Source organism: Devosia sp. Root685, from assembly GCF_001427875.1.
Taxonomy (GTDB): Bacteria; Pseudomonadota; Alphaproteobacteria; order Rhizobiales; family Devosiaceae; genus Devosia.
On record NZ_LMHK01000002.1, the window covers coordinates 1,086,171 to 1,142,364 of the forward strand.

Sequence of the window (56,194 nt, forward strand, 5' to 3'; positions counted from 1 at the left end):
AGCCCGTCGATGCGCGCAGCTTCATAGAACGTGCCGGGAATAGCGCGCAGGCCAGCCATGAAAATGATGATCTGAAACCCGAGGCCAGCCCAGATCGCCGGGATCAGGATGGAAAACAGCGCCTGATCGACCGAGCGCAGGAAGGGTTGCTGGGCAATGCCGACCGAGGACAGAAACCCATTGATCACACCGATTGGCACCGGCTGATAAAACCAGCGCCACACCCAGCCCATGGCCGCGGCCGTCGTCAGAAACGGCAGGAAGTATAGCGCGCGGATGAAGCTGTGCATGATGCGCACGCGATCGAGATAATAGGCAATCACGAACGAGATCACGAGGCTCACCGGCGTACCGATGATCAGGTAAAGAAAAGTGTTCTGGAACACTTTCCAGAAGATCGGGTCCGCGAACATCTTTTGGTAGTTCGCAAAGCCGATGAACTGGGCCGGCCGCAGCAGGTCCCAATTGGTGAGGGACAGCCAGAAGGCCTGGAATGTCGGATAAAACCGGATACCGGCATAAAAGATGATGGGCAGGGCCAGAAAGGCCCAGGCCCAGATGACACGCTTGGTGCCGATGTTCAGGCGGTCCCAGAAGCGCACCGGGCCTCGTTGTTCAATTGCGTTCGCCGACGCCATGTTCGCTCCTGCGATGTTTGCCGGGTGTCCCCGAGACGCCAAATTACCACCGGCCATCACCCGGACAAACCGGGCCGATGGCCGGTGGCTTTGGCGAGGCTAGAGCCCTGAGGCTCTATCCCTTACTGACGACCCTGATCGATGATCGCCTGTTCGGCAGCAGCAGCCTGAGCAACCGAGTCTTCGATCGACTGGCCTTCGAGCAGCACGCGGTTGACCATGTCGATAGAGGTCTGGCGCTGCGCGGCTTCGTCATAGAACTGGGTGGTGTGGGCGTATTCGAGACCCTTGAGGAACGGGCCGCGGATCGGATCCGAGAGGTTCGCCTCGGTCAGGGCCACGTCGCGACGTGCGGGCAGTTCGCCGACCGTATTCAGCCAGATCTCCATCGCTTCGGGCGAGGAGATGTACTGGAGGAACTTCTGGGCAGCGACGAGTTCTTCGCCGCTCGAGGTCGCGCCGATGCCGTTGGCAAAGTAGCTCGAATAGTTCGAGCGCATGCCATTGGCATCAGCCGGCAATTCCACCACGCCCCATTCGAACGGGTTGGCGGCAAAAGCGCCGAGGCGGAACGTACCATCGATCGTCATGGCGGCAAGACCAGCACGGAACGCGGCCTGACCTTCATCCATGAAGCCGACGAGGCCGACATTCTTTTCGGTCTGGAGGTCGGTGTAGAATTTTAGCGCAGCAGCGCCGGCAGCGTCGTTATAGGCAACATTGCCTTCGGCATCATAAGGAACGCCGCCGTTCTGACGGATCAGAACTTCGCGCCACCAGTGGTGATCCTGGCCAGCCATGTCGAGGGTGATGCCGGCAGAGGTGATATTGCCCGCGCCATCGCGCTTGGTGGTGGCTTCCGCAGCCGCCAAAAACTCTTCGAGATTAGTCGGCGGCTCGACGCCGGCTTCGGCAAAAATCGCCTTGTTGTAGAAGAGCGCCAGCGAACGCACGGCGGTCGGCAGGCCATAATAATCTTCGCCGCGCTTCATGGCCGAAACGATCGGGAAGAAGTCGGCTTCGATTTCGGCATGCGGAAACACAGCCGGATCGAGCGGCTGGATCAGGCCGCCATTCACGAACTGGTCGGTCCAGCCGTAGAACAGCTGCACCACGTCCGGACCCTGGCCGGCAACCTTGGCGGCGACAACGCGCGTCTGGTAGTCCGCATAGGGGAAAGTGGTCTGCTTGACCGTGATATCGGGGTTCGCCGCTTCGAATTTCTCGATCAGCTGGTCCATGGCCTGAACACGGCTGTCAAAGACATACTGCCAGTATTCGATTTCCACAGCCTGGGCTGCGCCCATTGCGATGAAGCTGATGCCGGCTGCAAGCCCGGCCACATATGCCTTACGCATAAAGTCCCTCCTTTGGAGCGTCGACCCTCCGACGGCTCTCTCATGCCAAAACGCGGCCCACGCCGCCTGACAGACCCTCAACGTCCAATATGTGACACGCGCTTGTCAATAACATAATCTACTTGCGTTATCTTGTTGCCCGACTAGTCTCACCCTTCATTGCCGTGCTAGCCAGACACATGGGGGAGGCGACGGATTTGAACGGCCGCAACAAGAAAGATTTGCGTCAGCGCGTGGCCATCGGGTCCAATCCCGAGCGCAACCGCGCGCATAATCGCCGCGTGGTGCTCGAAGTCATTCGCTTCCACGAGCATCTCGGCCGTACCGAGATCGCCCGCCGCGCCCAGCTGACGCCCCAGGCCGTCGCCAATATCGTCGACGAACTGCTCGAAGAGGGCCTTCTCGTCGAACTCGGCCGCCTCCGCTCCGGCCGCGGCCAGCCGCCGATCCAGTTCGCCGTCAATCCCAATGGCCCGCTCACTGCCGGCGTCGAAATCGCCGCCGATCATATGGTTACCGCTCTGCTCGACCTCTCGGGCGGCGTGCGCGCCAAATCCATCCTGCCGCTCGAAGCCACCGGCCCCGACACCGTGCCCGACAAGGTCACCGCCGAAGTGCAGCGCCTTCAAGCCTCGCTCGGCGCCGACCGCAGCAAGCTCCTGGGCATTGGCGTCGTCATGCCCGGCCCCTTCGAAGTCGAAGGCATGAGCTCCGTCGGCCCCGCCACCCTCCCCGGCTGGACCGGCGTCGACGCCGCCGCTCTCTTTGCCAAGGCCACCGGCCAGCACGTGGTTGTGGAAAACGACGCCACCGCTGCAGTCGTCGGCGAACGCCTCTATGGCGCCGGCCGCCAGCTCGGCAGTTTTTGTTACCTTTATTTCGGCGTCGGCCTTGGCCTTGGCGTCATCCAGGAAGGCCGGCCCCTCCGCGGTGCCTTCGGCAATGCCGGCGAAATCGGCCATGTCGGCCTCGTCCCGCGCAAGGGCAAGGTTCACTATGGCCCCGCAGGCGCTCTCGAACGCTTCGTCTCGGTCTTTGCCCTGCGCGAACGCCTCGCCATGGCCGGCATCTATGCCGCAACCGTCGAAGATATCCAAAAGCTCCACGACGACGCCAATCCGACCCTCGCCGAGTGGATCGAAATATCAGCCGACTATCTCGCGCCCACCGTCGCCATGCTCGAAAACATCTTTGATCCCGAGACGGTCATTTTTGGCGGCGGCCTCCCCGATTCGGTGCTCGAAGCGGTCATTGCAGCGCTCGATCCCCTGCCTGTTTCCGTCGCCACGCGGCAAAAACGCAGCCTCCCCCGCGCCATCTGCGGCCAGACCGGACAATTGACGGCCGCCCTCGGCGCCGCCGCCCTGCCGCTCCTCGACACGGTTTCACCCCATCTCAGCGTCTCCGACCCGGTCGCCTGACGCCATTCGTCTAAAAAACTCTGGACCGCCCTATGCTCACCCCTCCCGAACGCCTGCGCCGCCGCGCGGCAAAACCCCGCCTCGTCACCCTTGCCCGCGCGCTGTCGCGCCTGCGCTCCAGCGTGACGGTGATGAATACCGGCGCCCATCCCGATGATGAACACAGCGAAATGCTCGCTGCCATGCGCCACCAGATGGGCATGCGCGTCGTGGTTGCCTGCTCGACCCGCGGCGAAGGCGGCCAGAACACGCTCGGCCCCGAGCGCGGCGGCGTCCTCGGGGTCATGCGCTCGCGCGAAATGGAAGAAGCCGCCCGCGCCCTCGACGCCGATGTCGCCTGGCTTGGCCACGGCCCCGACGATCCCGTGCACGATTTCGGCTTTTCCAAATCCGGCCCCGACACCCTCTCCCGCTGGGGCGAAGACCGCACCATTGACCGCCTCGTTCGCGCCTACCGGGAATTCCGCCCCGACATCGTCATCCCCACCTTCCTGGACGTCCCCGGCCAGCACGGCCACCATCGCGCCATGACCGAGGCCGCCGAGCGCGCCCTGGCTCTTGCCGCCGATCCCGCATACGAAACCGACGGCCTCGCCCCCTGGACGGTCGCAAAATTCTGCCTCCCCGCCTGGTCTGGCGGCGGCGACACCTATGATGACGAAGTCCCCCCGCCCGACGCCAATATTTTGGTCACGGCCACCGGCTCCGACTTCGCGACCGGCATGCCGTTCTGGCAGTTCGGCGAAGTGTCGCGCGCCTTCCACGCCAGCCAGAATATGGGCCACTGGCGTCATCCCGGCGAAACGCAATGGGCGCTCCATCACGTCGGCGCCAATGCCCAAAGCGAGCTGCTCGACGACCTGCCAAAATCCCTCGCCGATCTCGGCTCTTCGCCCTATCTCGCCGCAGCCGATGCGGCCCTGGCGCAAGCCGTGGCCGCCTTTCCCAATAGCGCAGCAATTCTCCCCGCTCTCAGCATCGCCCGCCGCGCCATAAGCGCCGCCCAGCAGGACATCGCCCCCGAACACGCCCATCGCCTCGCCCGAAAACTCAGGGAACTCGACGCCGCCAGTGCCATCGCCGCCGGCGTCGAAATCTACGCCTCGGTCTCCTCGGCCAGCGTGGCCCCCGGCGAAACCGTTGATCTCATCGTCGAAGTCGAACGCGACGAGGCTAAAAACATCCGCGTCACGCCCATCACGTCAGGTGCCTTCACCCCCGTGGATTCGGTTGAAATGTCCGGCGACCGCGCGACAATCCCGCTCACGGCGCGCAGCGACGCCAAAATCGAAAACGCCTTCCGCCCCGATTGGCTGAGCCTCGGCAATAACGGCAATGTCTCGCTCCTCGTCGAAGCCGAAGTGAGCGGTGAAACCATTCGCTTTGTCCGCGACACCGAAGAAGACCTGCAACTCGCCCCCGCCTATAGCGTCGCCATCACGCCCGAAGCCCTGATTCTTCCGCTCCCGGCCGCCACGACCAACACCGTCACCATCAAGGCCGATATCGACCTCAGCCGGCTCTCGCTCCCCAGTGCCCTGGGCCTCGACATCACGCAGCGCGACAACAGCTTTCTCGTGACCTCGGATATCCTGCTCGCCGCCGGTCGCTATACACTGCCCCTCTTGGTCGACGGCACCCCAGCCTTCGGCGTCACGCCAATCGCCTATCCCCATATCGGCCACACCCGTTTCGCACGTCCCCTGTCGCTGGACATTCTCGCCCTCGATCTGAAACTGCCCGAAACCCGCATCGGCTATATCGGCGGCGGCTCCGACCGCGTCGGCCTCTGGCTCAACCGCATGGGCGCCGACGTCACCGAACTCGACGTCGAGGCCCTCGCCGGTGATCTCTCCCAATACGACACCATCATCGTCGGCATTTTTGCCTTCCGCCTCCGCCAGGACCTGAAAGCGGCAACCCAAAAGCTCCACCGCTGGGTGGAAGCCGGCGGCCATCTCGTCACTCTCTATCACCGCCCCAGCGATGGCTGGACACCCGGCGAGACCCCGCCCCGCCCCATCACCATCGGCAGCCCCTCGCTGCGCTGGCGCACCACCAATCCCGCCGCCGAGGTCAATTTCCTTGAGCCCGATCACAAGCTCTTTTCCGGTCCCAACCGCATCACCGCTGACGATTTTGCTGGCTGGGATAAGGAACGCGGCCTCTATTTCGCCTCGTCCTGGGACGCTGCCTATACCCCGCTCCTCGCCATGAGCGACGCGGGCGAAAAGCCCCTCATCGGCTCGCTACTCTCGGCAAAGATCGGCGAAGGCCGCCACACTCACACCAGCCTCGTTCTCCACCACCAGTTGGAAAAACTCGTTCCCGGCGCCTTCCGCCTGATGGCCAACCTGTTGCAGTCCGCCTGACATACACTCTGCTTCATCGCGAGCCGGCTTTGCCTGGCTCGCGGGCGATATGCTGCTGGTCACGGCCATGACGGTGCTGGTGAAGGCCGGCGGCGCCCTCGTCCTCACCACCCGCCTCGACCTGCAGAAGCGATAGCCCACTCCCGAAGACCTCATGGTGAGGCGCGGAGCAAAGCAAAGCCTCGAACCACGAGGTCGAGAGAGTGGAGGCTTCATTGCCACGACCTCGCCCTTCGACGGGCTCAGGATGAGGTCTACTTTCGCCCCAAAAATGCAAAAAACCCTCGGCCAGGCCTGGCCGAGGGTTTCGCCGCGTCAGGAGGGCGCGACAGCGACTCACGTTGGGAGTTTACGCGAGCCGAAGTGACGTTAGCGCTTCGCGGGCTGGATCAGGTTCGCCATGATCCTGAAGGCACCCGGCGTCAGCTTGTCGAGCTGATGGTGCAGCACAAGGCTGGTATGGGTATGCCGTCCTTCGCCGATCTCGGCGGAAAGCAGCGACCCGGTGAGCGGCTCTTCGCCCGCATCGGCCATGGCGAGCAGCGGCACATAGGCCTCGTCCCATTCCGAAGCGAAATAGAGCCCACGCTCCTTGTCCCAATTGTCCCAGTCTTCCTGGGTAATGGCATTGGGGTAGGTGAGCAGCCGATGATCGGGCTCGAGCACATCCACGGCCGACTTGGCGTCGGTCACGCGATAGCGGATCGAGGGCGAACCAATCTTGAGGAAGGCCAGCGGCACAGTCGCCGGATCCCAGCCGTCCGACGGACGGTGGTAAAGGGTGACGAGGTGCCCGCCCTTCTTGACCCATTCATGCACGCCCGGCAGCGCTGCGACGAGATCCGCCCGGCGTCCAAACGAGAAGATGCCGACAACGAGCGTATCGAGGTCGCGATAGGCCCCCGCTTCCATATCGGACGGGCTCAATTCCTTGAGGTCAACGCCCAGGCGCTTGAGCCAGGTGGCAACATTGTCATTGCCCCCGCCGATATAGCCGATCTTGCCTTCCGGAATGACCGCACCAACCGACTGCACCGGCACCGCCACTTCGGTCGGCACCACCGACCGCCCGATATGGGGATAGGTGAAGACGTTGATGGCATAGGCCTCTTTACCCAGCAGCGTCGGCGCGATGGTAATGCGCTCCGTGCCCAACTCGGCCGGCGGCGTCAGTTCGAATGTCCCTGCTTCGAGCCCCGTCTCGCCCTTGGCGGCCATCAGCCAGCCTTCGGGCAGCTGGAAGTCGAGATCGGCCGTCGTGCCGCCCGAAACCACTGCAGTGAACGCAACCGGCGAGATCTCGCTTTCGGTATTGAACACCACGGCATCGGGCTTGAGTTCAAGCGAAGCCTCAGGCAACACGCGCAGCGCATCTTCGAGGTCCACGTCGAGCACAGCCTTGTGCCCGGCAATCGTCGCCACCAGACGCACAAAGGCATCGCCATTGCCGCCGAGCGGATCGAACTGCTCGGTCAGCGGATTGGTCAGCGCCGCATCAGCCGCCACGCTCACCTTGACGCCATCTTCAGCCGTCGCGCCGGTGATGCCAGCACGGGCGATCACCTCAACCGAGTCGACGGTGATGCTGTCCGGCGCATCGACCATCGCCTTGACCACGATGTCCTGGCCCGGATGGAGATCGGTCCCATCGGTATAGGCGCGCACCTGCATGCCCGCCGCCGTCGCCAACGCCAGGTCGACCTCCTTGATCTTGCGATCAAGGCGATGCGCCACCTGGTCTTCCAACTCGGTCGGCAGCGTCGAGCGGGCTTCCGCCACGGCCTTGCCGATTTCCACCAGCCGCTGAGCCACCACAACCGGATCGCCATAATCGGCCAGCGCTTCCTCGATCAGCCCCTGCGCATTGCGCAGTGCGTCGGCAGCCGATACCGGCATGCCATCGAGTTCGGCAATGTGACCAACCGTTGCGATCAGACCATCGCGAATGTCGCCCTCTTCCTTCCCGGCTTCGCCATTGGCGGCCCAGGAGAGATTGATCGGCCATTCGGTCTGCGGCTTGGGCTGCCAACGGCCCATGCCCTGCGTCAGGTGGCAGGAACGCGACCATTCGCCCATCTGCGGGAAGGTAGCGCCGGAGATCGGATCGCGCTCAGGCGCGCGCACCACCAGCGTTGTCGGCGGGGGTGGGGTTTCATCGTCATAAACGCCGCCGCCGCCGCCCCATGCCGGCTGGTAGATTTTCGGCACGGTCCAGGTCTTCAACCCAGCCGCGATCTGATCGGGGAACTCCTCAGCATTGCCGGAAATCCCGGCCACGATAAACGTCGCAACATTCGCCGCCCGGTGGTGGCCATGCTGCCCGCCCACATCGAGGAAGCAGTTCATGATCACGTCGGGCTTGTACTGACGCACCGCCCAGGTCATGCGCTCGATCACCCGATCGCGGCCCCAGCGGTCGATCGTCTGGTTCGGGTCCTTGGAGAACCCGAAATCGTGCATATTGTCGTGGTGGCCCTGGCTACCAAAAGCCAGCGACGCATCGAGCGAACGCGACGCTTCGGTGATTTCACGCGTACGCAGCACGCCCAGCACCGAACCGCGTTCCGGCCCGATGGCGTTCTGCCCGCCTTCGCCGCGCGTGATGCAATAGAGCACCGGCCGAATGCCATAGACATGGCGCAGTGCCGCCAGCATGCCGCTCGGCTCGTCGTCGGGATGCGCACCGGTCGTCATCAGCGTCACGGTCGAGGTCAGGCGCTCAAGCTGCCGATAGAGTTTTACAATTTTGGGCTCGCCCTTCTGGGCTGCAATCAGCTCCAGATCGCTGGCCGGCGCCGCCCAGGCGGGAATCTGTGTGGCGGCCAAAAGCGGCGGCACCGACGCGATGAAAGTTCGACGTGTCAAACGTGGCATTACGCAATCCTCTCCTTGACTGCCCCGCCGCCGACCCCTCCGGCCGGTCGACATGACAGCTTCGCGACAGACTATGTGAGCCTGATTAACTTAACTCAAGTGTGTTAATCAACATTCTTGGAAGGAATTTAATCGACCCGACGGCAGACAAGTTGACACCGGCAAAACCCGAACTTACGCTGCTTAAACGTTTAAGCAAAAAGGCAGTCGCGGTGTCTCGCAAGCAAACGACGATCGTTGACGTAGCGAAGCGGGCCGGCGTGTCGGCGGCCACCGTGTCCTATGTGCTGAGCGGGAAGGATGAGCTGGTGCGGCGGATCACCCCGGAAACGCGTGACCGCATCGGAGCTGCGATCGTTGAACTGGGTTACGTGCGAAACCAGAATGCGCGCCATTTGCGGATGCAGCGTACGCGGCGCGTCTGTCTGATGATGCCCCGGATCGGCACGCCCTTCGCCGATGGTATCGCGGCCGACGTGGAATCCACCGTCCGGCGCCGATCCTACTCCTCGGTGCTCGTCATGGGACGGGACTTTTCCGCGTGCAGGGATGTCGTCGGGCAGGTGGAAGCCGGTTTGGCAGATGGAATCATCGCTGAAGTCGAGCAGTTCACCCCGCTCGAGATCGATCAGCTATTCATGCCTCTGACGCAGTTGGGCAAGGAAGTGCTCCTGTTGCACCCGCCTCAGGACATCCCCAAATTCTCTAGCGTGCGCCAGGATCGTCTGCCGGCATTCCGCTCCATTGTGAACCGTCTTGTTGACAAGGGGCGTCGAAGCTTCGTCTACATCCGGCACGCCCAATCGCAGGATGCAGGACGCTCCTCGGCCCTTGATGAAATTCTTATCGAAAACGATTTGCCACCGGCCCGCATCGTCATCGGGGCGGAGCGGCGTGCGAGTGCAGTAGCGATAGTACAGTCAGTGCTTCAGGGGCCGGTCCGACCCGACGCCATTCTCGTCCAGTCCGATTCCAGCGCAGTGTCGGTCATCCAAGCCCTCTCACGGATGGGCATCAGGGTCCCTGCTGAGATCGCCGTGGTCGGTTCGGGCAATGCCGAGGAAGGCGCCCTGTGCTTCCCCGCGCTAACGACCATCGGCCCGAGCCGCCCTTCGCTGGAAGAGGCTATCGAGCACTTGATCGACCGGATCGAGAAAGTTCCCGGCGCAGAAAACCGGACATTTGCAGTTCCTTGGTCGGTTATCGACAGGGAAAGCGCCTGAGCACGGAGGACAAGGGCACAGTCATGAATTGGAGGAGACCAGAATGACCTATTTACCAACCCGGCGCCACGTTCTTGCGAGCGCACTTGCCGGACTTGTGGCCACCCCGCTTCTGACGCGAGTAGCCCTTGCGCAGGATCGACACCTTCGTTTCTTCTGGTGGGGCAATCAGGATCGGCTCGCGCGTACCGAAGCTGCCATGGACGCCTTCATGGCGCAGAACCCGGGTGTGACCATAGCGGGCGAAACGGCGCCGTTCGAAGACTTCTTCGTTCGCCTGGCGACGCAAGTCGTTGGTGGCAATCCGCCCGATCTCTTGCAGATGGACTTCCGCTATATCGCTGAATATGCCGACCGTGGTGCCTTGCTTGAACTAGACCCTTATCTCGGCAATGTGTTGGACCTGTCGGATATCCCGACCGACCAGATCGATGCCAATAGAGTCGGAGGCAAGCTGTACGGCGTCAGCTTCGGGGTGAATTCCGCAGCTCTGCTGATCAACCGGACGGCCTGGGACGAGGCCGGCGTCGAAGCGCCTCGCCACGGCATGACCTATGAGCAGTTCGCGCAGAATTGCCTGAAGCTGAGCAAGGCCTCCCCCCGCTCGAACTTCTACGGCACGAGCGACGCCAGCGGCAACGACATCGCCTTCGAGAACTGGCTCAAGCAGCAGGGCAAAGCCCTCTATACGCCGGAAGGCGAGCTTGGATATGATGAGCAGGACGCGTCCGGCTGGTTCGAGCTTTGGGCCGGCATGCGCATGAGCGGAGCCTGCGTGCCTGCCGACGTGCAGGCCCTGGAACAGGGCGGCATCGACACGACGGGCCTGACGCTCGGACACTCCGCCAGCTCCTTCATGCTCGCCAATCAGATCGGACCGCAGCAGGCGTCCTTAGCCGAGACGGTTGAGGCCGTACCCTTTCCGCGCATCAGCGAGACCTCGGCCCCTGGTCACTATCTGCGGCCGGCGACCCGGCTCAGCGTCTCGGCGCAAACCCAATTCCCCGATGAGGCGGTGGCCTTGCTGGCTTTCCTGACGGGCACGCCGGAAGCGGCCAAGATCCTCGGCGCCGAGCGCGGCATTCCATCATCGTCCCGTCTCGTCGAAGCGATTGTCGATGATCTGAAGCCGGCGGAGCGGGCCTCGGTAGAATTCGTCGCCAGCCTCGGCGATCTGGTCGGCCCCCTGCCCCCGCCGCTCCCGCCAGGCGCCGGCGAGGTCACGCGCTTGGTTTTCGAGGTCAGTCAGCAGGTCGCGTTCGAAAGCATGTCGCCTGGCGATGGCGGCGCCGCATTGGTTCAGGGCGCCAAGGGCCTGCTCGACCGCGCCTAATTTCCACTTCTCCGGCCACTTCGGTGGCCGGGCAACCTGTTCCGAGCCCATGATCAACAGCACAAGCCGCCCCAACGTCCTTCTGATCACCGTCGATGAATGGCCGGGCCAACTCCTGGGCTGCGCGGGACATCCGGTGATCGAAACGCCAACGCTGGACGCCCTTGCGCGCTCCGGAACGCGCTTCCGCCGAGCGTATTCGGAGTGCCCGGTCTGCGTTCCGGCGCGGCGCACGTTGATGACCGGCCAGAACCCACGCGCGCATGGCGATCGCATCTTTCAAGGCAAGTTAAAAATGCCTTCGGTGCCGACCCTGGCAGATGCCTTCGTCGGTGCCGGCTATCAGGCCTATGCGGTGGGCAAGCTGCACGTCTATCCGCCGCGCGCCCGTATCGGCTTCCACGATGTCATGCTCGCTGAAGAAGGCCGGCAGGTCGATGGCATGATCGATGACTACGAGCAGTTTCTGGCCGAACGCGGCTATGCAGGACGTCAGTTCATGCATGGCATGGGCAACAATGAATACGTCTGGCGCAACTGGCACCTACCGGAGGATACGCATCCGACCAACTGGCAGACGGAGACGGCAGCGAGGATGATCAAGCGGCGCGATCCGACGCGGCCAGGTTTTTGGTATGTGTCTTATACGCATCCCCATCCACCCCTGGCGCCGCTCCGCGACTATCTCGAACGCTATGCAGGGCGCACAATGGACGCTGCCGCCGAGGGTGATTGGTCAGGCGACAGCAATTCCCTGGCACCGGTGCTCGATTACGTTCGCCGGCACTGGGCACATTTCACATCGGAACAGGTGGCCGATATCCGACGCGCCTTCTATGCGCTCTGCACCCACATCGATCATCAATTGCGCATACTCATTGGCACCCTTCGCGAAGAGGGCTTGCTCGACGACACCATCATTCTCTTCACCAGCGACCATGGAGACATGCTTGGCGACCACCGGTTGTTCGCTAAAAGGCTGATGTACGAGAAATCGGCCAATATTCCGATGATCCTGTCACCTGGCCGCTTCGCCGAGAATGCCGCCAGGCAAATCGACAATAGGCTAGTGGGACTACAGGATGTCATGCCCACCCTGCTAGACCTTTGCGGCATCCCGGTGCCGACGTCCTGCACCGGGCGCTCGATGCTGAAGGGCGACAAGAGAAGCACGCTCTATGGCGAATGCGTCGAAGAGCTCGAAGCGACACGCATGCAACACGACGGCCGCCACAAGCTGATCTGGTACCCGGCGGGCAACCAGCAGCAGCTCTTCGATATCGAGGACGATCCCTTGGAGCAGCGCAATCTCATCGACTCAATAGATCATCAGAACATCAGGCGAGAGCTCACCGATGGTTTGATCGCCGAGCTTTATGGTTCGGACCTCGACTACATCCGCGACGGCGAACTGGCCGGCTTTTCCGCCACCACCAAAATGTCGACACATGACCGCGATCTCTATTTGCAGCGCGGCCTGCAGTATCCCCCGCCGCGAGGATAAAACCAAGGCCGCTATCCCGCGTTAAAAGAACACGCCGCGCTCTCGACTTCACCGTCGATGGTTGCGTGCTCCGTCATACTGGGATAACCATCATTTCAACAATCATTGAGATATTGAAATGAAACTCGAGGAACTGCAAGCGCTCGATGCTTTCGCGGCCCTGAGCCAACCGACCCGGCTGCAAATGGTCAGGGCCTTGGTCGTTGCCGGTCCTGAGGGACTGCCCGCGGGGGCGATCGGGGAGAAGGTCGGCGCTTCGTCGTCGAGCGCGAGCTTTCATCTGTCCAATCTCGAACGGGCCGGGCTTATTCAATCGAGGCGCGAAGCTCGCTCGATCATTTACTCGGCAAATTACGATGGCTTGGCGGCGCTGGTGAAGTTCCTGATGATGGATTGCTGCCAAGGGCATCCGGACGTCTGCGCGCCAGCCGACAAGGAAACGGCCTGTGCATGCTGATCTCAACCGGCGGCTAGTCGCCGAAGCGCTCGGCACCGGATTGCTCGTCACAACGGTCGTCGGCAGCGGCATCATGGCCGAGCGCCTGACCGGAGATGTCGCGCTTGCCCTCCTCGGCAATACACTGCCGACAGGCGCAATCCTTTTCGTTCTGATAACGTTACTCGGACCGATCTCGGGCGCACATTTCAACCCCGCCGTTACCGTGGTGATGGGCTTGCAGCGGGTGCTGCCGTGGCGCGTGGCGGGCCTCTATGTCGGCGCACAAATCATTGGGGCTGTGGCTGGCACCGCCGTTGCGCACCTCATGTTCGAGGCGCCGGTTCTGGTGCTCGGCGATCAGGTCCGCACGGGCGCGGCGCAGTGGCTTTCAGAGGGTATCGCCACTTTCGGGCTGCTGCTGACTATTCTGATCGGTGTTCGGCACAAACCGGCGGCTATCCCCGCTTTAGTGGCTTGCTACATTGTAGCGGCCTACTGGTTCACCGCCAGCACCAGCTTTGCGAACCCCGCGGTCGCCATCGCCCGGGCATTCACCGATAGCTTTTCGGGAATCCGCCCGATCGATGTGCCCGCATTCGTCGCCGCGCAGCTTGCCGGCGCCATTCTCGCCCTGGCGGTCAGCCAATGGCTTCTCTCGAAAGAGCGTACAGCATGAGCGTCACCATCTACCACAACCCCGATTGCGGCACCTCGCGCAACACACTGGACATGATCCGACAGAGCGGGGTGGAGCCCAAGGTGATCGAATATCTCAAGACCCCGCCCACGCGCGCCACCGTCGTCAAATTGGTCGCAGATGCCGGGCTGACGATGCGCGAAGCGCTACGGAAGAAGGATACGCCGTTCGACGATCTCGGGCTTGGCGACGAGGCGAAAAGCGATGACGAACTGCTTGACGCCATCGCGGCTCATCCAATCCTGCTCAACCGTCCTTTCGTCGTGACCCCGCGCGGCACGAAGCTATGCCGGCCGTCCGAGGCCGTGCTCGATATCCTCGAAAATCCCAATATCGGACCCTTTACCAAGGAAGACGGCGAAGTCGTCATCGATGCCCAAGGCAAGCGCCTTGTCTGACGCACCGCAGTCAAATGCCGCAGCGATCTGGGCGCTCGGCGTCACCCAGATCATCGGCTATGGCACCCTCTACTACAGCTTCAGTATTCTTGCTCCGAGCATCGCCGCGGAGTTCGAAATCGGTGTCGAGTGGGTCTATGGTTTCATGTCTTTGGCTCTGCTGGCCGGCGGCGTCATCGCGCCCTATTCCGGTGCTTTGGCGGACAAGCATGGTGCCGCCCGAGTGTTGTCCTTCGGCTCCATCGGCGCCACACTCGCGCTGGCGATTTGCGGACTGGCGACCGACGCCTGGCTCTTTCTCGGCGGCGTGATCCTGATCGAGCTGGCCTCGGCCTTCGTGCTTTACGCCTCAGCATTCGCGCTGCTGGCGCAGGCAACCGGTGCCAAGGCGCAACGAAGCATCACCTATCTCACCCTCATCGCGGGGTTCGCATCGACGATCTTCTGGCCGCTGACGACATGGTTGCTGCAGTCCATAGACTGGCATCAGATTTATTTCCTCTTCGCCGGCATGAACCTGATCATCTGCCTGCCGCTGCACCTGTGGTTGACCCGGTTCGCCCGAACCGCTGCTGCGCGCCCCGTTGCAGCGGTTGCCATTGAACCGGTTGCGGTTGCCGACGCCAGTGTCATCTTCCTGCTCGTCGTCGTCGGGTTCTCGCTGGCCGGCTTCGTCTCGGCGGCGATCCTCTTCCATCTCGTGCCCATGCTGGCGGTACTCGGGCTCGGGGCAAGCGGCGTGTTCGTCGCCACCCTGTTCGGGCCTGCGCAGGTCGCGAGCCGCTTGATCAACCTGTTCTTGGGCAAGGATCTCCCGGCCCCTATCCTCGCAGTCGTGTCCGCCACGATGATGCCGCTGGCGATCATGGTTCTCGCGCTGTCGGCACCATCCATCCCGGGGGCCATGGCATTCGCGGTCGTCTTTGGCCTCGGCTCAGGGCTTTTCAGCATCGTGTCCGGAACCTTACCCCTGGCTCTCTTCGGCAAGGCCGGCTACGGCAAACGGCTGGGCTGGATCAGCATGGGCAGGCTATGCCTGTCGGCAATCGCTCCGTTCGCCCTGTCGCTCGCTCTTGGCGCGATCGGTCCCAAGCCGTCGCTTTGGCTCCTTGCAGCTGCGGGCGTCGTCTGTGTCGGCGTGTTTGGAGAGATTTGGCGGCGTACCAAGTCTGGGACTGGCGTCTTCACCGCTTCCCGGCCCGCATAGCGTCGAGGACGCCTGGAGCACCCCCGACTGCGAAACCGGCAGTCTTCGCCGTTTCGACGGCTTAGGTCCTACACCAGTAGTAACGTCTTGATGGCCCGCCGCTCGTCCATCGCCCTATAACCCTCCGCCACATCGGCAAGGGGCAGCACCTGGTCGAACACTTTGCCGGGGTTGGGGCCCCTCCTGGCGCTGGAGATCGCGATAGGGCCAGAGGTCCGACCCGCAGATACAGGTCGCCGCCAGTTTGATGATGGCATCGGTCGGCTTGAGGATTTTAGGTTCGGCCACATCCTCGAAGCGCACATCGCCGGGACCATGCAGGACAGTTGCAAACACTTCCAGTTCTCCTTCGTTGCTTTCAGACGCCGTATTGGGCGTCGGAAACGTGCTCCATCCAGTCGACGACCTTGCCGTCCTTGACCTCCTGAAGCGCGATATGGGTCATGGCGGTTTCCGGCGACGCGCCGTGCCAATGCTTTTCTCCGGGGGCGAACCAGATCACGTCGCCGGGATGAATAGCCTCGACCGGACCGCCTTCGCGTTGTACCCGGCCCGAGCCCGACGTGACGATGAGGGTCTGGCCCAGCGGATGCGTGTGCCACGCCGTCCTGGCGCCCGGCTCGAAGGTTACATGGGCGCCTTGGACACGCTCCTTGTCGAACGGGTTGAATAAGGTGTCTATGCGGACTGTCCCGGTGAACCAGTCGGCGGGACCTTTGGCCGATGGCGTCGCCCCTGCGCGGATGATGTCCATGATGTGCTCCTAGATGGCTTCGATGCGTAATGGGAACTCGCCCCGCTCATGCAGGGCTTTGTAGCCCTCCTCGAAGCGGCCCAGCCGGATCAGGCCGGGATGCCGGTAGGTGGCGTAGAACATGGCGAGATTTCCCCACGGCATATAGTAGCAGAGGTCGTAAGGTTGCTCGTTGCTGAAGGCGCCGTTCCCCTCCTCGGTCAGCTTGCGCGGAAGGTGGGCAATCTTCTCGTTCGGGCCGAAGTCGCCAATGGTCAGGGCCAATGGCAGCATGGCATAAAAATCATGTGCCGACGGGTTGTCGTAGAGCGTTGCTGTCATGGTGAAATGGCTGAAGGCGAAGCGTATGCGCATGTCAGTCAGCTCCTGTGTGCTGGAGTCAGGGGTCTGGGCTCTCGCAGCAATCGGCAGCAGCAGGCCCGCAAGGGCACCGGTCAAAACCGTACGACGTTGAAAGCTCGAGCTCATGAGCGCTCGGCCTTTCCCGGGTGGGTGGCAAGGAAGGCAAGACTTGCCGCGATTGCGAGCAACACCGCGCACAGAATGAATGGGCCGCGCCAGCCACTCGTATCGAACAGCAGCCCGCCGCCGAACGCGCCGGCAGTGATGGCGAACTGAATCAGCGCCACCTGCAGACCGCCGCCGGCCTCGAGGTCATGTGGAATGATGCGCGTCATCCAGGTGCCCCAGCCAACGGGGATAGGGTTCGAAAAGAAGCCCCAGAGAACCATCAGGGCGGCGACTGCGACCGGGATGGAGCCGAAGGCAATGAGGGTCAGCGACAGGACTGCCAACGCAGTTGGCAATACGATCAGCATGGCACGGAGATGCTTGCGGAGGACAAAGCCCGACGCGGTCGTGCCAGCAAGGCCCGCCAGCCCCAGACCCAGCAGCACCAGCGACAGGCCATTCACGTCGAGGCCGGTAGCGCCTTCGAGATAGGGCCGGAAATAGGTCGATGCCGCGAACTGCCCCATGAAGGCAAGGGTCGTGGCAGCCATGCCGATGGCAAAGACACGGTTACCCAGCAACGCGAACATGGTGCCGACGGAAACGTCATGGGTTGGTGGCAGCTTGGGCAAGACAAGCAACTGCCAGACGATACCGGCGAGGCCGATAGGCACGACGATAAAGAAGGCGCCACGCCAGCCGATCAATCCACCGAGGAAACTGCCCAGAGGGGCCGCAATCACCGAGGCCAGCGCCGTCCCGCCTTGCAGCATCGCCAATGCCTTGGGCAGGTCGGCCCCGCTCGTCATCCGCGCGACAATGGCGGTGGACAGAGACCAGAAGCCGCCGATCGAGACCCCGACGAGCGCCCGGCCAGCCATGAAAATCAGGTAGTTGGGAGCAAAGGTGACGGCAATGCCGGAGACGATCAGGACCATAGTGTAGAGGATGACGGCCGCACGCCTATCCCAGCGCGACAGCAAGGCGTTGCCAAAAAGGCTCGTTACCACGGCAAAGAGCCCCGAAACCGCGATAGCCTGGCCAGCCTGACCTTCGGTGATGCCCAGGTCGGCGGCAATCGGGGTCAGCAGGCTAACCGGCATGAACTCCGAGGCGATCAGCACGAAGGTCATCAGGGAAAGGCAGGCGACGCCCAGCCATGGCGTGCTGACGTTAAAGGAACTGGGTCTGGCGATTTGCTCTGTGGTCATGGCCGCACACTATGCCGGTCTTTTCATATTGATTAGCCGGTCAAATCCGCATGTGCTTATATCGCCAGCCGATAAATAACGAGGATGTCGAGCGATGCAACGACGTGAACTGAACGACCTGCTGTGGTTCATCGCCGTTGCCGAAGAGCGCAGCTTTACGAGAGCCGCGGCAAAGCTTGGCACCTCTCAATCAACACTCAGTCACACCATCAAGCAATTGGAGCAGCGCCTTGGCTTGCGGCTTCTTACCCGCACGACAAGAAGCGTTTCGCCAACCGAGGCGGGCGAGCGCCTGCTTTCCTCAATGGCGCCGCGCATTGCCGATATAGAGCAGGACATTGCCGGCCTGATGGCCCTGCGCGAAAAGCCTTCCGGCCTTGTGCGGATCACCATTTCCGACCACGCCTATGACTGGCTCGTATGGCCCAAGCTGCGGCCGGTGCTTGCCGACTATCCCGATATCCACCTGGAGTTCAGCATCGACAACGGCCTGCGCAATATCGTCGAGAAGCGGTTCGATGCCGGTGTCAGGCTCGGGGAAAGCCTGGAAAAAGACATGGTGGCTGTGCGTATCGGGCCAGACTGGCGTCTTGTCGCCGTCGCTTCCCCCACCTATCTGGCGCAGCGCGGCATACCGGAATCTCCGCAGGATCTCGTGCACCACAACTGCATGAACCATCGGCAGGGACGCAGTGGCGGGCTCTACGCATGGGAGTTTGCCAAGGACGGTCGCGAATTGCGTGTGCGGGTGGAGGGGCAATTGACGTTCAATTCGAGCCTGCCCATGGTCGAAGCGGCCGTCGCTGGGCACGGCATCGCCTATGTGCCGGACGATATAGTCACGGAGCATCTGTCCCAGGGCGTTCTTGTCCAGGTGCTCAACGGGTGGTCACGCTCGTTCCCCGGCTATCACCTGTCATACCCAAGCCGCCGTCAGCTTTCCCCAGCAATGTCGGTCGTCGTAGCCGCACTGCGGCACCACCAATAAGTCTTCCGCCCGAGGCGGGAGGACTGTGCCGGCTGAAATCGAGATCGCGACAGGCCGCGCCCGGTGGTTCGAAACGAAGGCTGCTCGCCGGCCGCGCCAAGCTGACTGGCCGTGTCAGGTCGATGTCAGGCGCCCCATGTTACGGTCCCGCATCGACGCTAGAACGCAAGGAAAGCTACCATGATCAAGCCAGCAACCGCGGCCCTCGCCATCGCCCTTTTCGCGACGTCGGGCGTCTACGCCGATCCCGCGACCAACAATGGGGGCGGCAAACGCTATGAACTGGTGGACGGCACAAGCTTCAACAATGCCGGCGCCATGTTCCAGCACCTACGGGACCGGGACAATGGCTACGCCTCCGGAAACCCTAAGGGTATCGTTGAGGCCTATCCCGAAGAGTTCGAGAATGTCGGTGACCTCATCCACGACAAGCGCGTGGACTGATGCTCCGGGGGGCGGCTGCGCCGCCGCCCTCGCCTCCTAGACCCAGAAATTGCGAGACTGCCTATGCCCGGATCGCGGCTCCGCTACAGATTGCATGAAGCAATCGGCAAACCCGGGGACTGGTCTTTGAGCTGGTCGCTGGCGGATGACGTCACCTTTGGCACGTGCTGCGGCTTTTGTGGTCAGGAACGGCAACGCGTGACCTATGAGGTAGAGCGCGATGCGCAGAGCCTCTGGATCTGCCAGCGATGCGTCGGGCGATATGATCTTGGCGGCGCGATCGATGGCGTCAGGCTCAATCCGCAAGCGATACGAGCCCAGTTGCATGGATTGACGGCGCGCCTGAAGCAGCAAACCTGCCGGGACGTGATCAGCCAGTGTCTGGGCGCAACCGACGATCCCACCATCTTGGAAGTTGCACTCCACTTTGACCGCAATCTCCAATTATCGCCCTCGTATGCTGCCAGCCTCTTTTCGGTGATGATGACGCTGCCCAAGCCGATCGATCGGCGTATTTTCGAAATCCAGACGCGCAGCAAGGCTCATCAAAGTGAATTCGGAGAGCTGGACCATGCCTCCCGATCCCTCGTCTGGCTGGCGCTGACCCCACAGCAGCAACGCCGCCTGACCGGCTTGGGCTTTGCGCCTAGGATGCGGGCCAGGATCGCCGCGAACCGATCGAGCAACGGTCAGATTTCCGTAACGATCTGATTTTTCTGCCGGCATGACATCGAGACAAAAGGGGCGGCCGGAGCCGCCCCTTTTTCGCTTACTGGGCCTCGGGAGGACATTTCCCATCCACCCGTACTTCCGGTGGGCAGGGGAGTTCATCGCCGGGCTGCGCCTCGGGCGCAGCGGGCGCCGCTTCGGCCGGTGGAGCCGCCTCGACCGGGGCCGCCTGCTCGGCAGGCGCCGCTTCTTCAGCCGGCGCCGACTGTTCGGCGGGCGCTGCTTCCGGAGCGGGCGCCGGCTGTTCGACAGGTGCGGCTTCCGGAGCGGGTTGCTCGCTCGCCTCGGCAGGAGCGGCAGGCTCCGCGGGCGCCGCAGGCTCCTGCTGTTCGGCCGGAGCTACAGGCTCTGTTGCAGGCGGCTGCTCCTCGGTCACCGGACACTTGCCATCGACCACGGATTCCGGCGGGCAAGGCGGTTTTTCGGCGGCGGGTTGCTCATCCGTTGCTGCCGGTTGCTCAGCATCGGCCGGTTGGGCTTCCGCCGCCGGGGGCGCGGGCTCGACGGCTGGAGCCGCAGCGTCAGGGGCAGCGGGCGCCGCTTCGATTTCGCCTGCTGGCGCAGCGGGCTGTTCCTCCGCTGGAGCGGCTGGCTGCGCTTCAACCTCGGCCTCTCCCTCTGCCGCTATTTCTGCGGTAGCACCGGCCGTACCACCGGCCGCTTCGATCGCCTCGGGCGCCTGGTCTTCCTCAACCGCTTCAGGCGGCGCCGCTTCGGCTTCAGGCACAGCGACGTCCTGGTCGAAGACGGCGATGGTCTGGGCCTCAACCGCTATCGACTGGTCCGCCGGACTGGCGGCTTCCTGCGGCTGGTAGACGATCACCTGCTGGTTGATCGTCTGCTCGATATAGGTGACGTCGATGACATTGTTGACGACGACATCGCCTTCGACCACGACCGGCCCCAGGAACTGGGTCTGGGCATAATAGTCCGGCTGCTCGCTGCCGATAACGATGCTGACGGCAAGGTCGGGTTCAATGAAGCGCTCGGTGGGCACGAAGACCCAATAGCCTTCCGGCAGGTCGCGTTCGCGGATGACGACACTGACCGCATAGCCGTCCTCTTCCGGCGGCAAGGGCGCCCAGCCGACGACATCGTCGCTGCGGCGCCAGCTCACCCAGGCCGGGGCCCATTTGGCACCCGGAACCCAGCACCAGCCGAGCTCGCGATCTGGGAACCAGCGGCCATAGTGATAGGTCGCCCAGGCGAAGGGTTCGTCCGAGGCGAAATACCAGCCGCGTCCCTCGACATAGAGCCAGCGGCCCTGGGTATAGGGGCGCCAACTGGCATCGACGCCTGTTGGACAGAAGACATATTGGTAGCGGGCATGGCGCACCCAGACGCCATGGGGCTGCAATTGATCGAAGAACAGCTGAAAACTGACATTGGCCGACTGCGCCTGCGCGGCGCTAGCGCCAAAGGGTAGGCTGGGCGAGAGAGTGACAACGGGAAGGCTCAAGACAGCCAGCGCAACGCCGGCAAGAAGACGCGATCTCAACATGATCGTCCTCATGAGTTGGGGCCAGAAAAAAGGCAGCCATCCCGAGATGGCCGCCTGGCGGATCAGTTGGCCTTCACAGCCACAACGGTGCCCGGCGAGTAGACGACGGTGCGATCGGTCATGTTGACGAAATAGGCGCGGTCATTGGTGTAGAAATAACCGTGTGCGCTATCGCCTTCGATCACATGCAGTTCGACTGCCTCGGGAACGACATAGCCAACCTGGATATCGCCATCGATCACGACCGGATCGGTCGGATTGAGGCGCACATAGTCCACCGAGGAGGCTTCGACGCCACCGGCCGCGCCGATGGTCGCGCCCGTAAAGCCGCCGATCGCGGCGCCCAAGGGTCCAAAAATGAGGCCGCCAACCACGGCGCCGGTGACACCACCGGCAGCGCCGCCCACAGCAGCATTGGCTTCAGTGTCACTCTTGATGATCTGCGCCTGCGCAATGGCGGGCATGCCAAGCAGAGCAACGGCAATGGCGCTAAATATGATCTTCTTCATTCTATCCTCACTCAAATGCTGTAGATGCGAATAGAAATCTTTTATTATTTCATTGGTTCCAATAAGTGATCAAATCATCCGAAGTTGCAACAATATTACGACTGATGTAATCTTTCTGTAATGAAATATATTCATCTATATTTGGAACTGACGGCTTCTCCCGATCTTGTCTTGCAAAGAGATGGAGGTTGTCATGCTCGCGCTTCTTGCCATAGCCAGTTCGGTTATCGCGGCCCTCGTCGTTGGTCTTTATCTCAGCATTTCGATGGGCGAGGACGAGGCGCCCGCCCTCGGCGACGAGGCGTCTGACTGGTCCTCAGCGCCGGGCGAGCGGTAGCCGCATTTCTACCGTGAGGCCTCCGCGCGGCGCCTGCATATAGGCAATGGTGCCGCCGTTGAGCTCGAGGATCTCGGTAGCGATGGCGAGCCCCAGCCCTGTGCCGGGCACTTTTTCGTCAAGGCGTGCCCCACGACGGCCCAGCTTTTCCATCTTCTTATCCGCTATGCCCGGTCCGTTATCGGTGATCGTGAGCACGGCCATCTCTGCCTGCCGCGATATCTGCACCACAACCGAGCTCTTCGCCCATTTGGATGCGTTTTCGAGGGTCACCCCCACCAGTTCCATCAGATCCTGACGGTGAATATCGACATGAATGTCGTCGCCCAGTTCGGCGAGCCAGTGCAGCCGCTCCCCCCGCTCGGTTTTCCGCAACACGGTTACGGTGCGCAGGATCGCGGTATTGAGCGAACTGCTCTCCCGATGCTCGCCCGAGCGCGTGCGGAGCGAGGCCAACCGCATCTGGTAGTCCACCCGGCTCGACATCTCGAGGGCCAGCTCGTCGAGGGAACTGGCTTCCATTTCCTCCCCGCGATCACGCAACCGCATGGCGATGCCATGTAGGGCCGCCAGCGGCGTCTTGAGACCATGGGCGAGGTCCGAGGCTCGGCGCCGCCCGCGCTGGGCCAGCACCTCGCGCTCGGATAAAAGCCCGTTGACCTCATCGACCAGCGGTTCGATCTCGGCCGGAAAATCCCCCTCAAGCCGCTCGACCTCTCCCCGGCGCACATCATCGACAGCATTGCGCAGGCGATTGAGCGGCAGGAGCACCAGGCGCAATTGCGCCCAGGCTGCCGCCACGATGGCAATGGCGAGAAGGCTGAAGAGCCGCGCTATGTCCCAGCCATATTGGATACCGGCCTGATGGATTCGGTCGTGATCCTCGCCGACGCTAACGCGAAAACGCCGCGTGCCGATCTCCACCGTCCGGCTGACAAGGATCAGGTGCAACCCATTCCCATTCACCCAGTGGAAAGCCTCCCCATCAGTAACGCTACCGGTCGGCAGTTCCTGGTCGAAGAGTGAGCGCGACCGCGCTATGCCGCCGGTGTCGAGAGCCTCGATCTGCCAGTAGCGTCCTCCCAGAGGCGTCTCGTAGCGCGGATCGGGCAGCGGGGCGAGAATGGTAGTAACTGGCTGAGTTGGATCGATCAGCGCCACGAGACGCGTCAACGCAGCGTCCAGATCGCCACGCACGCTGCGCTCGAGATTGTCGACAAACAGTGTCTGCAGAATGACGCCGGCCAGCACCAGCGAGGCCGCGACCATCAGCAGCGCCAGCCCCATCAACCGCAGGCCGAGCGAATTGCGCCTCAAAAGCCGTCTCCGAGCGTGTAGCCAAAGCCGCGCCGGGTCTTGACGACATCATGTCCCAACCGCTTGCGCAGCCGCGCCACCAGCACCTCCACGGCATTGGATTCGCGCTCGAAATCCTGGCGATAGATATGTTCGGTGATTTCGAGCTGAGAAACCGTGCGGCCACGATTGTGCAGCAGATAGGCCATGAGCCGGAATTCTTGCGGCGTCAGGTCCATTGGCAGGCCGTCCTCGGTCACCTGCATGCTGCGCATGTCGAGTTCATACTTCCCGAAAGGGATGCGCGGCGTCGCTACACCTTTGGACCGCCGGATCAATGCCCGGATACGGGCGACGATTTCGAGAGCATGAAAGGGCTTGACCACATAGTCGTCCGCCCCCGCTTCGATGCCTTCCACGCGTTCTTCCCATTGTCCACGCGCGGTCAGGATCAACACCGGCGTTTCAAGACCGCCGCGGCGCCAACGCTTGAGCACGGTCAGCCCGTCCATTTGCGGCAGGCCGAGATCGAGGATGATGGCATCGAAATCCTCGGTATCGGCGCGATACCAGGCCGTCTCGCCATCCTGTTCCCAATGCACTTCGAAACCGGAACGGCCCAGGGCCGATTCCAAAACTTCGGCAATGCGTTCGTCGTCCTCGGCGACCAGAACCTTCATGGCTCGCTCCCGATGAAGCGGCCGGATTGGGCATAGTAATATTCCTGCGTCACCCGGCCATTGGGCCGCAGCACCTTGATCGAATAGACAAGGATATTCTGGACGTTGAGCAGTTCCGCGTCGATGACCTCGCCCACGGCGCGTTCCTGCAAATCGGGCAGAAGGCTGGCAAGGCTCACCGCTTTCCCCGCGCTCACCGCGTCCCGGGCATAGTCCTGGGTGTGGTGAATGGTGCCATTCTGGCCGGTCGCCGGGCCGGGCACGCCATGGTTTCCTTGATTGCCCTGACCATTGGAATTACCGTTATTCTGGCCTTTGCCCTGGCTGCCGGAATTGCCATTGCCGTTTCCCTGGCCGCTGTTCTGGCCGGGTCCGTTTCCATTCCCGTTCCCGTTTCCGTTCCCACTTCCGTTCTCTTGGCCATTCCCGCTGCTGTTGCCATTCCCCTGACCGCCGCCGTTGCCCTGCCCGCTCTGGGCGAATGCCGGCGAGGTCGCGAGACACAGCAGGGTCAGTATGAGAACGAGGACGCGCATGGGTCAGACATACCCCTTTCAACCTGACAGAACGCTTACAACGCCCCTAACGGTTGCGTCATGGCCGTTGTGCCAGTCTGGCTTGCGGTGATGCACGTCCCATGCAGGTCTGTTGTCATCCCCGTCACCGAAGGCCTGTTCCAGCTCGCGCCGCCCCCAAACAGACGACTGCAGCAGCCTTCGGTGACCCTTTTAGGCGACGGTTGCGGGCGGTTCGCTTAAAGGAAAACCGGCTCTTCGTGCAGCGCAATGCCGAAGCGTGCTTTCACCGTAGCTTTTACATGCCCGGCGAGCGCCGCGATATCGCTGGCATCGGCACCACCGAGATTGACCACCACTAGGGCATGGCGCTCGGAAATACCGGCGCGCCCCATGCGAAACCCCTTGAGCCCGCTCTGTTCGATCAGCCAGCCGGCCGAAAGTTTTGTGCGTCCATCTGCCTGCGGAAAATTGGGAGCCGCCGGAATGGCTGCAACAATCGGCGCCGCCTCTTCCGGGGGAACGATCGGGTTCTGGAAAAATGACCCCGCATTGGGCGTAACGCGCCAATCAGGCAGCTTTGACCCACGAAGATAGAGCACGCGATCCATCACCGTGCGGGGATCAAGCCCCGGACTGTCCACCAATTCAGCGAGCCCAGCGAAACGCAGATTGGGTTTCCACGGGCGCAGCAGGCGCAATCGCAGCGAGAGCACCACATAGCGACCGGCTTGGTGCTTGAAGACACTATCGCGATAGGCAAAAGCGCACTCGGCAGAGGAGAATGTCTTGAAAACTTTCTCGACTGTATCGAAGGCCGTGAGGCTGTCGAAGACATCGGCCACTTCTGCGCCATAGGCGCCGATATTCTGCACCGGCGCGGCCCCGACCGTGCCGGGAATGCCCGCCAGGTTCTCGATGCCTCCAAAACCCTGCTCGACCGCCCAGACGACGAAGTCGTGCCAAGTTTCGCCTGCTGCCGCTTCGACGAGCACGTGTTCTTCGGTTTGCTCGACGACGCTGCGGCCGCGCGTCGCCACCACGGCAGTGATCCCATCGAATTCGGCTGACAGCACCACATTGCTGCCGCCCCCAAGGATGCGCAACGGCAGGCCGCGTTCCGCCGCCAGGGCAAAAAGCGCAGGCACCTGATCCACCGTTTTGAGCATCGCCCCCCAACGCGACCGGGCCTTCAGCGCCAGCGTGTTGCGCGCGGAGAGATCAAAGTCGGGCGTGAGGTGTAGATAGGATGTGGTCATGGCGGGGTTATAGGTGCGGTCCTGTTGGCCTGGCAATGTCTCAGCCCAGATGGCCGCCCAGTTCATCCTCGATATGCGCGCGGATAATGTCGTCAAAGCGGCTCTCGGCGACAAAGCCAAGGCTTTCAGCGCGCTTGGCTGAAAAGGCCTGCGGCCAACCGGCGACGATGCGGGCAATGACCGGATCGGGCTCGTGCCGAATGAGTTTTACCGCCCTCTCTCCGGCGATGCGCCGCAAAGCGTCGATCTCATCGCCCACGGTCGCAGCGAGGCCCGGCATGGTGAGTGAGCGGCGCTGTCCAAGACCGGCCGTGTCCAACCCGGCAGCGTGGAGCAGAAAGCTCACCGCCGCACGCGGGCTTGCAAACCAATGGCGGACATTCGTCTTAACCGGCAGAACGGCTTCGACGCCGGCCAGCGGTTCGCGAATGATACCGGAGAAAAATCCCGATGCGGCCTTGTTGGGTTTTCCTGGCCGGACGACGATGGTGGGCAGGCGAATGCCAATCCCATCGACGACCCCCCGCCGGGAATAGTCCGCAAGCAGCAATTCGCAGATCGCTTTCTGCGTGCCATAGCTGGTGAGCGGGGTTAGCGGGAATTCGTCCGGAATTTCGGCCGGCAAGGGCTCGCCGAAAACCGCGATGGACGAGGTGAAGACGAGGCGCGGAGCATAGTGCCCCTCTTGGCTCGCGAGACGGATCGCTTCAAGCAGGTGCCGCGTGCCATCAAGATTGATGCGATAGCCCTTCTCGAAATCAGCTTCGGCTTCGCCCGATACGATGGCGGCGAGATGAAAGATAAGATCGGGACGCGCGGCGATCAGCGTCTGGGCCGCCTCCGGCGCAGAGAGGTCGAGGGCATGGGTTTCGACTGGAAATCCTGCCTGTGGAGCTTCAGGTGCGACGATGTCGGCGAGCATCAACGCCGAGATTTCCTGCCCTGCCACCTGCCCTGCCTTCAGCAGCGCCGCTGTCAGCTTGCGTCCAACCATGCCGGCAGCGCCGATCACCAGAATCTTCAAAGCCAGTTCCTCCATGTCCCTCAACTGACGAAATCATTGCGGCGGCCTATTGTCCACGCCGCAAAAGCAACGGCGCCCACCCGAGGGGTGAGCGCCGCTGCATGGAAAGGCTGATAAAATCAGTTGAAGCGGTAGCGCAGCGTGCCGCGCACTTCGTGGACCCAAGCGCCGGCGATCGAATAGGGCGCGGTCGTCGTGTTGTTGGCGATCGAGTCGATATAGAGCCCGCGATAGCCGACGTCGGCAACGATGTGGCCGAAGTCATAGCCGACACCGAGCATACCGGCAGCGGCCAGGCTCGTATTGGTGCCGCGCGTATCGGCAGGCGAGCCAGCAGGACCGGTGGTGATGACATCGTTAAAGGCGAGACCAGCGCCAGCGCCGACATAGCCGAACGCGCCGCCAGCAGCGCCATAGCCCATGTCGCCGAAGCCGAAGTCGTAATAGGCGTTGGCCAGCACGACGGTGGAGCGCAGTTGCAGGCTGTGCACGCCCGGCGTTACGCCGACAGCGCCAGCGCCGACAGTGGCGCGCATATTGTCGTTCGACAGGTAGTCGGCTGTGACGTCGACGCGGAGACCCGTGCCGGTTTCGTAGCCGACACCGGCGCCGACCGAATAGCCATAACCATAGTCGGTGATGGCGAAATTGCGCGGCGTGGCGGTGGGGTGGAAAACTTCCTTGGCCCACATCGCGTTACCCGCGGCGCTGCCGCGCAGGTAGAAGCTGCCAGCCACGCCATAGTCGACGTCCGGAATTTCGATCACGGGCGGGTAATAGGGCATGTCCGCGGCAATTGCCGGGCCTGCCACTGCTGTTCCGGTCAACAGGAACGCAGCAATGAGCTTGCGCATGGGTTCAGTCCTTTGTTTGCCACGACGCTTCGTCGTTTGAGGCAAATATCGGACAAACTCGTTAAAACCCGCTTAACCCTAGATTTTAACCCTAACGAGACCCTACGCGATCTGCCGTATGGCCGCTTCCACCTGACCGACGATGTTTTCGACGAGCGTCGCGTCATCCGCCTCGCCCATGACGCGGATCACCGGCTCGGTGCCCGAGGCACGGACGACGAGGCGCCCAGCGCTGCCCAAGGTCGATTCTGCGTCGGCAATCGCCTGCTTGACGTGCTTGTGGTCGAGCGGCTTGCCCGACTTGAAGCGAACGTTCCGAAGGAGTTGCGGCACCTTCTCGAAACGGTGGCAAATCTCCGAAATCGGCATGTCGTGCTGCTTGAGAACGGAGAGCAATTGGAGGGCCGCGACAAGGCCATCGCCGGTCGTCGTGAAATCGGAGAGGATGATATGCCCGGACTGCTCGCCGCCGACATTAAAGCCCTTGGAGCGCATGGCTTCGAGGACATAGCGATCGCCCACCTGGGTGCGTTCGAGCGTGAGGCCAAGTCCGGTCAGATAACGTTCGAGCCCGAGATTGCTCATGATGGTGGCGACGATGCCGCCGCCGACCAGCATTTCGCGCTCCATCCAGCTCTGGGCTATGACGGCCATGAACTGGTCGCCATCGACCACATTGCCCTTCTCATCGACGATGATGACGCGATCGGCGTCGCCGTCGAGCGCAATGCCGATATCGGCGCGCACTTCCTTGACCTTGGCGGCGACGGCATCGGGGGCGGTGGAGCCGACCTTGTGATTGATATTATAGCCATCCGGCTCGACGCCGATGGTGATGACCTCAGCGCCCAGTTCCCAAAGCGCCAGCGGCGCGACCTTATACGCGGCGCCATTGGCGCAATCGAGCACGACGCGCAGGCCCGAAAGATCAACGCCCCGCGGCAGCGTGCGCTTGGCATATTCGATATAGCGGGTGCGTGCTTCTTCGTCGCGATAGGCCCGGCCGATGGCCATGCCGTGCGCCAGGAGTTTTGACGTATCCGCCTCAATCAGGCTCTCGATCTCCGCCTCAAGTTCGTCGCTGAGCTTGTAGCCATCGGGAAGGAAAAATTTGATGCCGTTGTCTTCGTAAGGGTTATGCGAGGCCGAGATCATGACCCCGAGATCGGCCCGCAGCGAGCGGGTCAGCATGGCGACGGCCGGGGTCGGCATCGGCCCGAGGAAATAGACATCCATGCCGACGGCAGTGAAACCGGCGCCCAGCGCATTTTCCAGCATATAGCCCGAACGGCGGGTATCCTTGCCGATGACGACGCGGTTGCGGTGCTCGCCGCGCACGAACTTGGTACCGGCCGCCATACCGACCTTCATGGCGAGATCTGGCGTCAGCTTGTCGCCATTGGCCATGCCCCGAATACCGTCCGTGCCGAAATATTTGCGGGCCATCGCGTTCCCTCGATAACTGGTCTGCTGCATTCAATACCACTTTCGTGGGACCTAGCGCACTCAATTGGACAAGAAAAGGGCCACCCGGAGGTGGCCCTTGGAAAAACTCGCCTCAGCTTTCCGGCTGGGGCTCCATGCCGGGCTCCGGCGGCGCATCCGGCCGCTTCTTGCCCGACTTGCCGGCGGTTGGCACACCGGTGGCTTTCGGCACGGCCGGACCACCATCTTCGGGACGCGTCGGCTGCTTGCCATCCATGAGAGCCCGCAATTCGTCGCCGGTCAGGGTTTCGAATTCGAGCAATGCCTGGGCAATGGCTTCCCACTGGTCGTGATAGACCGTCAGGATGTTGCGCGCCGAGGCTTCGCCGTCTTCGATCAGCTTGCGCACTTCCTGGTCGATCAGCTTGGCGGTGTCATCCGACATATGCTGGGACTGGGTAACCGAATGGCCGAGGAAAACTTCCTGGTCATTGGACTTGTAGCGCACGCGGCCGAGCGTTTCGCTCATGCCCCATTCCATCACCATCGAGCGCGCCAGAGCGGTCGCCATCTGAATATCGCCAGAAGCGCCAGAAGTGACCTTGGCCGGACCGAACTTGATGATCTCGGCTTCGCGACCACCGAACAGCATGGTGAGACGGGCCAGGGCCTTCTCGCGGCTGAACGAATAGGTGTCGCTCTCGGGCAGGGTCATCACCATGCCCAGCGCGCGGCCGCGCGGGATGATCGTCGCCTTGTGGATCGGATCGATGCCGGCAACTTTCAGCGCGATGATGGCATGGCCAGCTTCGTGATAGGCCGTCAGCTTCTTTTCGTCGTCGGTCATGGCCATGGTGCGGCGCTCGGCGCCCATCATGATCTTGTCCTTGGCGTCTTCGAATTCCTGATGGGTCACAAAACGCTTGTTCTTGCGTGCGGCCATAAGAGCGGCTTCGTTGACGAGGTTCATCAGGTCCGCACCCGAAAAACCCGGGGTACCACGAGCCAGAACCTTCAGATCGACGTCGGGCGCCAGCGGCACCTTGCGGACGTGAACCTTCAGGACCTTTTCGCGGCCCGAAACGTCGGGGTTCGGCACGACGACCTGACGGTCGAAACGGCCGGGACGCAGCAAAGCTGGATCGAGCACGTCGGGGCGGTTGGTTGCGGCAATGAGGATGATACCTTCATTGGCCTCAAAGCCGTCCATCTCGACGAGGAGCTGGTTGAGGGTCTGTTCGCGTTCGTCGTTACCGCCGCCAAGCCCGGCGCCACGCTGGCGGCCGACGGCGTCGATTTCGTCGATGAAGATGATGCACGGGGCGTTCTTCTTGGCCTGTTCGAACATGTCGCGGACGCGCGAAGCGCCGACGCCGACGAACATTTCGACGAAGTCAGAACCCGAAATGGTGAAGAACGGCACATTGGCTTCGCCGGCAACCGAGCGGGCGAGCAGCGTCTTACCGGTACCCGGAGGGCCGACCAGCAGCACGCCGCGCGGAATCTTGCCGCCCAGACGCTGGAACTTGCCCGGATCGCGCAGGAACTCGACGATTTCCTCAAGGTCCTGCTTGGCTTCATCGACGCCAGCAACGTCCTCAAAGGTGATCTTGCCCTGCGTTTCAGTAAGCAGCTTGGCGCGCGACTTGCCAAAGCCCATGGCGCCGCCGCGGCCACCGCCCTGCATCTGGCGTATGAAAAAGAACCAGACGCCGATGATGACGATGAAGGGCAGCCAGGACGACAAGAGGATCGACCAGAAAGGGCTCGATTCGGGCGCACGAGCGGTGATCGACACGTTCTGCGCCTCAAGGCGCGAGATCATGTCCGCACCGGCAGGGACGATCGTTTCAAAGCGCGTGCCATCGTTGAGGACGCCGGAAACGACATCATTGGTGATGGTCACGCTGGAAACGCGGCCCGCGTCGACGTCGGTCACGAACTGGCTATAGCTCTTTTCGCCCACCGACATGGTGCGCGTAGATGATTGAAAGACCTGGAACAGGCCCATCAGCATAAAGAGTATGACTAGCCAGATGGCAAAGTTGCGGAAATTTCCGTTCATCAATCCTGTCCCGGAGGAAGCCAGCGCGCGACGCGGCAGCATTAGGCCGAATGTAAGACCGTCATTGGGGCGTTACAAGGGCAGTACCTGCGGCGTACGGGGCTTTACGTCCAGTCATTTTGTCGCGACGGGGTTAACGGGACGTGGCCCGATGCAGTTCCGCCGGGGATAACTCTTTTTGCATGGCATTTTGCTCCCGCCAGCGTCCGCTGCGGGATTGTCTTGGCATTGGACGGACCCCGGAGCGGCATTCGCCTCGAAGTGTTTTGGTAGATGAAGCGGATACCGCTCCGGAGTGCCCTTTTTTCGGGCGGAACTATCGGCGGCTTTTGATCGCTCGTCGCAAGCAGGCCAGCCCCGAACGTACGCTGGAGACGATCCAGCGCCAGGCCCCCTCGCTACTGTCGTCTGCAGACCGTCCCTGCGAGGTTGGATGGGGTATTATGAGGGCATAATGGAGGGCGGGGATAAGATGGATAAATGGGGCATCCCTCCTCCCGTGGGAGAGAGGGGCGGCCGCGCCTAGATCGTTTCTTTTTGCTCTGAAACGCCAATCCGGGAGACCTCATGGTGAGGTGCTTTGCGGAGCAAAGCCTCGAACCACGAGGTCGAGCGAGTGGAGCCCCCGTGCCACGCCCTCGCCCTTCGAGGCTACGCTGCGCTCCGCGCCTCAGGATGAGGTCTACTTTGGTTTCAGTTCGTAAGTGGAACGAATTAATCCACCAGCACTTTCACCGTCACCCGCTCATCGAACGACCAACCGCCGAGCGTCAGCACAGCGCCGCTAGAGTCGCGCACGACGGGCGCAGTGCGGATGGCTTCGGCGGGGGTCGTTACCTTGAAGCCCAGCACTTCTTCGAGCCGGTGGCGCGGGAAGAAGTCGGTGGCGGAGGCCACAAATCCGGCTTCGCCCGACAGATTGGTGATTGCAAAGCGCTCGTCCCAAACCAGCATGCCATTTTCCGGCAAGGTCTGATCCTGGGGAAGCGCCCTGCCCGGTTCGCGGGCAATGGTAATAAAACCATCCTTGATGCGGATGACCGTGCCGAGCAAGGTCGTGCCGCGCGGCAGAGTGTTGCTCGTGATCTGCTCGAAAAGCCGCTCAACCTGCCCCAAAGCGCGCGGCTTCTGCCGGCCCCCGGCAATGGCGAGAATGCGGCTCAGCACCCGGCGGCCGGTTGCCGGACCGAGCTGATCGAGCGCAACGAGCGGCAGGGACGCAGCACCAAAATTATCGACGTCGACCAGTTCGGCAAAGGCGGCATCGGCGAGTTGGGCAAGGGCCTGATCGGCCTCGGCCATGCGGGCGGCAAAGCGCGACAGGGAAGCGCCATCGAGCCCTTCCTGGGCCAGGGATGGCAGGAGCCGGCGCCAGCGGACGCGTTCATAGGTGTCATCGTTGTTGGACGGATCGTGCGCGGGGGACAGCCCCGCCTCTTCGACAATCGCGCCAAGAGCGGCCGGTTCGACATCGAGCAGCGGCCGGAAGACCCGCACGCCTTCGACTTCAGAAAACGGCACCATGCCCTTGAGGCCATCGAGCCCGCTGCCATGGGCGAGGCGCATCAAAATGGTTTCGGCCTGATCGGCGCGATGATGGGCGGTGAGCAGAATTTTGACGCCATCTTCCGCCATGGCCTTGCCGATCAACTGGTAGCGCGCCTGCCGCGCCGCCTCCTGCAGCCCCGTTTCAGGATGGCCTTCGCTCCATTTGAGCCCGCGAAACGCAAAGCCGAGCTTTTCGGCCTCTGCCGCGACCATAGCAACTTCGTCGGCGGCCTCGGGACGCAGGCCATGATCGAGACTATAGACAAAAATCCGGGGCGGGTTTTCGGCGCCCGAAACCCAACGATGGGCGAGGAGCATCAAGGCAAGGCTGTCGGGGCCGCCCGAAACGGCGAGGCCAATGACGGCCTCGCCTGCGATGGGGGCAAAAAGGGTTGCCAGCGTGCCCTTGTCGGCAAGGTCCGGGGTCAGGCTGGCGGGCATTCGGCCTTGGCTTTCTCCTCGGCAAGCCGCGCGACGAAAGCCGGAGGTAGGGTCGTGTAGCGCTTGTCGACTTCGCTAAAAGTGCGGCAGGCGGTTTCGCGCTCGCCGGCCCCGGAAAGGGCCATGCCAAGCTTGAGCAGCAGGTCGGGCGAACGGGGACTATCGGGGTGCTTCTGGAACGTATCGAGCAGCACCTCGGCCGCCTGATCGTAGGAACCCTGCGTGAGGAGCGCATCGCCGAGGAAATTGGCGGCCTCCGGCACCTGCGGATTATCGGGATAGAGCGACACGAACTGGTCGAACTGATCGGCGGCGAAGGCATAGTCGCCCGAGGCATAGGCTTCGTAACCGGCGGCAAATTGCGCGTCGGCATCCGCATCGCCGGTCGAGACCGTGGCCGGATTGTAGCTGAGGTCAAGCGGCTGGCCGGTGGTCAGATCAATGCCGCCGGTCTGCCCGGTGCCGACCAGCGGATCGGCGGAATTGCCGATGTTATCCATGGGGAGGGCCGATTGATCATCGAACGTCGGATCGAATTCCGCCTCGCCCGGCAGCGGCTTGACGCCCTGTTCGGGGATCTGGGTCAGGGGCACGGCATCTTCGCCGGTCGGGGTCTGAACTGGGGTCTGCGGCGACACCGCGGGCGGCGTCACGCCACCGGGTTGGGTCGCCGCCTCAGTTTTTCCCCCAGCACCGCCTTCCAGCTGCTGGAAGCGGAACTCGTTGTCTTCCTGCATGCGGTTGACGATTTCCTGCATCTGGGTGAGCTGGAAAGTGAGACCCTCGATCTGGCCGTTGAGCAGGCGGATCTGCTCTTCGAGCTGCTGCATGCGCACCAGCGCCTGGGCCTGATCGGCCTGGGCCACCAGCATGCGTTCGGGCTGGGTATTGGTATAGCTAAGACCGCCCAATTCGGCGGGGGGAAGGGTCTGCGCATTGGCGGCAGGCAAAAGCCCCAGGCCTATGGCGACAGCGCAGAAGCCCGCGCGCGCCTTTTTGTTGAACGTTCCAAGCTTCACGCCGTTTTCTCCATTCGGTCCATCGCCCACAAGATGGGTATCTTTGGCCTCGGGATAAAGGCCAATTTTGGTCAAAACAAAACGCCCGGCCCACTTTCGTGGTGCCGGGCGCTCATTGCCTCCAGTTCTTGCGACTGGATATTCGGTTTTTACTGAACCACGGTCACGGCACGGCGGTTCTGGCTCCAGCACGAAATGTCGTTGCAGATGGCGACCGGGCGTTCCTTGCCGAAGGACTGGCTGGTGATGCGCCCGCCATTGACGCCCTTGGAAACGAGATAGTTCACGACCACCGAAGAGCGGCGGGCGCCGAGCGCGATGTTGTATTCGCGGGTGCCGCGTTCGTCGGCATGGCCTTCGATCAAGACGCGATAGTTCTGGTACTGGTTGAGCCAGGCGGCCTGCTTGTCGAGGGTGGCCATGGCTTCCGAGGTCAGCGAGCTCGAATCGGTGGTGAAGAAGACGCGATCGCCGACGGTGACGATGAATTCCTGCTGGCTGCCCGGAGCACCACCGCCTGGGCCGAGATTGCCGGCGCCGGTCAGACCGACGGCGTCATTGGAACTGCGCGAACAGGCAGCGACGACGACAACGAAGAACAGCATCGCGGCAGCGCGCAACGCGGTCGAAAATGGTGCGGGAATGGCCACGGGGTAGCTCCAAAAAGGCAACAATCTTAAGTGCAGCATTTACCGCGCTTAATCTTAAAAGCTGGTTCGCTAGGATGGTTAATGTTTGCCTATTCGGGCGCGAATGTGGCGGGAATCCGGGCTTTTTCGTGACGTTGCTCATGTGCAACAGAACCAGGAGCCGATCACGTTAAGGTTAAGGGGCGCGGCTTTAGGAGGCAGAAAAGGGGGCCGCAGCCCCCTTTTGAAGCTTAGCCGCGAAGGCCGGACCACGAGGGGTCCGAGGCATAGCTTTCGGTCGCGACGGTGAGCGGATTGCGGCCCCAGATATCGACGCTCATCAGACGCGGGCCGTCATTGCCGCCCGGATCCTGGAAGAACATGATAACGCGGCCATTGGGCGCCCAGGTGGGGCCTTCGGCGTGAAAGCTCGAATAGAGCAGGCGCTCCCCCGAGCCATCGGGCGCCATAATGCCGATATGGAACTGGCCACCGGACTGGCGGGTAAAGGCGATGAGATCGCCCTTCGGCGACCAGACCGGGGTCGAATAGCTGCCCTGGCCAAAGCTGACGCGTTGCGCATTACCGCCGCCGGCACCCATCATATAGATCTGGGGCGAACCACCACGATCGCTTTCAAAAACGATGCGGCCGCCATCGGGCGAATAGGACGGGCCGGTATCGATCGCCGCGCCCGAGGTCAGCTGTGTGGGTTGGCCGCCCGAGGTGCCCACCGAATAAATATTGGTCGCGCCGCCCTGCTCCACCGAGAAGGCAACGGTGCCGCCATCGGGCGAAAAGCGCGGGGCGAAGGTCATGGCGCCGACATTGGCGAGGCGCTTCTGCTGGCCCGAGGAGAGCTGCAGCAGATAAACCTGCGGATTGCCCTCGGCAAAGTTCATATAGGTGACGAGATCGCCATTGGGCGAAAAACGCGGCGTCAGCGCCATGGTGGCGCCATCGGTCAGGTACTGCACATTGGCGCCGTCCTGATCCATGATGGCGAGGCGACGGGTGCGGTTGGCCTTGGGGCCGCTCTCGGCGGTATAGATGACGCGGGTATCGAAGTATCCCGTGCCGCCCGCCAGCTGCTCGTAGATGGCGTCCGAAACGATGTGGCCGATGCGGCGCGCCGAATTGGGATCGGTATTATAACTCTTGCCCACGACCTGCGCGGCCTGCTGGGTATCCCAGACGCGCACCGACGAGGTGATCTGGCCGCCGCGTTCGACCGAACCCATGACGAGGGCATCGACATTGGAGGTGCGCCAGACGTTGAAATCGGGCGTGCCATTGACGTCGCCCACCTTCACCGGCAGCGAGGCGGGGTCGAGCGGCAGGAACAGGCCGGAGCGGCGCAGATTGTTGCGCACGATATCGGCGATCTCGCGCCCAAAGGTCGGGTCGGACGAGGCGAAGTCCGGAATGGCGATTGGCAGGGGCTGGAAATTGGCCCCCTCCACCACGATGCGCAACTGCGCCATGGCCATCGGGGAGGTTGCCAGCAGGGCGCCACCGGCCAGGCCAAGCTTGAGCGCAGAGCGACGGGTAAGAAGCGTCATGTGTTGGTTGTCTCCAATTTCGCCGTTTGGCCGGTTTTTGGCCAGCAACAGGGCAAATTCAAGGTCACGGTCTGAGTTCCACTTCGATCGAGCGCCACTCGTTGAATGAATCGGCCGACAGCATCGTATAGGGGCCGCACTGGACCACGGCGCGCTGGGCGGCGCGGGCGATGGCCTGACCCGCAGGGGTCTGGTCAGCAGAAACGATCTGCGGCGTGCCGTTGACACTGCCGTCCTGGTTCATCGAAACGCGCAGCGTCACGTTCATGCCGGAGTTAAAATCGCTCGGCAGCAGGTTCCAGCAATTCTTGATGCGCCCGACGAGCCCGTCAATAGCGGACTGGCTGAGGCGCGCCGAGGTGCCGGTGGTGTCGCCCAGCGTGGGTGAACCGCCCTGCCCGGTCGTGCCGCCGGTGGTCGGGGCATTGTTGATGATCGAGGCGATGTCATCGGCCAGCGTTGAATCGAGCTGGGTCGGGCCCGGCTGGGTGGGACGGGTGCTCGGCGTCTGCGCCTGGTTCTGCGCGGCGGCGGCGGCAGCCTGACGCTGGCGCGCCTCTTCCTCGCGCTTCTTGCGCTCGGCTTCGGCGGCGGCGAACTGCTGGCGCAACTGGGCCAGATTGCTCGGCCGGGCAGCCGGGGTTGGCGCCGCGACAGCCGGTGTCGCTGGCTCGGGGGTTGGCGTTGGCGCCGGGGTTGGTGTCGGGGTTGGTGCGGGCGTCGGTTCAGGTGTCGGCGCGGGCGTCGGCTCGGGAGCCGGTGCCGGAGTGGGCTCTGGCGTTGGTGCGGGCTGCGGACGCGGCTGGGGCGTCGGCGCAGGTGCCGGCGTTGGCGCGGGCTGCGGTTCAGGGGCCGGTGTCGGCTCGGGCGTCGGAGCCGGCTCGGGCTCTGGCGTGGGTTCGGGCACCGGTTCTGGCTGGGGCGCCGGTTCGGGCGCAGGCGCTGTGCGGGTCACCGGCTGGGGTGTCGGCGCATTGGCCGGCGAGGGCGTCGGCTGATCCTGCTCGGTATTGCCGGTGGGCTGGGCCAATTCGGCGGGCTGGTCGCTTTCAACGATAGAGGGCGTGTCCGTTTCGACCACCGTCGAGTCGAGCTGGCCGGCGCGGATATTGGAATATTCCTCGATCGGCACGAGATCGACCGAAATGGACGCGGTGACAGGCGTCAGCGGCTCGGTCGATCCCAAACTGATCAGACCAAGCACAATCAGCAACACATGCGCTGAAACTGATACGGCGACGCCTGTGCGCATGGCGACGGCCTATTCCCTGCGCTCGGTAACGAGCCCGATCTTGGAATAGCCCGCGGCAGAGAGCAGCCCCATGACGCGCATGACGCTGCCATAATTGGCCGTCGTGTCGCCGCGGAGGAATATCCGGTCTTCCGGGGTCGCGAGCCCGGCAACGGTCGTCACGAGGCTGGCTTCGTCGACAGGGGTTTCATCGACATAGATGGCGCCTTCGGGGGTCACGGCAACCGTGATCGGCTGGGTCTGGCTCGGCATATCGGCCGCGGCCGATTGGGGCAGATCGACAGGCACGCCGGCCGTCATCATTGGCGCTGCGACCATGAAGATGATCAGCAGCACCAGCATCACGTCCACCATGGGCGTGATGTTGATTTCACTCATGACCGCTTTCCGGCGCCCGCGACGACGGCGTCCGCCGCCGCCCCCGCCGGCTGATACACCCATGCCCATATCAGCGGCTCCGCGCTTCGAGCTGGCGGGAAAGAATGGTCGAGAACTCGTCGGCAAAACCTTCGAGACGCCCGATCATCTTGGCCGAGTCGGCCGAAAGCTTGTTGTAGGCGATAACCGCCGGAATAGCGGCGACAAGGCCGATGGCGGTTGCAAAGAGCGCTTCAGCGATCGGGCCGGCGACAACCGCGAGATTGGTCGAGGACGAGGCGGCGATATTGGTGAAGGCGTTCATGATGCCCCAGACCGTGCCGAAAAGGCCGATAAAGGGACCAGCCGAGCCTACCGTGGCGAGAAAGCCCAGGCGCTTTTCCAAAAACTCGCTTTCGCGCGAAATGGCAACATCGAGCACCTTGTCGAGGCGCTGCTGCATGCCCACAAAGCTCGCCGCGTTCTGCTCGTGGCTGCGCTTCCATTCCTTCATGGCGGCGACGAACACCGCGCCCATGCCGCCGGACGCCTTTTCCGACTGCTGCTTGTAAAGCTCTTCAAGCGACTGGCCGGACCAGAAGGTCTTTTCGAAATTGTTCATCTCGGCGCCGACGCGGCGATAGGCGATGGTCTTGTCCACGATAATGGCCCAGCACCAGACGGAGGCGCCCAGAAGGCCCAGCATCACCGACTTGACGACGATGTCGGCCGCCCAGAACAGTCCCCAAATGGACAGGTCGGCATGTGGAGCGGCCGCTCCCACTGCATCCATGACTTCCATGAAGTGATCCTTTCGACCCGGCCCAAGCGCCCGGCCCCATGCTTTGTGCGATGGGGGCGGAATCTGTCAAAATTAAGAGAAATGCCCTGCAAACCGGGCCTCTCGGCCGAGCCCTTCGCGCAATCGTCCCTTTGACTCGATTATGGTGACCAAGTGGTTAACAAAGCGATTCCCGCGACCAACACGCTCAGCTTTCGCCCTGTAGCAGGGCGCGCAGCCCGGCGGGAAGGCGCACCGGGCCGCCCGAAGTCTTGATGGCAACGACCAGAACCCGAGCCTTGGTCAGCACGGTCTCTTCACGCATAATTGTCTGGTCGAGCACGAGGCGCACGGGCGTTGCTTCGGCCACTTTGGTCTCGACCGTAAGCAGATCGTCGATCTTTGCGGCGCCGAGGAAGTCGATTTCCATCTTGCGCACGGCAAAGGCGACGCCGTCTTCAATCAGCTTGAAATGGTGAATGCCGAGATCGCGCAGAAATTCGGTGCGCCCCCGCTCGAAGAACTTCAAATAGGCCGCGTGATAGACATAGCCGGAGAAATCCGTGTCTTCGTAATAGATGCGGACCGGAAAGCTATGTGTGCTCATGTGCTGCGCTCGTCATGGGCGATGTGCGCGTGGGTCTTGGGCAGATCGCGCAGGAATTTCGGCAACCAACGGGGCAACAGGTTGAATTTTTCGAGTTCATCGCCGGCAAGCGGCACCCAGTGGAAATTGAGGTCATGCCCTTCGTCCTGCCGCTCGAGCCAGGGCGAATTGCCATTCGGCCCCTGCCCGGCAGCGTTACCGCATAGAAAAATCCGAGCTCGTGAAAATCCTCGCCCTGGCGGAAATAAAAGCTCTCGGAGGTGGCGAGCATCGGCCCGATTTCGGCTGGCATGGCCAGTTCCTCGGCAATCTCGCGCGTCAGGCTAAGGCGGCTATCCTCGCCCAGTTCGACGCGGCCGCCGGGCAGCATGGCGAAGTCGTCGTCATCCTCGCGGCAGATCAGCACGTGGCCATCGGCGACGATGATTCCGGCAACGCGGAAATTGAAACGGCCTTCCTTCATGGGAAAGCTCAACACATGGCGTGCGGTCACGCTTGGCCTCCCAGTTCGATGAGGACGATTTCAGGTGCAGCATCGAAGCGCAGCGGCAGTCCGGAATGACCGAGGCCGGCGCCGACGATCAAATGCCGTTGATTTTCAATGATATGACCATGCAGATACCGCCGGCCATAGCGCGACGGCACGACAGGCGCAAAGCCGAAGAACCGGATCTGGCCGCGATGAACATGGCCGGAGAGGGTCAGCGCGACGCGGGCGGGGACATCGGGAAAAATGTCGGGTTCATGGGCCATGAGGATGATGGGCGCATTATCCGTGACCCCTGCCAGGGTGGCATCGAGATCGTGCAGCGGCGTGCCGTCGTCGAATTCCGTACACTGATCGCCGAGCCCGGCCAGCCAGAAGTTTTTGCCGTGCCAGGTCAAGGGGATAGCCTGGTTGATGTGGACCGGAATGCCTACCTTCTCCAGCGCATTTTTGGCTGGCGGGTTAGGTAAAAAGCGGTGCCGCTTGGCGATGAGGCGGGGATAATCGTGATTGCCGAGGACGGCATGGACGCCGAGCGGGGCCTGCAGGCGGGCGAGGACGCGGGCCCAGTCATGGGGCGCGACGGGTCGGCTGAAGCGGGGGCCGTCCTCGAAATCACCCACAAGCAGGATGATATCGGGGTTTAGCGCATTGGTCTTTTCGACAATGGCTTCAAGGGCTTGAAGGCCAATCCAGGGTTCGGAAAAATGAAAGTCGCTGAGCATGGCGATGCGCAGTTTCAGGTCCTGCGGCCAATTGGGAATGTCAGGCGCATAGCGGCGCACGACGATATCGGTATGGCCGATCCAGCTATGGGCGCCGAAGAGGCTGAGGAGGCGCTGGAGGATTGGCGCCATGCTCAGTCCTCGCCCCCTTCTTCCTCAAAGAGATTGGCCTGCAGGCCGACAAAGCCCTGCGGCACGGCTTTATTGAGGTGCTGGAAGGCGATAGCGGTCAGCATGCGGCCGCGCGGGGTGCGCTGGATGAAGCCTTGCTGCAGCAAATAGGGCTCGACGATTTCCTCGATGGCGTCCCGCGGCTCGCTGAGCGCGGCGGCAATGGTCTCGATACCGACGGGGCCGCCATTGTAGAAATCGGCGATGGTATTGAGGTAGCGCCGGTCCAGCTGATCGAGCCCGCGCGCGTCAACATCGAGGCGTAAGAGTGCCTTATCGGCTAGCACACTGTTAACCTCTGACACCCCGTCAACGAGGGCAAAGTCAATGACGCGTCGCAACAGGCGACCGGCAATGCGCGGGGTGCCGCGCGAACGTCGCGCGATCTCAAGGGCGCCATCGGGCGCCATGGGCATGCCCATCAGACGCGCGCCGCGCGTGACGATCTTCACCAGTTCCTGCGGGGTGTAAAAATTGAGGCGGACAGGAATGCCGAAGCGGTCGCGCAGCGGCGTGGTAAGAAGGCCCGCGCGGGTGGTGGCGCCGACAAGGGTGAATTTGGCGAGGTCGATGCGGACCGAGCGGGCGGCCGGACCTTCGCCGATAATGAGGTCGAGCTGAAAATCCTCCATCGCGGGATAGAGCACTTCCTCGATCGCGGGATTGAGGCGATGGATTTCATCGATGAAGAGGACGTCGCGCTCTTCGAGATTGGTCAGTAGCGCGGCGAGATCGCCGGCCTTGGCGATGACCGGGCCGGAGGTGGCGCGAAAACCGACGCCCAATTCCTTGGCGATGATCTGAGCCAGCGTCGTTTTGCCAAGGCCCGGCGGGCCGACAAAGAGGACGTGATCGAGCGCGCCGCCGCGTTTCTTGGCGGCTTCGATGAAGACTTCGAGATTGGCCCGCGCATCGGCCTGGCCGACGAAATCGGAAAAGCCGGACGGACGCAGCGCGACGTCAAGCGTTCCGTCGCGGCCAACTGCGGGGGAAGTAAGGTCGGTCACGCGAGCAATTCCATTCCGGGTATGCGTTTGGCGGCGTCTTTGTCGAAGGTGGCGACGGAGCGGCAGCCGCTGGCGGTTGCGAGCTGTGCGATAAACGCATCGACGAAGCCTACTTTTGGCTGGCGCGAGAGATGAGCGGCTTCCTCGACAAGATCAGGTTTTTCGATGACAAGGTCTGGGCTTTGCAGAAGAGCGAGCACAAGGTCGGCAATCTGCTCTTTGGAATAGCCGTAGCGCCTGTTCAAGAGCCAGGTAAACTCGGTCATCACGACAATGCCGACATAGGCTGGGTCATTGGCGGATCGCGCCGCAAAGAAGGCTTTGGCCAATTCGTGCTGCCGTGCATCGTCAGGCACGACAAGGCGCAGCAGCACATTGGTATCGACGGCAATCATCTGCGAGTAGCGCGGTCAAACCGCTCAGCCACTGCTTCGGCGATGGCATCGTCCATTTCTTCGATGGTGAGATGCTTGCCGCTGGGCGGTTTGCCCAAAAAACCTGCAAGATCTACGGCCCGTAGGGTCCGCGGCCTCACGATGGCTTTGCCGTCATCCATGATCCACTCCACTTGCGCGCCTTCGCTCAACCCAAGAAAGTCCCGCACTTCCTTGGGGACTGTGGTTTGACCTTTGCTAGTCATCCGACCAACAAAAGTCTCCTTCCGAGAACCAGACATCCACGCTCTCCAAAATTTCCTTACAAAGCAAAATAGTAAGGAACACGAGAAAATGCAAGATTATTGACTCAGTTCCCTCAGCCCCAACCGGATCAGCTTCTCGGTCGCGGTATCCTCACCCTCTTTCGCCACAACCCGTGCCAGCGCAGCGGAAGCCTGGGCGCTGGAGTAGCCGAGATTGGTGAGGGCTGACACGGCGTCGGCGACGTTGCTGCGGGCGACGCCTTCGCCCAAGGCGGTTTGAAGGCCGAGCGTGCCGGCGTCGATACCGCCGATGACGGGAACCTTGCCCTTGAGTTCGGTGACGATGCGGACGGCGAGTTTGGGGCCGACGCCATTGGCGCGACCGACCATAGCCTTGTCCTGCAGGGCAATGGCGCTCGACAATTCGGCCGGCGACAGGACGGAGAGAATGGCAAGCGCGACGCGCGCGCCGACCCCCTGCACCGTGGTCAGCAGCAGGAACCAGGATTTTTCCGCTTCGCTGGCAAAGCCAAAAAGGCGGATGAGATCTTCGCGCAGGATCGTCTCGATAAAGACGACGGTTGCTTCGCCGACGCGTGGCAGGGACTGCAGGGTGCGGGTAGAACAGTGCACCTCGTAACAGACGCCGCCGCAATCAATAAGCACCCAATCGTCACCAAAACTGTCGACCAGGCCCTTGAGCTTGCCGATCATAAAAGCGCTCCCATGCGACGTGCGGAAACCCGGTGGTGGGCGTGGCAAATGGCGACGGCCAGGGCGTCCGCAGCGTCGGCGCCTTTGAAATTGGCTGTGGGCAGCAGGGTGCGCACCATCAGTTCGACCTGTTTCTTGTCCGCGTGGCCCGTACCGACCACGGATTTTTTGACCAGATTAGTGGCATATTCGGCGACAAAAAGCCCGTGCTGCGCCGGGGTGACCAGCGCCACGCCGCGCGCCTGCCCCAGGATCAGCGCCGAACGGGGCCCGGCATTGACGAAGGTTTCTTCGACCGCCGCTTCCCCGGGCTGGTGCTGGGCCAGCACTTCCTTGAGGCCTGCGGCCAGCATGGCGAGGCGATCGGCCAGCATGCCATCGATCGGCGGCGTGACGGTTCCGGCCGCCACAAAGCTCAGCCGATTGTCGAGCGCATCGACAATGCCCCAGCCGCAGCGGCGCAGCCCTGGATCGATGCCGATGATTCGAACACTCTTGCTCATGGCGATCCTTCTAGCAGTTTCAACGAACCTACCAAGACCAAAGTGAACAAAACAGAAACTTCGTCGCGCCAAGAACCTGTGATAGCTCAAAATTTACCGAATGGAGAAACGGGGTATTCAGAAACGGCGCCCTAGGGTCTTCCGGGACGCAGGGATATTGATTCAGCATGACGGGGCTAGCAACGGCGCTACCGAAGCAGGCTTGGCTTTGGGTTTTCCGCAAAACACTGCTTATGACAGGCGTTTCGGTCGTTATCTCGGTGATGGCGACCGTTGTCTTTATGGCGACGTTTTCCGCCGGCGTGGACATGCCCGGGCTGATCGTCTCCATCGTCATGCCAATCGGCCTTGGTGGACCGATGATCCTGGCATTCGCCATCGGCACGGAGCGGATGCGCTATGCCAATCAGCAATTGCATCGCCTCGCCACCATTGACGGCCTCACCGAGGTTCTCAACCGCCGCGCTTTTGCCAGCGCGGTTGAAAAATATTGCACGGCGCCGCATCGCCGCGGCGTGCTGCTGGTGATCGATGCCGACCATTTCAAAGCCGTTAACGATCGTTTTGGCCATGACCAGGGGGATGAAGCGCTCAAGCTCATTGCCCAGCGGCTAAGCCGCACCATTCCCCGTGACGGCCTTGTGGGGCGGCTCGGTGGAGAGGAATTCGGCATTTATTTGCCCGGCATGGATCTGGCTTCAGCCGAAGAGGTAGCCGGCGCGGTGCGCCGCGCCATTGCCGAAATCGACTTCAGGCCCGAGAACACGCAATGCCCGCTCTCGGTGAGCATTGGTGGGGCATCCCACGCCAAACCGATCATATTCAGAACGCTTTATCGCGAAGCCGACGAACGTCTCTATAGCGCCAAGCAAAGCGGCCGCGACTGCGTCGCCCTGCCCCAGGCGGCCTGACCATCGCATTTCTCTTCCTCTCTTCGCCTCACCGTTCAAGAGCCAGAAGGTTGCCAGCATGATGTCACCGCGCGCGGTCAACGGTTTGCAAAGCTGGTCCAGCGTTGCCCGCTGGACCCTCTTTGGCCCCTTGGCCTGTGTCATCATTGCGCTGGTTTATAATGCCGTCGCCTTTGCCGACCTCGGCGAGGAAGCGCTGCAGCGCGCCATGGTTTCGGCGATAATGCTGCCGCTTCTTCTTGCAGTGCCGCTGTTTTTCTATCTCTCGATGCGCATCCGCTCGCTCGCCATCATGAACCGGCGGCTGGGCCTTGTGGCGCGCACCGACAGCCTCACTGCCTGCCTCAATCGCGGCGCCTTTACCGCCAAGGTGGAAACGCATCTCTCGAGCAATGTCGGGCCGCAAACTGGCGCGCTACTGATCATCGACGCGGACAATTTCAAGGCGATCAACGATCTGCATGGTCACGATGCCGGCGACGAGGCCCTGACGATCTTGGCGCGGTCCATCCGTTCGGTGCTGCGGGCCGGCGATTTGATCGGGCGCATGGGCGGGGAGGAATTCGGCGTCTTCCTGCCGAGCGTTGATCAGGCCGAGGCCGAACAGATGGCCGAGCGGGTGCGCCGGGCCGTGCAACTGGCGCAATTTTCGCCGCGCGGCCAGACCTATGCGCTGACGGTCAGCATCGGTGGCGCGGTCTTTGACGGCACCACCAATTTCACCGAGCTTTTCCACATTGCCGACCAGCGGCTCTATGGCGCCAAGCATTCGGGTCGCAACCAGGCCGCCATCGTCCATACGCTCGATCAACCGCCGGTCGACTATAGAAAATCGGCGTGAAAAAGGGCGGTGTGAACCGCCCTCAAACATGCTGCTGAGATTGCGAAGTGTCCGCTGTGACTTAGCCAGCTATTTTCGCTGCGTCTTCTTCGCTGATGTCGAAGTTCGAATAGACATTCTGCACGTCGTCATCTTCTTCGAGCGTCGCGATCAGCTTCATCAGCGTTGCGCCCTTTTCGGCGTCGATCGGGGTCTCGTTCTGGGGCTTCCAGATGGCCTTTACCGATTCTGCTTCCCCCAGCACCTTTTCAAGCGCGGCGGAGACTTCGGCCATGGCTTCGAAGCTGGTATAGATATAATGGCCTTCTTCATCGCTCTCGACATCGTCGGCGCCGGCCTCGATGGCGGCTTCCATGACCTTGTCGTCCGAGCCGGCCGCAAGCGGATAGGTGATTTCGCCGACGCGATCGAACATGAAGCCGACCGAACCGGTTTCGCCCAAAGCGCCACCGTTCTTGGAGAAGTAGGAGCGCACGTTCGAAGCGGTGCGGTTGCGATTGTCGGTCAGCGCTTCGACGATGACGGCGACGCCGCCGGGGCCGTAACCTTCATAGCGGATTTCGTCATAGTTCTCGCCATCGCTCCCCATCGCCTTCTTGATGGCGCGATCGATATTGTCCTTGGGCATGGACTGCGAGCGGGCATTGGTGACAGCCAGGCGCAGACGCGCATTGAAGGCCGGGTCAGGCATGCCCATTTTGGCGGCGACGGTGATTTCGCGCGCCAGCTTGGAAAAGACCTTGGAGCGCACCGCGTCGCTCTTGCCCTTGCGGTGCATGATGTTCTTGGCGTGTGAATGGCCGGCCATTCGCGCACTCCGATATTAGTGAATTGGGGTCAGGTGGTGCCTTATAAGCAAGCATGGCCCACTTGTGAAGCGCCGGGAGGCAAGACGGCTCAAGGCGCCTGCTTGACCTTGGCGACGCGCAGGGTGACGGCCCCGATGCCACGATTGACCGTCTCGGCCAGGGCTTCGAGCTCGCTCGTGGTGAACCCGCCGGTCACGATGATCCACTCCGAATAGATGGGCGTGCTGACGACGGGCGAAGTGACCACCTGGCCATCGACCAGCAAATCGACCGCCTGGCCCACATGCTGCGTGGTGAATTCGGAAAAGACAGCCTGCCCTTCCGGGGAGAGCCTGATCTTGAGCACGGGCTGGCCGGTCATGTCGTCCGGCGCCACATCGGCCCTCAGCACATCGAGCGCCAGCGGCTGGGCATAGGCTGAGCCGGACAGGCCAAAAACCAGCAGCAGGGCCAAAAACACCGCTCTCATCGCTCGCCTACAGCGAAAGGCGGAACGGCCTGAGAGAGGGACCCGCCAATACGGACGGGATGGACGCTCAGGGCAAGGCCCGTCCTCGGATCGGTTTCGACCGCCACGCCGCAAAGCGTTGCTTCGCCTTCGGCGGGGGTAAAGCGCCCATTGGGGATGCCGGTCAGAAAGCGGTTGAGCGGCTCGTCGGCATCGACCCCGATGATGGAGTCAAAATCCCCGCACATGCCGGCATCGGCCATCAGGGCGGTGCCGCCCTTGAGGATGCGATGGTCGGAGGTAGGGATATGGGTATGGGTACCGACGACCAGGGTTGCCTTGCCATCGAGGAAAAAGCCCATGCCCTGGATTTCCGAGGTCGCCTCGGTGTGAAAATCGACAATGATCGCGTCGACGACCTCGCCAAGGGGCGCCGCGCCAAGGGCAGCCTCGACGGCGCGGAAGGGATCGTCCATCGGCTGCATGAAAACGCGGCCCAGCGCATTGACCACTAGCACCCGATGGCCATTGCGGCCCTCGACCATCATGGCGCCGCGGCCGGGCGCGCCGGGGGCGAAATTGATCGGCCGAATGAGCGTGTTTTCGCGCTCGATATAGGAGAGCGCCTCGCGCTGGTCAAAGGCATGATCGCCGAGCGTGACGATATCGGCGCCGGCATCGCGCAGCCCGCGAAAATGGGCCTCGGTGAGGCCGCGGCCATGGCTGGCATTTTCGCCATTGATGACGACGAAATCAAAGCCATAGGTGGCGATGATCCCCGGCAGGCGTTCGGCAATCGCATCGCGGCCGGATTTGCCGACGACGTCACCGAGAAAGAGAAGTTTCATAAGCAAGCCTCGAAGAATTCGACACCGTCTTCGGTGACGACCGCATCGAGCGGAATATCGTGTGGTTCGCGCGGAATGTGGTCAAAACCCTGCGCGGCAAAAGCGAGACCAACCAGCATCGGCCTTTTGCGCAGCGACGCGAGAGTACGGTCATAATACCCCCCGCCATAGCCGAGCCGCGTGCCGGCTTTATCAAAGCCGAGAAGCGGCATGAGGATCAGGTCGGGCTCGGAACGGGGGGCGAGATCGGAGGGCGCCAGCGTGCCGAAACCGGCTTCGTAAAGCGGCGCATCGGCATGCCAGACGCGAAAATCGAGCGGTTCTTCGACCCCGGAAACGACCGGCAGGATGACGGTTTGTCCGCCATCCATCAGCCGCACCAGAATGGGCTGGCAATCCACCTCGTCGCGAATGCGCCAATAGCCCGCAATGGCGTCTTCGGGCGCAAAGGCTACCTTGTCGAAGAAGTGGAAGGAAATGGCATTGGAGGCTTCGGAGCGGAATTGGGGAGAAAGGGCCTCGCGACGCGTCCGGGCCGTTTTGCGCAGCAGGGCCTTTTCGGCCTCTATTCCGTCTACCACTCTGCGCGCCTGTCTCTAAGACCGTAGGAATCAGGTGCCGCCCTGGCCGTGGGACGAGCGATCCCGGGAACCTACTTACGTAGGTGGGCGCCGTATGTCCAAGCCCACGGGCCTGGTCAGGGACAGCTCCCTTAGGATCGATTAAGGCCCCGGGGATATGTGTGTCCTCACGCGCCGGGCAGCCAACAAGATATAGGCGCTTCGGGAGCGAGGTGCAAATGCCGCAACAGCCCCTGCCACACATAATGTGTTATCGACGAAGGGAAGAAAGAACCGAAAATGCGCCATCTCATCGTCGCTTTGTTCTTCACCACCACATTCGCTTCATACAGTGCGTTTGGGCAGAGTTTTTCCGTTCCAACGCCCTCGGAGTCGTTCACACTGGAAAAGGCTGGACACTGCAAGGCAGCCAACTGTCCTGCCGTGATCCTACTGAGCGGCGCCAAAGGCTTTGGCGCACCGGCCTATGATCGCATCACTGAAGCGCTCAACGCCGCAGGGCTCGACTCCTACCGCCTGCATATCCTTTCGCCAGTAGACCTCGGTGCGATTGCCAATGCCGGCAGTGCAAGAGCACGTATTGACTACTATGACCGTCGCTACGCGGTTTGGCAGGCCGGCGTGCGGGCCGCAGCCGCACAATTGGCGTCGATGTCGATGCACGGAGGCAGGGTTGGTCTTCTCGGCATATCGCTCGGGGCACAGATCGCCATTTCGGCAGTAGCGGACACAGATGCGGTCGATGCGCTGGTTTTGGTCGACGGCGGTTTTCCGGCTGGCCAAAAAGTCGAAGCTGAATTCCTGCCGCCTCTTCTTCTCGTTTGGGGGGGAAGCGACACCGTTTTCAACCCAAACATCGCGCGCAATCTGCACGAACTGGCATTAAATCTCGGGAACACTGCCACCCTCGATATCTACGAGGGCGGCTCACATGACTTCTTTCTAAAGGACAACCAAAACGCGGAAAATGCGCAGCGCAAGGCCGCAGCATTTCTGGCCAACCAGCTTCAAGCTGATTAGGCGGCCTACTTCTTGAGCGCCTGCACGCCCGGGAGGGGCTTGCCTTCCATCCATTCAAGGAAGGCGCCGCCGGCGGTGGACACATAGGTCAGGGCGTCCTTGACCCCGGCATGGGCAAGCGCGCTGACCGTATCGCCGCCACCGGCGACGGAGATCAGGTGGCCGTCATGGGTACGCTTGGCGACGTGCTTGGCGATGGCGACGGTGCCCGCGTCGAACGGCTCCATTTCGAAGGCGCCGACGGGGCCGTTCCAGATGACGGTGTGCGCATCATCGATCGCGGCATTGATGCGCTCGATCGACAGGGGGCCGATATCCAAAATCATGCCATCGGGATCGACGGCATCGACGCCATAGAGGCGGGTCGGCGAATTGGCCTTGAAATGCCAGGAAACGACGGCGTCCACGGGCAGGATGATGGCGCAATTGGCCTTGTCGGCCTTGTCCATGATGCGGCGGGCGGTATCGGCGAGGTCTTTTTCGCAGAGCGATTTGCCGACGCCGTGGCCCTGGGCAAAAAGGAAAGTGTTGGCCATGCCGCCGCCGATGACGAGGCCGTCCACTTTGGTGACGAGATTTTCGAGGAGGTCGATCTTGGAGGAAACCTTGGCGCCGCCGACAATGGCCACAACCGGCTTTTTGGGTTTGCCGAGGCCGCGCTCCAGCGCTTCGAGTTCGCCCTGCATGGCAAGGCCGGCCGCGGCGGGCAGCAGATGGGCCAGAGCTTCGGTCGAGGCATGGGCGCGATGCGCGGCGGAAAAGGCGTCGTTGACATAGACATCGCCAAGGCTCGCCATGCGCTTGGCAAGCTCGACATCATTGGCTTCTTCGCCCGGATGGAAGCGGGTGTTTTCGAGAACGAGAACCGAGCCGGCCGGCGCTTCGTCGATCGCCGCCTTGGCGGCCGAAACATCGACCCAATCGGTGGCGACGAAGCCGACCGGGTGGCCGGTGACATCGGCTACGGCCGAGCAGACCTGTTCGAGCGAGAATTCAGGATCGACCTTGCCTTTGGGCCGGCCGAAATGGGAAAGCAGCACGGCCTTGCCGTCATGCTTGACGATTTCACGGATGGTGGGCAGCAGGCGCTCGATGCGCGTTGCGTCACTCACCTTGCCATCGGCCACGGGAACATTGAGATCGGCTCTGAGGAGCACGACCTTGTTGGAGAGGTCGAGTTCGTCGAGAGTCTTGAATTGCGCGGTCATGGACAGGCTCCGGAAGGCATACAGAACTTGAGCCTTGGCCTATCAGGTGTGGATGGATCGGAAAAGCGCCGAGACGAAGATTTGTCGTCTAGCTCCCAATGACAAGGTGGCGCATCTGCTGGCCGGCAAGGAATACCAGCGGGCTTAATGCCGTCCAGGCGGCAAGGCGCACGAGATCATCGACCATGACATGGCGCGCAAAGCCGACGCTCGCCCAGGGCGCCGTGCCGACAAGCCCGACAATGCGCCGGTGGCGCCTGAAGAGGTAGGCCAGCATCACAACAGCGGGGAGGGCAAGCAGCGTCAGGCTGTCCAAAAGCCCGGCCACGAACCAGGCCAAGGGCAGGGACGCGTGAAAGCGGCGGGTGAGGTGGAACATGGATCCGCTCCGGGCCTTGCTGACAGCCAAGAAAATAGACCGATTTGGTGACAGGACGTTGACGGGACTTGACCCGGACCTTGGGGCCGCCCTGATGGATGAAGGGGTCAAATCTGGAGGTGATTCCTTGACCCATCCCGACCAAGTTCTTTCCCCGGCCGAGGCGGCCCGCGCCTGCGGCATTTCGGCCAAGGCCTTGCGGCTCTATGAGCAGCGCGGCCTGATCGCGCCTGTCCGCAGCGCCAATGGCTGGCGCCACTATGGACCCGGACAGATGGCGCGGATCCGCGAGATCGTGGCGCTGCGCGCCCTGGGGCTCAGCCTTGCCCAGATCGCGGCAGTGCTCTCGGGCGAGAGCCATGACCTCGACGAGGCTCTCGCGGAACACCAGACGCGCCTTGAGGGCAATCTTGCGAGCCTACGGGATGCCATCGAGCGGGTGCGCGTTTGGCGCAATGATCTCAGCCAGGGTCGGATACCTGATCTTGCCGATCTGGCGACGGGGCAGCCTGCCGTGTCGCTGGCGCTGCCCTGGCCCTGGAATGGCGAAGCTTTCTTAATGAAGAGACTTGCGCCGGTAACCTACCTTGTCGGGCCGCTCGGCAGCGGCAAGACGCGGCTTGCCATGGCGCTGGCCAACGCGCTGGGCGGGACATTTGTTGGGCTCGACCGAATAGAGCCAGGCGAGGTGCCAGTGGCGGCCATGCGTGACCTCGACTGGTTGCTGGACGATGGGGCGACGGACAGCCCTGCCCTTCGCGCGGTGCTGACGGGCATGGTTTTGGAGAAAGAGCGGCCGGTCGTGATCGACTTGCTCGAGGATGGCATGGATGAAGCAACGCAACTGGCGCTGGGTGGCTGGTTGCGGCGGCGGGGCGCGGGCGATACCCCGCTCGTTGTCATGACGCGATCAAGCGCGGTGCTCGATCTCGATGCGGTGAGCGCCGGACATGCGATCCTTTATTGCCCGCCCAATCACAGCGTGCCGTTCGAGGTTTTGGCTGTGGCGGGCTCGCCGGGATATGAGAGCGTAAGCAATTGTCTGGGGACGCCGGAAGCGCGGGCGAGGACGGCGGGGATGGTGGCGCGGATGGGTTAGCGTCGTCCGTATGCGCTGCCCCACCCCCTCCCGGCCTCCCCCATCAAGGGGGAGGTGAAGGGACGGTGATTTTGGCGAGATAGCGCAACATACGCGATGCAGCACCTCCCCCTTGATGGGGGAGGATGGGAGGGGGTGTCGGCAAACTCAGTCTCGCGCAAACAGCCCCGGATAATCCGTTACCAACCCATCGGCGTCCAGAGTAAGAACCGCCTCGAAATCATCCGACTGAAACCGGAAGTGACCGGCATCGATACGCGTATAAACCTGCTCGGCGCGCCGGACCTCCATGGTCGTGGCGTCGATCCAGACCATGGCGAATTTTTGGGGTTTTCCGTCCGACCATTCGGTCCGCCAGATGGGCAGGGAATTGGTCATGGGCGTGGGCCAGATATCGACATCGACGCAGCCCCTAAGCGCGGCAATGGGCTCGGCGCGGTCGTCCGACCAGCCGCCCTCTCCGTCGCAGAACAATTCCAGCGCCTGGCCGTCGGCCCGCTCGATCTTGAGGGTGCGCGTATGGCCGTTCTCGTCGAGTTTGATGCGGTAAAAAAGCCCGAAATCATTGCCGATGATCGCGCCGCGAATGCGCGTATCGCGGCCATTGGCGATGATGTGGCAATGTTCCAGGGTCTTGAGGTCAAGACCACGCCACCGACAGGACTGATTGAGGCTCAAAACGCTTCTCCCGACACGCGTTGCATTTGCAGCAAATGTGCGGCGGGAAAGCAAGGGAGAGGCCAGCGATTACAACGGCGGCGTGACGCTGTCGCGGATGGTGTGGAAGGTGGGGAGCGCGGTTTCGAGCCCGTCTGCATCGGTCACGCAGGAAATCGCCGTACGGCCCTTCGCGGTTTCGACCATGGAGAGGACGAGGCGCACATGCTCGGCATTCTTCTGCTTGGGCTGGCCGATGAATTCGTGGCCCTTGTAGCCATGGAGTTCGAAGGCGGCGTCGGAAACGGGTTCGAAGATGGACGACATGCCATCCCTCGCCATGGCGATCCAACCGGGCGAGCCGATCTGTTCGTTGATCTTTTCCATGGTCAGGCCGGCATTGGCCGGCACGTCCTGAAAACTGACCTGGCAGAGATATTTTTCGCCCTGGAGCGGCGCCGGATCGCCCGAGGCGGTTTTCACGCCAAAGGTGACATTGTAGGGCGGCGGCGAAGTAGTGGGTTCGACGACGAATGTATCGGGCAGGTTTACCGCAAGGCCGGTTGCGTCTTCAGCGGCGAAGGCCGGCGTTGCGAGAACTGCGGTCAGAAGAACCAGGGAGAAAGCAAAACGCATGGCAAAGCCCGGACGGTGATGGTTTTCCCTACGGTTATGCCAAGAGCATGGCAACAAGACGATTGGCCAAATGGTCGCCCTTTTTGGGCTCGTCCTCAAAACACCCACCGCGTGTCACCCCGACCTAAAGCGGGGTGACAATCGAGTTGTTGGTGGCCTGGGTGCACAAGCCAAAAGAAAAAAGGGCGCCTTGCGGCGCCCTTTCATTTCCGCTTGGCAAAAACCGCTTAGAGCGTCTTGCCCAGCGCCACGGCCGTGTCGGCCATGCGGTTGGAAAAACCCCATTCGTTATCGTACCAGGAAAGGACGGAGACGAAATTGCCGTCCATCACCTTGGTCTGGTCGAGCGCCACGGTCGAGGAATGCGGATCGTGGTTGAAGTCGATGGAAACGTTGGGCTGCTCGGTATAGCCGAGCACGTTCTTGAGCTCGCCATCCGCATAGCGCTTCACGGCCGCGTTGATCTCGTCGGCGGTCACATTGCGCTTGGAGATGAATTTCAGATCGACGCAGGAGACGTTCGGGGTCGGCACGCGGATCGAAACGCCGTCGAGCTTGCCCTTGAGTTCGGGCAGCACGAGGCCAATGGCCTTGGCAGCGCCGGTCGAGGTCGGGATCTGCGAAAGGGCTGCAGCGCGGCCGCGATAGAGATCCTTGTGCATGGTGTCGAGGGTCGGCTGGTCACCGGTATAGGAATGGATGGTGGTCATCATCCCCTTTTCGATGCCGAATTCCTTGTGCAGCACATAGGCGAGCGGCGCGAGGCAGTTCGTCGTGCACGAGGCGTTGGAGATCACCACGTCGTCCTTGGTGAGGGAGGCGTGGTTGATGCCATAGACGATGGTCTTGTCAGCGCCGTCGCCGGGAGCGGAGATGATCACCTTCTTGGCGCCGGCCTTGAGATGGGCCGAGGCTTTTTCCTTGGAGGTGAAAATGCCGGTGCATTCGAGCGCGATGTCGACATTCATGGCGGCATGCGGCAGCTCGGCGGGATCGCGCACGGCGGTCACCTTGATCGGGCCACGGCCGACGTCGATGGTGTCGCCCGATACCGTCACCTTGTGGGGGAAGCGGCCATGAACGCTATCGAAGCGCAGGAGATGCGCATTGGTCTCGACCGGACCGAGATCGTTGATGGCAACAACTTCGATATCGGTGCGGCCGGATTCGATGATGGCACGCAGGATATTGCGGCCGATACGGCCAAAACCATTGATGGCGACGCGAACTGCCATGTTTTAACGCTCCTAGAGGGGAGAAAGGAGAAAGGGAGGCGCGGCTCTCTTACAACTGTGCGGTCACCGCTTCAACAACGGCCTTGGACGTAATGCCAAAGTGGGCATAGAGCGCGTCAATTGGTCCCGACGCACCGAACGAGTGCATGCCGACAAAGCGGCCCTTGTCGCCGAGCAGCTTGTTCCAGCTCATTTCGATGCCGGCTTCGACCGCCACGCGGGCCTTGGCCTTGCCGAGCACCTCGGCCTTATAGGTGTCGGACTGCTTGGCGAAGAGTTCCATGGACGGCACCGAAACGACGCGGGCTTTGATGCCCTGTTCGGTGAGGGTTTTTTGGGCTTCGACGGCGATGGCGACTTCCGAGCCGGTGGCGAAGATAATCGCGTCGGCATCGGCGGGGCCGATCAGCGAATAGGCGCCCTTGGCCGATTTGTTCTCGGCCGAGTTTTCAAGGCGGACGGCGGGAAGATTCTGGCGCGAGAGCGCGAGAATGGACGGAGCCTTGGTGGAGGTCATCGCCAGTTCCCAGCACTCGGCGGTTTCAACCGCATCTGCCGGACGGAAAACCAGGAGGTTCGGGATGGCGCGGAGCGCGGAGAGATGCTCGACCGGCTGGTGGGTCGGGCCATCTTCGCCGAGGCCGATGGAATCGTGGGTCATGACATAGATGACGCGCTGTTCCATCAGGGCCGAAAGGCGGATGGCGGGGCGGGCATAGTCGGTGAAGACCATGAACGTGCCGCCATAGGGGATGAGACCGCCATGCAGCGCCACGCCATTCATGGCGGCGCCCATTTCGTGCTCGCGAATGCCGTACATCATATAGCGGCCAAGACGATTGTCGGCCTGGAAGGGCAGCGTCTCGGGCGTATTGGTCAGGTTCGAGTGGGTCAAGTCGGCCGAACCGGCCAGGGTTTCCGGCACGTTCTTATTGATGACTTCGAGCGCCATCTGGCTCGACTTGCGGCTCGCGACCTTGGGCTTGTCGGCGACGAGCTTTTCCTTATAGGCGGCCATGACGGCAGCAAAGTCAGCCGGCAGCTTGCCCGACATGCGGCGGGTAAATTCGGCCTTGTTGGCATTGGCCGCAAGGCGGGCTTCCCATTCGCCACGCACATTCTGCGAACGGGTGGCGGCAGCGCGCCAGGCGTTCAGAATATGGGCCGGAATTTCGAAAGCGGGATAGTCGATGCCAAGCGCAGCTTTGGCGCCGGCGAGTTCTTCAGCGCCGAGTGGAGCACCGTGGACCTTTTCCGTGCCGGCCTTCTTCGGGGCGCCGAAACCGATCGTGGTCTTGGCGGCAACGAGCGTCGGCTTGTCCGTGGACGCCTTGGCCTGGAGAAGCGCCTTTTCGACGGCGTCCTGGTCGTGGCCATCGACTTCGATCGTGTTCCAGCCGACAGCCTTGAAGCGGGCGATCTGGTCGGTCGAGTCGGCGTTGGAAACCTTGCCGTCGATGGTGATGTTGTTGTTGTCCCAGATCACGACGAGCTTGTTGAGCTTGAGGTGGCCGGCGAGCGAAATCGCTTCCTGGGAAATGCCTTCCATCAGGCAACCGTCGCCGGCGAGAACC

59 protein-coding genes, 1 other RNA gene and 1 pseudogene (2 of these 61 only partly in view) are annotated in these 56,194 nt (G+C 62.3%); 18 read left to right on the top strand and 43 right to left on the bottom strand.

Annotated elements, in window-relative coordinates; translation table 11 throughout:
* Together ASD83_RS13475 and ASD83_RS13480 are read right to left on the bottom strand one after the other, a co-directional pair.
* Positions 1-638: the 5' portion of a carbohydrate ABC transporter permease gene (locus ASD83_RS13475; protein WP_056311663.1), read on the bottom strand. 295 nt of this gene lie to the left of the window's left edge; only the first 638 of its 933 coding nucleotides appear in the window; it begins with the start codon at positions 636-638; its stop codon lies off the left edge, out of view.
* 122 nt (positions 639-760) lie between these two features.
* Complete coding sequence (locus ASD83_RS13480) at positions 761-1,996, bottom strand: extracellular solute-binding protein (RefSeq protein ID WP_056311665.1); 1,236 nt, start codon at positions 1,994-1,996, stop codon at positions 761-763.
* 197 nt (positions 1,997-2,193) lie between these two features.
* Here ASD83_RS13480 and ASD83_RS13485 point away from each other — a divergent pair, with 197 nt between their 5' ends.
* Both ASD83_RS13485 and ASD83_RS13490 read left to right on the top strand, forming a co-directional pair.
* Positions 2,194-3,417 (top strand): ROK family protein, encoded by a 1,224-nt coding sequence (locus ASD83_RS13485; RefSeq protein ID WP_244489171.1) that lies wholly within the window; start codon positions 2,194-2,196, stop codon positions 3,415-3,417.
* Between the two features lie 32 nt (positions 3,418-3,449).
* Positions 3,450-5,789 (top strand): PIG-L family deacetylase, encoded by a 2,340-nt coding sequence (locus tag ASD83_RS13490; protein WP_056311668.1) that lies wholly within the window; start codon positions 3,450-3,452, stop codon positions 5,787-5,789.
* Between the two features lie 369 nt (positions 5,790-6,158).
* Here the strand turns inward: ASD83_RS13490 and ASD83_RS13495 are convergent, their stop codons facing one another.
* Complete coding sequence (locus ASD83_RS13495) at positions 6,159-8,663, bottom strand: PIG-L family deacetylase (RefSeq protein ID WP_056311670.1); 2,505 nt, start codon at positions 8,661-8,663, stop codon at positions 6,159-6,161.
* A gap of 101 nt (positions 8,664-8,764) precedes the next feature.
* On the opposite strand from ASD83_RS13495, the gene ASD83_RS13500 reads away from it, so the two are divergent.
* The 7 genes from ASD83_RS13500 (at position 8,765) to arsK (ending at position 15,464) form a co-directional block, all read left to right on the top strand.
* Entirely contained in the window at positions 8,765-9,886 is a 1,122-nt protein-coding gene (locus tag ASD83_RS13500) for a LacI family DNA-binding transcriptional regulator (protein WP_056311671.1), read from the top strand.
* Between the two features lie 43 nt (positions 9,887-9,929).
* The gene (locus ASD83_RS13505) at positions 9,930-11,219 is read left to right on the top strand and encodes an ABC transporter substrate-binding protein (RefSeq protein WP_056311673.1); all 1,290 of its coding nucleotides are present in this window, start codon (positions 9,930-9,932) and stop codon (positions 11,217-11,219) included.
* Between the two features lie 49 nt (positions 11,220-11,268).
* Positions 11,269-12,723 (top strand): sulfatase-like hydrolase/transferase, encoded by a 1,455-nt coding sequence (locus ASD83_RS13510; RefSeq protein WP_056311674.1) that lies wholly within the window; start codon positions 11,269-11,271, stop codon positions 12,721-12,723.
* Between the two features lie 118 nt (positions 12,724-12,841).
* Positions 12,842-13,180: an ArsR/SmtB family transcription factor gene (locus tag ASD83_RS13515; protein ID WP_056311676.1), complete on the top strand. Its 339-nt coding sequence runs from the start codon at positions 12,842-12,844 to the stop codon at positions 13,178-13,180.
* Positions 13,170-13,838: an aquaporin gene (locus ASD83_RS13520; RefSeq protein ID WP_056311677.1), complete on the top strand. Its 669-nt coding sequence runs from the start codon at positions 13,170-13,172 to the stop codon at positions 13,836-13,838. The genes ASD83_RS13515 and ASD83_RS13520 overlap by 11 nt, the downstream gene beginning before the upstream one ends.
* A complete protein-coding gene (gene arsC / locus ASD83_RS13525; protein WP_056311679.1) occupies positions 13,835-14,257 on the top strand; it encodes an arsenate reductase (glutaredoxin) in 423 nt (140 codons plus the stop codon). Before ASD83_RS13520 ends, arsC begins: the two co-directional genes overlap by 4 nt.
* The gene (gene arsK / locus ASD83_RS13530) at positions 14,250-15,464 is read left to right on the top strand and encodes an arsenite efflux MFS transporter ArsK (RefSeq protein WP_244489172.1); all 1,215 of its coding nucleotides are present in this window, start codon (positions 14,250-14,252) and stop codon (positions 15,462-15,464) included. Before arsC ends, arsK begins: the two co-directional genes overlap by 8 nt.
* Before the next feature lie 171 nt (positions 15,465-15,635).
* Here the strand turns inward: arsK and ASD83_RS21500 are convergent.
* The 4 genes and pseudogenes from ASD83_RS21500 to ASD83_RS13545 all read right to left on the bottom strand — a co-directional run.
* A pseudogene (locus ASD83_RS21500) lies at positions 15,636-15,800 on the bottom strand (IMP dehydrogenase); the annotation flags it as partial.
* A gap of 22 nt (positions 15,801-15,822) precedes the next feature.
* Entirely contained in the window at positions 15,823-16,218 is a 396-nt protein-coding gene (locus ASD83_RS13535; RefSeq protein ID WP_056311682.1) for a cupin domain-containing protein, read from the bottom strand.
* Positions 16,219-16,227: 9 nt separating this feature from the next.
* Positions 16,228-16,686: a cyclophilin-like fold protein gene (locus ASD83_RS13540; RefSeq protein ID WP_056311683.1), complete on the bottom strand. Its 459-nt coding sequence runs from the start codon at positions 16,684-16,686 to the stop codon at positions 16,228-16,230.
* Positions 16,683-17,879 carry an MFS transporter gene (locus ASD83_RS13545; RefSeq protein ID WP_056311685.1) on the bottom strand — a complete coding sequence of 399 codons (1,197 nt, stop codon included), beginning with the start codon at positions 17,877-17,879 and terminating at the stop codon, positions 16,683-16,685. The genes ASD83_RS13540 and ASD83_RS13545 overlap by 4 nt, the downstream gene beginning before the upstream one ends.
* A 94-nt stretch (positions 17,880-17,973) precedes the next feature.
* On the opposite strand from ASD83_RS13545, the gene ASD83_RS13550 reads away from it, so the two are divergent.
* The 3 genes from ASD83_RS13550 (at position 17,974) to ASD83_RS13560 (ending at position 20,022) form a co-directional block, all read left to right on the top strand.
* Positions 17,974-18,867: a LysR family transcriptional regulator gene (locus tag ASD83_RS13550; RefSeq protein ID WP_056311687.1), complete on the top strand. Its 894-nt coding sequence runs from the start codon at positions 17,974-17,976 to the stop codon at positions 18,865-18,867.
* 180 nt (positions 18,868-19,047) lie between these two features.
* Entirely contained in the window at positions 19,048-19,311 is a 264-nt protein-coding gene (locus ASD83_RS13555) for a hypothetical protein (protein ID WP_056311688.1), read from the top strand.
* Positions 19,312-19,437: 126 nt separating this feature from the next.
* Entirely contained in the window at positions 19,438-20,022 is a 585-nt protein-coding gene (locus tag ASD83_RS13560) for a hypothetical protein (RefSeq protein WP_156385950.1), read from the top strand.
* A gap of 58 nt (positions 20,023-20,080) precedes the next feature.
* On the opposite strand, the gene ASD83_RS13565 is transcribed toward ASD83_RS13560, so the two are convergent.
* Both ASD83_RS13565 and ASD83_RS13570 read right to left on the bottom strand, forming a co-directional pair.
* Positions 20,081-21,541, bottom strand: coding sequence for a DUF6600 domain-containing protein (locus ASD83_RS13565; RefSeq protein WP_056311692.1), 1,461 nt, complete (start codon positions 21,539-21,541; stop codon positions 20,081-20,083).
* Positions 21,542-21,603: 62 nt separating this feature from the next.
* A complete protein-coding gene (locus ASD83_RS13570; protein WP_056311694.1) occupies positions 21,604-22,050 on the bottom strand; it encodes a DUF1236 domain-containing protein in 447 nt (148 codons plus the stop codon).
* 193 nt (positions 22,051-22,243) lie between these two features.
* Here ASD83_RS13570 and ASD83_RS21000 point away from each other — a divergent pair, with 193 nt between their 5' ends.
* Positions 22,244-22,387: a hypothetical protein gene (locus ASD83_RS21000; protein ID WP_156385951.1), complete on the top strand. Its 144-nt coding sequence runs from the start codon at positions 22,244-22,246 to the stop codon at positions 22,385-22,387.
* Here ASD83_RS21000 and ASD83_RS13575 read toward each other — a convergent pair.
* Genes ASD83_RS13575 through ASD83_RS21005 form a run of 3 tightly spaced genes read right to left on the bottom strand, consistent with a single transcriptional unit; the run spans position 22,367 to position 24,626 of the window.
* The gene (locus ASD83_RS13575) at positions 22,367-23,704 is read right to left on the bottom strand and encodes a sensor histidine kinase (RefSeq protein ID WP_156385952.1); all 1,338 of its coding nucleotides are present in this window, start codon (positions 23,702-23,704) and stop codon (positions 22,367-22,369) included. The two genes, ASD83_RS21000 and ASD83_RS13575, sit on opposite strands and share 21 nt — an antisense overlap.
* Positions 23,701-24,363, bottom strand: coding sequence for a response regulator transcription factor (locus tag ASD83_RS13580; protein WP_056311697.1), 663 nt, complete (start codon positions 24,361-24,363; stop codon positions 23,701-23,703). Before ASD83_RS13580 ends, ASD83_RS13575 begins: the two co-directional genes overlap by 4 nt.
* Positions 24,360-24,626: a PepSY domain-containing protein gene (locus ASD83_RS21005; RefSeq protein ID WP_156385953.1), complete on the bottom strand. Its 267-nt coding sequence runs from the start codon at positions 24,624-24,626 to the stop codon at positions 24,360-24,362. The genes ASD83_RS13580 and ASD83_RS21005 overlap by 4 nt, the downstream gene beginning before the upstream one ends.
* Positions 24,627-24,629: 3 nt before the next feature.
* On the opposite strand from ASD83_RS21005, the gene ASD83_RS21010 reads away from it, so the two are divergent.
* On the top strand, positions 24,630-24,926 hold the full coding sequence (locus ASD83_RS21010; RefSeq protein ID WP_156385954.1) for a hypothetical protein: 297 nt from the start codon (positions 24,630-24,632) through the stop codon (positions 24,924-24,926).
* A gap of 191 nt (positions 24,927-25,117) precedes the next feature.
* Here ASD83_RS21010 and murB read toward each other — a convergent pair whose 3' ends face one another.
* The 20 genes from murB to ruvC all read right to left on the bottom strand — a co-directional run bounded on the left by murB (position 25,118) and on the right by ruvC (position 43,948).
* Positions 25,118-26,137, bottom strand: coding sequence for a UDP-N-acetylmuramate dehydrogenase (murB, locus tag ASD83_RS13590; RefSeq protein ID WP_056312433.1), 1,020 nt, complete (start codon positions 26,135-26,137; stop codon positions 25,118-25,120).
* Between the two features lie 40 nt (positions 26,138-26,177).
* Entirely contained in the window at positions 26,178-27,161 is a 984-nt protein-coding gene (gene denD, locus ASD83_RS13595; protein ID WP_056312435.1) for a D-erythronate dehydrogenase, read from the bottom strand.
* A gap of 119 nt (positions 27,162-27,280) precedes the next feature.
* Positions 27,281-28,015, bottom strand: a complete 735-nt coding sequence (locus ASD83_RS13600; RefSeq protein WP_156385955.1) for an outer membrane protein — start codon at positions 28,013-28,015, stop codon at positions 27,281-27,283.
* A gap of 102 nt (positions 28,016-28,117) precedes the next feature.
* On the bottom strand, positions 28,118-29,461 hold the full coding sequence (gene glmM, locus ASD83_RS13605) for a phosphoglucosamine mutase (protein WP_056311702.1): 1,344 nt from the start codon (positions 29,459-29,461) through the stop codon (positions 28,118-28,120).
* A 112-nt stretch (positions 29,462-29,573) separates the two neighbouring features.
* Positions 29,574-31,505 (bottom strand): ATP-dependent zinc metalloprotease FtsH, encoded by a 1,932-nt coding sequence (ftsH, locus tag ASD83_RS13610; RefSeq protein ID WP_056311704.1) that lies wholly within the window; start codon positions 31,503-31,505, stop codon positions 29,574-29,576.
* A gap of 714 nt (positions 31,506-32,219) precedes the next feature.
* The gene (tilS, locus tag ASD83_RS13615; RefSeq protein WP_056311707.1) at positions 32,220-33,494 is read right to left on the bottom strand and encodes a tRNA lysidine(34) synthetase TilS; all 1,275 of its coding nucleotides are present in this window, start codon (positions 33,492-33,494) and stop codon (positions 32,220-32,222) included.
* A complete protein-coding gene (ybgF, locus tag ASD83_RS13620; RefSeq protein WP_156385956.1) occupies positions 33,479-34,513 on the bottom strand; it encodes a tol-pal system protein YbgF in 1,035 nt (344 codons plus the stop codon). The genes tilS and ybgF overlap by 16 nt, the downstream gene beginning before the upstream one ends.
* 149 nt (positions 34,514-34,662) lie before the next feature.
* Positions 34,663-35,163 carry a peptidoglycan-associated lipoprotein Pal gene (gene pal, locus ASD83_RS13625; protein ID WP_082561178.1) on the bottom strand — a complete coding sequence of 167 codons (501 nt, stop codon included), beginning with the start codon at positions 35,161-35,163 and terminating at the stop codon, positions 34,663-34,665.
* 230 nt (positions 35,164-35,393) lie between these two features.
* On the bottom strand, positions 35,394-36,704 hold the full coding sequence (gene tolB / locus ASD83_RS13630) for a Tol-Pal system beta propeller repeat protein TolB (protein WP_056312437.1): 1,311 nt from the start codon (positions 36,702-36,704) through the stop codon (positions 35,394-35,396).
* 64 nt (positions 36,705-36,768) lie between these two features.
* Positions 36,769-37,956, bottom strand: coding sequence for a hypothetical protein (locus tag ASD83_RS21180; protein ID WP_200946508.1), 1,188 nt, complete (start codon positions 37,954-37,956; stop codon positions 36,769-36,771).
* A gap of 9 nt (positions 37,957-37,965) precedes the next feature.
* On the bottom strand, positions 37,966-38,403 hold the full coding sequence (gene tolR, locus ASD83_RS13640) for a protein TolR (protein WP_056311714.1): 438 nt from the start codon (positions 38,401-38,403) through the stop codon (positions 37,966-37,968).
* A gap of 1 nt (position 38,404) precedes the next feature.
* Positions 38,405-39,106, bottom strand: coding sequence for a protein TolQ (gene tolQ, locus ASD83_RS13645; protein ID WP_056312439.1), 702 nt, complete (start codon positions 39,104-39,106; stop codon positions 38,405-38,407).
* Positions 39,107-39,302: 196 nt separating this feature from the next.
* A complete protein-coding gene (gene ybgC, locus ASD83_RS13650) occupies positions 39,303-39,701 on the bottom strand; it encodes a tol-pal system-associated acyl-CoA thioesterase (RefSeq protein WP_056311716.1) in 399 nt (132 codons plus the stop codon).
* Positions 39,688-40,194: an NUDIX hydrolase gene (locus ASD83_RS13655; protein WP_156385957.1), complete on the bottom strand. Its 507-nt coding sequence runs from the start codon at positions 40,192-40,194 to the stop codon at positions 39,688-39,690. Before ASD83_RS13655 ends, ybgC begins: the two co-directional genes overlap by 14 nt.
* Positions 40,191-41,045, bottom strand: a complete 855-nt coding sequence (locus ASD83_RS13660; RefSeq protein WP_056311720.1) for a metallophosphoesterase — start codon at positions 41,043-41,045, stop codon at positions 40,191-40,193. The genes ASD83_RS13655 and ASD83_RS13660 overlap by 4 nt, the downstream gene beginning before the upstream one ends.
* Positions 41,046-41,047: 2 nt before the next feature.
* Positions 41,048-42,091, bottom strand: a complete 1,044-nt coding sequence (ruvB, locus tag ASD83_RS13665; RefSeq protein WP_056311722.1) for a Holliday junction branch migration DNA helicase RuvB — start codon at positions 42,089-42,091, stop codon at positions 41,048-41,050.
* Positions 42,088-42,486, bottom strand: a complete 399-nt coding sequence (locus ASD83_RS13670) for a PIN domain-containing protein (RefSeq protein ID WP_056311724.1) — start codon at positions 42,484-42,486, stop codon at positions 42,088-42,090. Before ASD83_RS13670 ends, ruvB begins: the two co-directional genes overlap by 4 nt.
* Positions 42,483-42,767 carry an AbrB/MazE/SpoVT family DNA-binding domain-containing protein gene (locus tag ASD83_RS13675; protein WP_082561179.1) on the bottom strand — a complete coding sequence of 95 codons (285 nt, stop codon included), beginning with the start codon at positions 42,765-42,767 and terminating at the stop codon, positions 42,483-42,485. The genes ASD83_RS13670 and ASD83_RS13675 overlap by 4 nt, the downstream gene beginning before the upstream one ends.
* A 60-nt stretch (positions 42,768-42,827) precedes the next feature.
* Positions 42,828-43,445: a Holliday junction branch migration protein RuvA gene (gene ruvA, locus ASD83_RS13680; RefSeq protein ID WP_056311728.1), complete on the bottom strand. Its 618-nt coding sequence runs from the start codon at positions 43,443-43,445 to the stop codon at positions 42,828-42,830.
* Positions 43,442-43,948: a crossover junction endodeoxyribonuclease RuvC gene (gene ruvC / locus ASD83_RS13685; protein WP_056311729.1), complete on the bottom strand. Its 507-nt coding sequence runs from the start codon at positions 43,946-43,948 to the stop codon at positions 43,442-43,444. Before ruvC ends, ruvA begins: the two co-directional genes overlap by 4 nt.
* A gap of 233 nt (positions 43,949-44,181) precedes the next feature.
* Here ruvC and ASD83_RS13690 point away from each other — a divergent pair, with 233 nt between their 5' ends.
* Positions 44,182-44,859, top strand: a complete 678-nt coding sequence (locus ASD83_RS13690) for a GGDEF domain-containing protein (protein ID WP_056311731.1) — start codon at positions 44,182-44,184, stop codon at positions 44,857-44,859.
* A 58-nt stretch (positions 44,860-44,917) separates the two neighbouring features.
* Complete coding sequence (locus ASD83_RS13695; protein ID WP_056311733.1) at positions 44,918-45,700, top strand: GGDEF domain-containing protein; 783 nt, start codon at positions 44,918-44,920, stop codon at positions 45,698-45,700.
* A 61-nt stretch (positions 45,701-45,761) separates the two neighbouring features.
* On the opposite strand, the gene ASD83_RS13700 is transcribed toward ASD83_RS13695, so the two are convergent.
* From ASD83_RS13700 to ssrS, 5 genes are all read right to left on the bottom strand, one after another.
* Positions 45,762-46,508, bottom strand: coding sequence for a YebC/PmpR family DNA-binding transcriptional regulator (locus ASD83_RS13700; RefSeq protein WP_056311735.1), 747 nt, complete (start codon positions 46,506-46,508; stop codon positions 45,762-45,764).
* A gap of 89 nt (positions 46,509-46,597) precedes the next feature.
* Positions 46,598-46,963 (bottom strand): SecDF P1 head subdomain-containing protein, encoded by a 366-nt coding sequence (locus ASD83_RS13705; RefSeq protein ID WP_210168346.1) that lies wholly within the window; start codon positions 46,961-46,963, stop codon positions 46,598-46,600.
* 11 nt (positions 46,964-46,974) lie between these two features.
* A complete protein-coding gene (locus ASD83_RS13710; protein ID WP_056311739.1) occupies positions 46,975-47,805 on the bottom strand; it encodes a YmdB family metallophosphoesterase in 831 nt (276 codons plus the stop codon).
* A complete protein-coding gene (locus tag ASD83_RS13715) occupies positions 47,802-48,386 on the bottom strand; it encodes a 5-formyltetrahydrofolate cyclo-ligase (RefSeq protein ID WP_056311741.1) in 585 nt (194 codons plus the stop codon). The genes ASD83_RS13710 and ASD83_RS13715 overlap by 4 nt, the downstream gene beginning before the upstream one ends.
* A 30-nt stretch (positions 48,387-48,416) precedes the next feature.
* Positions 48,417-48,574: non-coding RNA, 6S RNA (gene ssrS / locus ASD83_RS20725), on the bottom strand.
* Between the two features lie 91 nt (positions 48,575-48,665).
* Between ssrS and ASD83_RS13720 the strand changes: the two genes are divergently transcribed.
* Entirely contained in the window at positions 48,666-49,406 is a 741-nt protein-coding gene (locus tag ASD83_RS13720; protein ID WP_056311743.1) for a dienelactone hydrolase family protein, read from the top strand.
* 5 nt (positions 49,407-49,411) lie between these two features.
* Here ASD83_RS13720 and ASD83_RS13725 read toward each other — a convergent pair whose 3' ends face one another.
* Both ASD83_RS13725 and ASD83_RS13730 read right to left on the bottom strand, forming a co-directional pair.
* Entirely contained in the window at positions 49,412-50,614 is a 1,203-nt protein-coding gene (locus ASD83_RS13725) for a phosphoglycerate kinase (RefSeq protein ID WP_056311744.1), read from the bottom strand.
* Positions 50,615-50,702: 88 nt separating this feature from the next.
* A complete protein-coding gene (locus ASD83_RS13730; protein ID WP_056311746.1) occupies positions 50,703-50,993 on the bottom strand; it encodes a hypothetical protein in 291 nt (96 codons plus the stop codon).
* A gap of 127 nt (positions 50,994-51,120) precedes the next feature.
* On the opposite strand from ASD83_RS13730, the gene ASD83_RS13735 reads away from it, so the two are divergent.
* Positions 51,121-52,092: a MerR family transcriptional regulator gene (locus tag ASD83_RS13735; RefSeq protein ID WP_244489173.1), complete on the top strand. Its 972-nt coding sequence runs from the start codon at positions 51,121-51,123 to the stop codon at positions 52,090-52,092.
* A 147-nt stretch (positions 52,093-52,239) separates the two neighbouring features.
* On the opposite strand, the gene ASD83_RS13740 is transcribed toward ASD83_RS13735, so the two are convergent.
* The 4 genes from ASD83_RS13740 to tkt form a co-directional block, all read right to left on the bottom strand.
* Positions 52,240-52,770, bottom strand: coding sequence for a putative glycolipid-binding domain-containing protein (locus tag ASD83_RS13740; protein ID WP_056311751.1), 531 nt, complete (start codon positions 52,768-52,770; stop codon positions 52,240-52,242).
* Between the two features lie 69 nt (positions 52,771-52,839).
* Positions 52,840-53,385 (bottom strand): hypothetical protein, encoded by a 546-nt coding sequence (locus ASD83_RS13745; RefSeq protein ID WP_056311753.1) that lies wholly within the window; start codon positions 53,383-53,385, stop codon positions 52,840-52,842.
* A 227-nt stretch (positions 53,386-53,612) separates the two neighbouring features.
* A complete protein-coding gene (gap, locus tag ASD83_RS13750) occupies positions 53,613-54,620 on the bottom strand; it encodes a type I glyceraldehyde-3-phosphate dehydrogenase (RefSeq protein ID WP_056311755.1) in 1,008 nt (335 codons plus the stop codon).
* 49 nt (positions 54,621-54,669) lie between these two features.
* Positions 54,670-56,194: the 3' portion of a transketolase gene (gene tkt, locus ASD83_RS13755; RefSeq protein WP_056311757.1), read on the bottom strand. Its footprint extends 452 nt past the window's final position; only the last 1,525 of its 1,977 coding nucleotides appear in the window; the start codon falls outside the window, past its right edge; it ends in the stop codon at positions 54,670-54,672.

Bases quoted from the DNA above. Each gene is read 5' to 3' on its own strand.
- ASD83_RS13480 (WP_056311665.1), bottom strand. From the start codon at position 1,996: ATGCGTAAGGCATATGTGGCCGGGCTTGCAGCCGGCATCAGCTTCATC.
- ASD83_RS13490 (WP_056311668.1), top strand. From the start codon at position 3,450: ATGCTCACCCCTCCCGAACGCCTGCGCCGCCGCGCGGCAAAACCCCGC.
- ASD83_RS13495 (WP_056311670.1), bottom strand. From the start codon at position 8,663: ATGCCACGTTTGACACGTCGAACTTTCATCGCGTCGGTGCCGCCGCTT.
- ASD83_RS13505 (WP_056311673.1), top strand. From the start codon at position 9,930: ATGACCTATTTACCAACCCGGCGCCACGTTCTTGCGAGCGCACTTGCC.
- ASD83_RS13510 (WP_056311674.1), top strand. From the start codon at position 11,269: ATGATCAACAGCACAAGCCGCCCCAACGTCCTTCTGATCACCGTCGAT.
- ASD83_RS13515 (WP_056311676.1), top strand. From the start codon at position 12,842: ATGAAACTCGAGGAACTGCAAGCGCTCGATGCTTTCGCGGCCCTGAGC.
- arsC (WP_056311679.1), top strand. From the start codon at position 13,835: ATGAGCGTCACCATCTACCACAACCCCGATTGCGGCACCTCGCGCAAC.
- ASD83_RS13535 (WP_056311682.1), bottom strand. From the start codon at position 16,218: ATGGACATCATCCGCGCAGGGGCGACGCCATCGGCCAAAGGTCCCGCC.
- ASD83_RS13540 (WP_056311683.1), bottom strand. From the start codon at position 16,686: ATGAGCTCGAGCTTTCAACGTCGTACGGTTTTGACCGGTGCCCTTGCG.
- ASD83_RS13545 (WP_056311685.1), bottom strand. From the start codon at position 17,879: ATGACCACAGAGCAAATCGCCAGACCCAGTTCCTTTAACGTCAGCACG.
- ASD83_RS13550 (WP_056311687.1), top strand. From the start codon at position 17,974: ATGCAACGACGTGAACTGAACGACCTGCTGTGGTTCATCGCCGTTGCC.
- ASD83_RS13555 (WP_056311688.1), top strand. From the start codon at position 19,048: ATGATCAAGCCAGCAACCGCGGCCCTCGCCATCGCCCTTTTCGCGACG.
- ASD83_RS13565 (WP_056311692.1), bottom strand. From the start codon at position 21,541: ATGTTGAGATCGCGTCTTCTTGCCGGCGTTGCGCTGGCTGTCTTGAGC.
- ASD83_RS13570 (WP_056311694.1), bottom strand. From the start codon at position 22,050: ATGAAGAAGATCATATTTAGCGCCATTGCCGTTGCTCTGCTTGGCATG.
- ASD83_RS21000 (WP_156385951.1), top strand. From the start codon at position 22,244: ATGCTCGCGCTTCTTGCCATAGCCAGTTCGGTTATCGCGGCCCTCGTC.
- ASD83_RS13580 (WP_056311697.1), bottom strand. From the start codon at position 24,363: ATGAAGGTTCTGGTCGCCGAGGACGACGAACGCATTGCCGAAGTTTTG.
- ASD83_RS21010 (WP_156385954.1), top strand. From the start codon at position 24,630: ATGGTTTCCTTGATTGCCCTGACCATTGGAATTACCGTTATTCTGGCC.
- murB (WP_056312433.1), bottom strand. From the start codon at position 26,137: ATGACCACATCCTATCTACACCTCACGCCCGACTTTGATCTCTCCGCG.
- ASD83_RS13600 (WP_156385955.1), bottom strand. From the start codon at position 28,015: ATGCGCAAGCTCATTGCTGCGTTCCTGTTGACCGGAACAGCAGTGGCA.
- glmM (WP_056311702.1), bottom strand. From the start codon at position 29,461: ATGGCCCGCAAATATTTCGGCACGGACGGTATTCGGGGCATGGCCAAT.
- ftsH (WP_056311704.1), bottom strand. From the start codon at position 31,505: ATGAACGGAAATTTCCGCAACTTTGCCATCTGGCTAGTCATACTCTTT.
- tilS (WP_056311707.1), bottom strand. From the start codon at position 33,494: ATGCCCGCCAGCCTGACCCCGGACCTTGCCGACAAGGGCACGCTGGCA.
- tolB (WP_056312437.1), bottom strand. From the start codon at position 36,704: ATGACGCTTCTTACCCGTCGCTCTGCGCTCAAGCTTGGCCTGGCCGGT.
- ASD83_RS21180 (WP_200946508.1), bottom strand. From the start codon at position 37,956: ATGCGCACAGGCGTCGCCGTATCAGTTTCAGCGCATGTGTTGCTGATT.
- tolR (WP_056311714.1), bottom strand. From the start codon at position 38,403: ATGGGCATGGGTGTATCAGCCGGCGGGGGCGGCGGCGGACGCCGTCGT.
- tolQ (WP_056312439.1), bottom strand. From the start codon at position 39,106: ATGGATGCAGTGGGAGCGGCCGCTCCACATGCCGACCTGTCCATTTGG.
- ybgC (WP_056311716.1), bottom strand. From the start codon at position 39,701: ATGAGCACACATAGCTTTCCGGTCCGCATCTATTACGAAGACACGGAT.
- ASD83_RS13660 (WP_056311720.1), bottom strand. From the start codon at position 41,045: ATGGCGCCAATCCTCCAGCGCCTCCTCAGCCTCTTCGGCGCCCATAGC.
- ASD83_RS13670 (WP_056311724.1), bottom strand. From the start codon at position 42,486: ATGATTGCCGTCGATACCAATGTGCTGCTGCGCCTTGTCGTGCCTGAC.
- ASD83_RS13675 (WP_082561179.1), bottom strand. From the start codon at position 42,767: ATGTCTGGTTCTCGGAAGGAGACTTTTGTTGGTCGGATGACTAGCAAA.
- ruvA (WP_056311728.1), bottom strand. From the start codon at position 43,445: ATGATCGGCAAGCTCAAGGGCCTGGTCGACAGTTTTGGTGACGATTGG.
- ruvC (WP_056311729.1), bottom strand. From the start codon at position 43,948: ATGAGCAAGAGTGTTCGAATCATCGGCATCGATCCAGGGCTGCGCCGC.
- ASD83_RS13690 (WP_056311731.1), top strand. From the start codon at position 44,182: ATGACAGGCGTTTCGGTCGTTATCTCGGTGATGGCGACCGTTGTCTTT.
- ASD83_RS13695 (WP_056311733.1), top strand. From the start codon at position 44,918: ATGATGTCACCGCGCGCGGTCAACGGTTTGCAAAGCTGGTCCAGCGTT.
- ASD83_RS13700 (WP_056311735.1), bottom strand. From the start codon at position 46,508: ATGGCCGGCCATTCACACGCCAAGAACATCATGCACCGCAAGGGCAAG.
- ASD83_RS13710 (WP_056311739.1), bottom strand. From the start codon at position 47,805: ATGAAACTTCTCTTTCTCGGTGACGTCGTCGGCAAATCCGGCCGCGAT.
- ASD83_RS13720 (WP_056311743.1), top strand. From the start codon at position 48,666: ATGCGCCATCTCATCGTCGCTTTGTTCTTCACCACCACATTCGCTTCA.
- ASD83_RS13725 (WP_056311744.1), bottom strand. From the start codon at position 50,614: ATGACCGCGCAATTCAAGACTCTCGACGAACTCGACCTCTCCAACAAG.
- ASD83_RS13730 (WP_056311746.1), bottom strand. From the start codon at position 50,993: ATGTTCCACCTCACCCGCCGCTTTCACGCGTCCCTGCCCTTGGCCTGG.
- ASD83_RS13745 (WP_056311753.1), bottom strand. From the start codon at position 53,385: ATGCGTTTTGCTTTCTCCCTGGTTCTTCTGACCGCAGTTCTCGCAACG.
- gap (WP_056311755.1), bottom strand. From the start codon at position 54,620: ATGGCAGTTCGCGTCGCCATCAATGGTTTTGGCCGTATCGGCCGCAAT.